Raw genomic sequence first — 57,671 nt, 5'->3', positions numbered from 1 at the left:
CAAAACTTAGCAGACTTTCCTAATGCAGCCGAAACGATGTTGAACATGATCGAATGGTGGACCTGCCTAAATATGCCTCCTGATGAAGTGGAAGCTATTGCGAGGTTTAAGAGCTTAAATACCCCACAGAAACAACTACTTCTGTCAGCCACTAAAGAACCCCGTAAATACACTGAAGGTGTAGTGCTTTCAAAAACCAAAGAATTAATGTTTAGAGCAGTACCCCCTAGTTTAATCCTTGCATTAGCTGAAACTGAACCTGAAGAGAAACGAGAACGTTTTGAAATCATGAAAGAGCATAACTGTACTGAGCTAGAAGCAGTCTTTATCAAAGCAGAAATGATGGATAAAAGCAGAGGAGTGGATACTTTACCTTGGCGGCATTTTTTTGAAAGTGAGAAGTGAAACAGAAATGGCTTAAATTTAAATGATTTTACAATTGATACACTAAATATTTTTTTATAAACGATTTACTTTAATAAATAATAGGAAGAAATATATTATGACTGATTTTACACAAAAGTTTTATGACAGGATTGCTCCAGTTATTGATTTAAGAAAAGCACGAGAAAGTTTAGCAACAATAGTAGAAAGTACCTGTTTGCAGTATTTGCCTGAATTAAGGATAACAATAATTAGTTAATATAATTCAATGTGATATAATTTTTTTGCAAAGATATATTTTTTTAGGAGTAAGTAATGAACAAAGCTGAACTTATCAAGGCAATAGGCGAAAAAGCAGATATTCCAAATACTGAAGCAACCAAAGTTCTTAATGCTTTTTTAGAAACAGTGACTGAAACCTTGCAAACTGGTCAATCAGTAGTTTTAGTAGGTTTTGGTACTTTCCTAGTAAAAGAAAGAGCAGCACGTATGGCTAGAAACTTACAAACTGGCAAACCCATTAAAATACCTGCTAAAAAAGCTCCATTATTTAAAGCAGGTAAAACACTAAAAGAAAGTGTAGCAGCAGCTAAAACAAAAGCGAAAACTAAGAAACAATAGTTAATATGTATTAGTGTGATTACCAGGCGATTTTGACGTGAATTAGTTAAGATCTAATCTGACAGACTGCTTTGTGCCACAAGCAGCCGTAGCAATGCCGAGTACAACGATGGTCTTCTGTTGCTGTTTCCGCATATGTTGGTTGAATTATGTTCTTAAACACAGCGTCAAACATTAGGGAGCTTTAATTGTCTAAAATAAAAAAATATGCACTATGGCTATTAGTGCTGTGCATTATTGTTGTGGTGAGTGCAATTCCTGCAATAGTCTTTTTTATTAACTTCAGTGGCGATTTATCCAGTGATTCTTCTAAATGGGCTGATTTTGGATCTTATATGTCAGGAACAACAGGGTCTCTTCTTTCAGCGTTAAGTATCCTAGCCTTAATCTATACATTGTTTAAGACATCACAAGATAATAAAGCTTCACATGAATTGACTATGAAGTCAATTGAAAAGGCAGAGTTTCAAACAAAAATCATGGAGAGAGAGTTTAGAATAAATCTCCTAAGAAGCTATATTTCAAACTTAAATCGATCGCTAGCAGATAAGATCTTTTATGATGTTAATGGGAATAAAATCACCCAATCATCATTTGTTTCTGAATGCTATCGTAGATTAGGAATATCTATTTGGGCGAGGATGTCCAACACTATTGTAGAAAACCGATGTGGTTTTGATTTTTACTTGCTAAGTAGCATATTGTCAGATTGTAAAACAACATTTCAGTCTGAAACAAAGAGTTTATTTTATGTATTGGATTTGATATATCGATGCAATGATGATGAGTTAAAAACATTACTTATTAAAACTTATCATTCAGACATCGATGAGGATATTGTATTCTGGCTTAATGGGTATGCGTATATTCATAATTCACATATACAGGAGATTTTTGAAAAAAATATGGGTTCTCTTCTCTTTATTACAGAAAGGGCTGCTAATGAAATCAATATTGGTACAGAGCATGCTGATAAAAATTTAGGCCCTCCTCATAATAAGCAAGGAACTTAACAAAAAATCTATGAATGTCTAATCTAAGGCGCATCTTGGTAGGCGTTATGTCAGCTCCTCGCTCGTTGCCGACTGTCGGGGTTAATCACATCAATACATTTAAATAGCTGACTATCTACAAAATGTCTAATAAATTAACCCCTAATAAATAGAAATTGACCAATTTCTATTTAAACGCTGTATTTTTTCTATAAGATATTAATCTGGATCTCATCATGATAAACAAGAGGTCCAGATTACATGTCTATTCTTACCAAACCCATAGCACTTTTCATGCTACTTGTGGTAGGTGTTCTATCTACTGCGACAGGCAATGCTGAAGTACTTATCTTTACTGATCAAAAACACCCTGTTTACAACGTAGGTAATTATAAAGTCATCTATTTGGATGAACCATCCAACATTGAACAAATACTTTCAGAGGGATTATCCAATAAGCCAGAAGAAGCAAAACTACAAGCAACAGAACGCATAAGCAATCCTACGCTTCAAAAATCATTAATAGAAAGCTACTTACAAGTTGCTAAAGCTTGGCAACTGGGTATTACCAAAGTACCTGCAGTAGTAAGTGAAAACTATGTGGTATATGGGCAAGCCGATGTTAGCCAAGCCCTAGTTTTAATCAATGATTATCAAGTGAGGAACTGAAAATGAAATGGATATTCAGCTTACTGTCTATGCTATTGCTTGTAATAGCGACACCTGTTAATGCTCAAAAATTAGGGGGAGGTGGAACTAATACAGCAGAGATAACCAGTTCAGCGATGTCACCTTCTTGTATGCAGTGGACACCAGTAGGTGTTTGTTTGTGGATGGAGTGCAATCCAAAATGTAAAGTAAAAACATCAGTGAAAGTCAGGCATTTTGTACCTGAAGCAGTAGTCTCAACCTATGCTGATACAGGTTCAAACCCTTGGCAAGAGGTAAGTCCTATGTCTTTACCTGTGCCTGGTGCTGAAGGAGGTGGAGGCATGGTTCAAAGTGATGGAGGACGGAATAATCATGCCAAATTCAAAAATGCTGATGTCATTGGTCACCCTGGTGGCTATGCCTATAGTGCAGTAGATGGTGGTTATACCTGCGAATCAGCTACCCAACCCTTTTATCCCTATTTTTTAAGTACCTTAGATACCATTGGATGGCGTTTTGGTATTCCTGAAATGATTTATCCAGAAGCTTTAGCACCTGGTATGCGAGAAGTAGGGAGCATATTCTCTGGCAATATGTGGGGTAATGTTTATCCAAGAGAAGGTACCATTGTTCAACCTGATGATTATAAATCAGCAGCAATGGCAGCTCAGAGAGCAGCCGATATTACAACACGATCAGGACAACCACATGTCTATACCCAAATAAAAGGACATGCCCGTGATGGCTATTGGCCACCAGAACAACCCGTTATCGAAAATGATGATAGTACCCATACATGGCAACAAATATCACCCTCTACTGAAAAAACTTGCGATGTATTTCCTAATACCGAAATGACAACACGTAGTGCCAATGATGCTTATGTTTTTGCTCTATGGCGACCTTACCGTTGTTGTAAAAAAGTAGGCGATATTTTCTTAGGCTCAATAGGTAATTAAACCTCCCAATATTAAAAGGAATAGTGATGAAAAAAACATTATTAGCTTTATTGATTGCTTCAATGGCTAGCACATCCATAGCCAAAGACTACAGTGTTACTACTTCAGGAGAGGTAGTAGAAGATTATGTTATGTACAGTATAGGTGGTGGTAATGCTTCAGGTGTACCACTTACTTATACCAAACCAAATACTATTGGTCTAGGTTTAGAGTGGAACTCCAATCTTATCTGCGGAAACATGGATATGATGGCCACTGTACAAAACCAACTTAATGGAATAACTAATGGCTTTCAACAACTAATGGGCGAAGTTGTTGACTCTGCAACAGGGGCAGTACAAAGCCTACCTGCGATGTTAATCCAACGTGCTAATCCTGGTCTTTATGAACTACTAAGCAATGGTGTACTGCAAGGCAGATTAGATTTTGATAAATCAAAACTAGCTTGCCAAGCCATGTCTGCCAAACTAGCAGATGTAGTCACTAGTGCTGCCTTTGGAGCTGTCTCAGATGGTCAAGCTATGCAAGATATGTTAGGTGCAGCAGATGGAGCAGTTACAGGAGCATTGGGTGATGGCTCTGGTGTTGACGCAGTATCAGCTATGAAAGGCCTAGAAGAAAATTTAGGACAAAATGGTATGGCATGGTTAGGAGGAATGGCAGCAGGTGGGGTCAACCAAGAACCTATTAAAATTACTGCGGATAGCGTCAAAGCAGGTTATAACGCTATTAATAACCGTGATGAAGGCGATACCTCCTCTATTAGCACAGGTGATTGCAAAGGAGGTGCTGCTTGTACGATGTGGAAATCTCCTGAAGAAGCTACAGAATTTGCTCAACGTGTAGTAGGAGAGTCTGAACGACAAACCTGTCGTACTGAAGGATGTAAAACTTCTGACTCAACAGGTGGGGTAGGATTGACACCACTGGTACAAGAAGAATATGAGAAACGTTTGGAACTTATGCAAGAATTGTTATCAGGTGCTAAACCCATTACCCCTGAAAACCTAAAAGAAGTATCCAGTGATATGTTACCAGTGACACGTGGCGTGATAGAGGCCTTAAAAGACGATCCTGATCAAGGTATCCTTGCACAACGTATAGCTTCAGAAACAGCGTTATCCTCTGTTTTAGAAAAAGCCTTTATGCTATTACGTTTAATGCAAGCAGGGTCAAAAAATCCACGTATAGAAGAAATGAAACCTGTTTCCATTGCGGTAGCCAACAATATCAAACACCTCAAAGATGAAATGGAAATCATCAAAATGGAGCTAGATTTAAGACAAACCCTAGCTAATAACACTGCTCGCATGGTACTAGAGCGTCAAGCTTACAATGCAGCCACCTCAAGATCTATTGAAGCAGCAGATCCAGATAAAGATCGTTTCAATAAACTCAATACGACACAACAATCAACAGGTGGTATCGATGAATAAATTCTGGCAATACTCCAAGAAAATACTAACCAGTGTGTCAGGCCTCTGCCTATTAATGCTAATAACAGCCCTATTAATCTCATCAATAGGTACCTTATTATCGGGTGGTATTCAACAATGGCAAACAGTACTCAATAATGCTGCTTGGTACTTTCTTATTTGGCGACTAGTCATCTATATAGTGGTGGGGTATTTCTGGTATGCCACCATAAAAATCTATCATAGAAAAAATAACCAAGAAGGTGTTGAGAAAATGCACAAGTTAGGTTGGTTAGCTGTAATCATGATCGTCCTAGTAGAAGGCTCAAAACTATGGGGAATGATCAATGACTACTAATAGTTTTTTAGAATACTACCTAACCTTATTAGCTTGGATTATCAACAACAGTATTTGGAATACATTAGTAGCAACAGGTTTATTTGCTATTCCACTTATTTCCATTATTATCAACGAATGGATTACAGCACGAGGTGAAGGGGCAGACGAAGGTAACAAAGGAGCATTAGCTTTAGCAAGGGTTGAAAATAAACTTTTTACTGCCTATGTGGTGATCTTATTTTGTTGTATTCCGATGCTTAATATCTCACTAGAACACATGAAATTTGACTCAAGTCGGAGTACTACCTGTGGAGTGAGTGTACCTGAACCTAGTAAAACAGGCTATGCCACTAGTTTTGAAACAATAGGTGATCAGTCGGCTAGTGTGCCTATATGGTGGTGGCTCATTCATGCAATTAGCAAAGGAATTACTTCAGCAGCTACAGCGTCTATTCCTTGTGCTCCTGATATTAGGCAAATATCAATGGAAGTTGATACAACACGTATTGAAGATCCAATCTTACTGCAAGAAGTTTATGACTTTACCAACGATTGTTATGGTCTTGCTAGAGCTAGGCTTTTCAATAACAAACCTTCTTTAACGGATGCACAAGCCTATGATGTGAAATGGATAGGATCTGACTACCTACTTAATACACCTGGCTATTATGACAATGCTTATTCTAAATTACCGCGTAAGAATTGGCCTTGGAATGAAGCCAGAGATACAGCACGTGCACGTACCGCTAATGGGGGAGGTTATCCAACATGCAAACAATGGTGGTCTGACTCATCAATTGGGCTTCGTGATCGTTTAGTAAATGCAGTAGACCCTACCTTATTAACTCGCTTAAAGGGTTGGATTACATGGTCCAGTAGTAAAGAGGTTGAAGATGCTACATTACGTCAACTGGTGAGTCCAGAACACCAGAAAAAAGCCTTATCTACAGGTGAAATATTTCAAGGATATGGTGCAAGTGGTAGACCTTCTATTGCTAATAATGTTGGTCATGGCATTAACAATACTGTCAGTAATGTGGGATTATTTGCAGAAAAAGCACAATTTTATCCTAAGATGAATGCTATTAGAACTGCATTACCGATGGTACAGGCTTTTTTAATTATGGCTCTTATTATTACCTTGCCTATTTTAATGGTAATCAGTACCTATAATTTGAAAACTGTCTTTACAATAACTTTTGGGATGTTTACTTTGCATTTTATGACCTTTTGGTGGGAATTAGCTCGATGGGCTGATTCATCTTTATTAAGTGCTTTATATAAAAATGAAAGTTGGGGATCAATGGCAAAAGGCTATTTTTTACCTGTCTCAATCGTTTCAGATGGTACTGTACAATCTCAAGTAATGGATTATGTAAATGGTGCAATGTTTTTAATATTACCCATGTTTTTTGTTTCTACAATGGCTTGGGCTGGTTATCATGTTGGAGGAGCAATAAGTGGTTTATTAGAGAAGGGAACAGCAGGATCAGGTGCAGCAGCAGCTACTGGTGCAAACACCACAAAACAAATAGTAGAAGGAGCAATAAAAGCAGCAGCTAAAGGAAAACCAGGTTAATAAAAAAGGCTGAATAATCAGCCTTTTAGTTTATTTGTAATTACCATCCTCATCATATCGCCAAGGATATTTATGGTGATGTTCTGATGAGCCAATAGTTTCTTCTAGTATTTGTTGTGAAGTCTTACTATCAGAAAACCAAAATGCCATGATAGCTAGAACTCCAAATAATATCCAACTACCTATAAATACTAAAAAAACAATCAGTGCTAGTTTAAATAGTAGACCTAAAATACGAGTTAAAATATAACCACAAGGTATTTTATTTTGTAAAGCTCTAGCAATTTTCAGTTCTTGAATCGTAATTAGTTCATAACCACGACCAAGCACTCTGCGAGTCCTTTGAAATATTGTTGGTCTGGTTTGAGTAGTCATTGTTTGTACCATGAATTAAATTACTGTTTGAATTATTTATACCACTATTAAGTAGAATAATAAAGTGTTTTCAGCAAAAACTTTTGGCTTGATTTTGTAACGAATCTATTAGTAATAGATTCGTTCATGGTGATAAATGAGAGTATAGAAACTCTGATGTGGAGAAAATATAAATAGCAGATTTTAGCAATAGAGATTAGAAAAACATTGACATAACAATATATTTGATTATATTAAATAGTTATGGATTACTAGTGTTACTAGTACCTACCCAGTGAGCTAAAGACCTTTAAAGCTCAGTACAATTTGACTAGATTGTATGGTCTATCCGCAAAGTCGATATAAGCGCACGGTAGCATCGACGGTTACTAAATATTAGTAATGTGTGCTTTCTAAATTGTCAATTTATAACCCTATGGGAGCGTTCCCACTAGGGCACCTCCCATGTATTACATAGGAGGCAAATTATGTCAGCATTATGATGCAGACACACTAACAATTTATTAGATATAAAGCTGTATATTATTATCTAAATTATTCAATCAATTATCCACCCACCTAGACGGGGAAATACTTTCCCTGTTAAGCGGTGAGTGTTTCTCCGTTTATATCGGAGAAACAAATGGATAACGCTTATACACTGCAATTTAATGATTGTAGGGCAACTGCTAATCAAGTTGAACCTATAAAGATAAGCATCATTATCTGTAATGTGGTTTGTCATTATATCAATGATAACCAAATAACCATTACTTTTACTGATGCGATTACTTGTCAAATGGCAAGGGACATTTTAGGTGACGAAGATTGGCAGTTTAAAAGTGAGAAAATAATTTATGGTACTCATGTCAATGAACTTGGTTACAAGATTCAACGACATTATTTTAATTCACTGTCAGTATTAACTGACTTTTCTGAAGTGAAATAATGACCATAAATTTTAACCCATAAGGGGAATACTTTTCCTTTATGGGAGTGGTATTTCCTTAAGTTTTTAAAGAGGAAATACCATGAAAGTAATTAATTCTATTTATCTTTTTATCAAACATTTATTGCTAAGTGTTTTTAGGACTAAAAAACGATTATTTAGTGATGAGGAGCGAGAAAGATTAGATGCTTCGTTTAGAAGGATTTGTGCTATCCAGTGTGAAATATTTGCAGATGAACCTAAATCTCAAATAAAAGGTAAAAAGTTTCTGGAGTGTTCAGAGGGTATTTTTATATTACCTGATAATTTTACAAAAGATGACTTTTTAGCAATGCAAGGACTAGTACAAGTTAAACCAGAGACAAAGCATAAAAAAGAAAATTGCTAATTTGCAATTACTTACCCATAAGGGAAATACTTTCCCTATGGGAGTGGTGTTTCCCTTTTATTTAATTAAATGGAGAAACACCATGAGAATTACCAGTAATGATGTACAAACATTAATGTTATTAGTAAAACGTTTCATGTTAGCACTAATGATGGGCGTTAAATATGTAGCAGTAGGAAATAGTGCTGCACTTAATGAAATAACTTTAGGTAGTGACCAGGTAGAGAAAAAGCCAACACCTTCTAAAAGGAGAGTAAGGCAATTTTCACCAGTGGTTATCAATCAAGATATTTATGATATACCTGCAATGGTAAGGCTTCATAAAGTTAAATTAGATAAGTGGCAAGAAGAAAATCTAAAACCTATTGCATTAGATAAAATCTTAAAAGAACATTATGAACAATTGACAGCCAAAGGTTTAAAACCAAGCAATCTATATTTGGATGTTTAAATTGTTATTAATTGTTATTCGATAGTAATCAAACCTATAGCCGATCATTTGATCGGCTTTTTTAATATTACTTGATGCAGCTTTAGCTCTTAAAGTTAACTTAAAGCTATTGACACAACTAGATATTTAGATAAGAATAAAGTTTCACAGCGTCATCGTTGATGACACTGCCCAGTGAGTCAAAGACCTTTGAGACTCAGTACAATTTGACTAGATTGTATGGTCTATCCGCAAAGTCGATAAAAGCGCACGGTAGCATCGACGGTTACTAATTTTAGTAATGTGTGCTTTATACATACAAATTCTATTACTGTTAACAGTGTTAACAGAAGATCAATTCACCCAATTGGGGAAATACATTTCCTCAATACTGGGACTCGTGTTTCTCCAATATCTATTTATTTTATTTATTGGAGTTAAATATGATTACTATCCCAGGTACACTTACCATTGTTACATTGGATGGACGTTTTGGTCCATTTAATACAGCAAAATTGACTACATCAATAGGCGAATTTGTTGTCAAAGACAAAGAACTTGACCAGTACAAAGCAGGCAAGTATCAAGGCCAATTTGTGATAGATAAGATTCAACCTTCACATTACTGTTATGGTAATCGTTTTGTCGTTGAGTGTCGTGCTTATTTAAATAGCTTCGAACTTAATGAAAATGATGACTTAACACCTGAAGAAGAAGCTGCTTTTTCTACGAATGCACAAGATCCGTTAGAAGAAGAAAAGCCATTTACTTCAGATTCCTCTAAAAAATATTCAAAAGCAGCACCTAAACCTGCTAAGAATAAAGCAAATTCTAAACAAACTAATGACTCTACAGCAGAAGCTGCAACAGATAAATCATCTGATGATGAAAAGCTGTTTGGTTTACTATGGCCACTTGGTAATAGTATAAAACTAGATTCAACTTGTGATCGTGAAACAATGCGTATGCAGAAGGCACGATTAGAAGAACTTGGTTATGAATTTGATTTTCGTACACAACTTTGGAATTTAATTACCGCATTCTAATTCTAAACCACTTCACACTATTAATCCCGTCAGGGTAACTCCCTGGCACGAGCACGGGATTACGCTGACCAAACGATGAGGAAACAAGCATGGGATGGTTATACTGCGAACATTCAAAACAGTCTTTAGTAGAAAGATTAACTAAACCTTGGGAAGATAACGATTGTTCAGTACATACAATTAAACATTGTATTCGTAAAGAACGAGGAGAAATCATCTTGTGGACAGTTAATGAGTATACCTTTAAAAAAGATAATGATTTTTATGGAAATCGACAAGTTGGTGATAAGGCCAAAGTGATTCATTGCATTATTATTTCTCAACATCCAGATTATTCATCTGGTTGGAACAGTTGGGGGTACAATGCGATGAGTGAATCAGCAGGTCCTTATTATTATCGTTGTCCCATGAGCTATTTAAGACTTGCTGATGCAGGTATTGATAGCAAATGGCGAGAAGAAGTAAAAAATTATCACCAAAGACTACGAAACAAACAAAAATTTATCATGCAGTTAATTCAAAAGTAGACTGCTATATAAATTAACTTCACCTTACTGAAGGGTAGCTATAAATCCTTCAGGAAATATATCTGCCCTTTATATTTCTAAAGGAAATTAATAATGGGCGTAATGTTATTATTTGAAAAAACACCTTATGCTTCAGTTGAAACAGTTGGAGATTTCTATAGTCGAGCAATGCTACATTGGTTAAACAAAAATGTTTGTTTAGTCGATGCTGCTGTAGATGTAGAGCTTCATAAAGGACATATACATCATTTAGTAAATGACCTTAATCGACTGACTACTGAAAATCGTGATCAGATTTTTCCTCTATCTTGGGGAGAAAATGAAGAAGATTATTGGAAGTATGTGGCAGAGGTAAAAACTTGGGCAGAAAAAATACTAAAAGAGTTTGATTTTAGCAGTAATAAACTCAGTTTTTCTGCCTCTTGGTAATCTACATTAAAACTTAACTAACCCTCTAGGGGCATTTGCCTCTAGGTAAATGCTTTTAGATTTATTCATAGGAGTATTTACAATGGGTTTAGATATAACAATGAGCTATAGGCCAAAGTCAGATTATGCAGAGCTGACAACATTTGGATATAACAACCCGTTATTTGCATGGGTTGAAAAGCACATTATAGAAGAAATAGATATTGATACAGAGGTCTTAATTACTCTAGAAAATCTCCAAAAGTTAAGAGATACATTGGAACAACTTAATGAGACTAATTGTCAGGAGCTATTTCCTGTCGATGATGACTTATATTATGGTGTTCAAGAGTATAACCAAGACTATTGGAATTGTGTAGCTGAATTAAAGCGATGGGTAACAGATACCTTAAGCACATTTGATTTTGAAAAAAATGATCTTTTATTAACTGCTTGGTGGTAAAACACAAAGCTAATACACCCCTAGGGGCATTTAATGCCCTAGGCGTTGATGCTCCTTTTATTTAATGAATAATTAATTGGAGCAGATTATGTATACAACAAATGCAGTCAGAAAAGAGGAGAATACTACTTCTCTTGAAAAACACATGCACAGGTTAGAAGAAATACCTGACTTAATGTGTGATGCTTGTGTGGTAGATAAATACAACAACTTAGTCTTCTTATCAGTATGGGGACGTGATACAGCACTACAAGAGCTCTATTCACGAATTACTCTTGCTAAAAAAGACAAAGAATTTGGATTGGAATACCTAACCTTTAAAATACAGGGTGTACGTACACGGGTTTATGTTGGCAATGTTAAAGAGCTAACAAAACGATCCACTAGAACGTATAAACAAACCAAGTTTGGCACCTTATTACATACATGGATATTTGATAAGAGTTGTATCAAGCCTGACAAAGCTAATCATACTGCAACAGTACTTCTTGAAGGAGAAATACCAATAGAAGAATTTGCTCAGTATCATTGGTCAGTCATCAAAGATATATGCCCGTTACCTTTGTTAGATCATTGGCGATCAGAAATCACACCATTATTGATTGATCATAAAATGTGTGAAGATCTGAAAACCTTTTTTGGACAAGTGGGAGGAGTACGTCTAATACTAGATATACCCAAGCTCGAAGAATCAATGGGAGATCTTATCCTACGTGATAGATTAACCACATATCCAACACACCATACTGGCTTACAGCATTAATAAGGAGGCTAGATATGGCATTAATATTTCCAAGAGTCGCAGCAAACTTTGCGAGAAATGGTTATTATCCAACAGATGAACCTACTATTGAGCGTATTCTAAATGCGATAGCTGCCAAAGACCCAAACCAACGTATCAGGATCATTGATCCGACAGCAGGTGAGGGGGTAGCAATAGCTGAAGTAGCGCATCATTTAGGACGTGAAAATGTTGAAGCTTATGCTGTGGAATATAACCGTGAACGTGCTGATCATGCCAGTACCTTAGTAGACCACTGCTTACGCAGTGATCTGATGGATACAGTTATCAGCAACACAAGTTTTGGATTCTTATTTTTAAATCCGCCTTATGGTGATATGGCCCCTGGTTACAACGGAGCTATTTATGACCAAAGTAAAGGGCGTAAACGATTAGAAAAACTGTTTTATCAAAAAAGCTTTCCGATGCTTCAGTATGGTGGAATATTGACCTTCATTATTCCCTATAACCAACTGGATGACGAACTAAGCACATGGCTTTGTAACCACTTCTCACAACTGAGAATTTATGAAGCAGTCGATAAGCAGTTTAAACAAGTAGTGATTCTAGGTGTTCGCACTAAAAAATCCGATCTTGATTTAGCTGATCGTAAAAAAATGCTAGGTGTATTCAAAGCAATATACCTAGGAGAAATGAAAGCAGAAGAACTACCTCAAGATTGGCCTTATGATCCTTATCTTGTACCTAGTAGTAAAGCTGAACTACAAAACTTTTATCAAATAACTATGGACCCTGCTGAACTAGCAAGAGAAATAGCTAATTTAAAAGGATTGTGGCCAGAATTTAATCTGCACATGAAATACAAACAAAGTGTTCCAAGAGCACCTGTGACCAAACCTAGAGACTGGCATATTGCAATGGCTCTATCCGCAGGTGAGATCTCAGGCCCGATTCATTCATCTGAAACAGGCCAAACACTGATAGTAAAAGGTGATACCCATAAAGAAAAGGTAGAACACACTGAGTGGAAAACCGAGCAAGATGGCAGCAAAACATTTATCAGAACATTGATAGATAAGTTTGTACCTGTTATCAAAGCATGGGATATGACCGATGGTTCACCCTATAAGGGCAAAATCATCACTATCACTACAGTAAAAGATCCAGAGCCAGAACAAAACGTTAATAACGATGGAGTAGATCTATCTAGTTTTTTATTTCCAATAGGTAGATTGCTAATGACCAGAGGTATTGATGATCTAGTTCAACAAGGCCTTGATTTATTGCCCTATGTTACAAGGCATGGTCAAGGTGATTGGGGTGATGGTTATGAATCTGATAACAAACAAAATGATCGAGCAGTTAAGGCGATGGTTGATGGACACCTTTATGAACGTGTCATGTCAGTTTATATCATTGATCCTGAAAATGACTTGAAAATTTGGATTATTACCGAATGGCATGGTGATGATGATGGGCATATAACCACAGTGTTATTGCCTTCAGAATACTAGCTATTTATAAAACCAACCTGTTAGAGGGTATGAAAATACCCTCAAGGTATTTCATACCTTTTTTTATGAATTTTTAATGAAATGAGAGGTATGAACATGACTATTCCAACAGAATGCTGTAACAGCATACATTTAACTAATGCTATCGAGATTGATGGAAAAGTATCACTTATTGATATATTTCTTAATGGTGTTGTACGTGTCCGTGTTACAAATGAAGCGGGCTACGGAAAGCAACTAAGGGTGACTTTTAACAGTGAGCAATCAATGAAATTTGCATTAAAGCATACTCATTGGGCACGCAAACCAGCAGAAGTAAATACCATAGCAGCAGACATCCATGAGAAAGGTATTCGAGTTAAGAGGACTTTCTATAGAGACTTTGATCTTCTATCCAGTTTATCGGAGGGATCGAAGGATGTCTGATAGTAGCCAAGCCACAGCACAGCAATTGCAGTTTACTGGTTGTGATAATGGCTTTTTAAAAAATGAAAAGATCACTATAGAAGGAGTGATCAATTTAACATTCAGTGAGTTTAGGGGATGCTGTGCAGTTTCAATAATGTTTGAGTCAGCAGAAGCCTGTTTTATGGCAAATGAAAAATTGTCATGGCGATATGCAGATCCAACGTATGCTCCTAATACTTTAAATGGCACATATGAAAGACAAAAAGGTTTTGTTATTCAAGGCTGTTATTTTAAAAGTATGAACTATGATGAGTGATATAAATTAAAACTAACCTATAGGGTATGTAATTACCCTTGGGTACATTCATACCCATTTTTTAGGAGTATGTAATGTGTACTAATGATAAAAGATTAATTATTGCCTTATCCAATGGACATGACCTAGATGGAGAGCTTGTTGTAGACGAATGTGTACTTAAGGGTGTTAAACATATTTCATTTAACTATATGTTTGATACAGACAGTACCATAACAGTGCAATTTGATTCTGAAGAATCCTTTCAAGAGGCCTTAAAGCTGACTGATTGGAGGTTGTCTTTGAATCATAATCACAGTCTAGGTATTAATTGTGCTGAAGGTGGGGTAAGAATAGCTAATATTGTTTATGAAAAAATAGATGTATTACTTGATACTCAAGGAGCTACATCATGATTGTTTTTAAGCAAAGCAATAAAAAACTAAAACCTTATCGTTTAAGGTTTTATGGTTGTCAGGATAAACATGATCAGGATAAAGAAATTATTATTGAAGGTGTTATAAGACACTTATCTTATGTGGATTATAAAAACCACTATATCAATGTTAGTTTCCTTAATCTAGATTGGTATCTATTAGGACTTGAAGTATTAAGTTTTAATCCTTTAAGTTCTGATGCGCTGCCTAATACATTAGTTGGCATATTTGATCGTAGAAAAGGTGGTTATTTTATTAAAGGCCAATATTTTAAGTATTTGGAGCAAAAATAACGACAGCTGATCATTAAGCTACAACTTAAACCTACAGGGTATGAAAGTACCCAAGGGTTAATTCATACCCTTTTAACAGGAGTATGAAATGCAAATAAGTCTTTTTAGTGGTTATTTTCCTCCAGAGGACGATGACGAAGAACAACTAAAAGAAGGGCCAGTAGTTAAAAATATCGTAAAAATGGATTACATGATTACGGTAGGTTTAGCAGTTTGGTTTAGTAATTTAACCGATCTTGAAATTGCATCTCAACAAACAGGGTGGCCTAGAGATAGCGAAGAACTTTGTTTAATCGTGCAAGAATTCTATGATCAAATTGTTATTAAAGACAGAGAAACAGACGAAGTAACTTATTACGAACGTCTTTTTATACACGAAAATTAATTTAAATCCCACAGGGTATGAACAATACCCTATGGGAGTACTGTGTTCATACCTTGTTTTTCTTATTTTTTGGAGAAACAACAATGAACACAGCAATACAAAACATACCAGGTAAGGGACTAGTACAAGATTTAAGCGTATTTATTAATACGTTTAAAGGGCAGTTACTAGACTCACTAGGACAATCTAATCCACCTGTGTACACACCTGAAAAAGCCAATCCTATTCGTCAAGCGATTATGGATAACCTTATTCGTCAGCCATTCCCTGCCCAAGCAGAGATAGTGCAAGCAGTTTGTGCACTGTTAATAGACAGCAACGAACCTGCGGCTATTATCAATGCAGAAATGGGGACTGGTAAGACAATGATGGCTATTGCGATTGCAGCGGTATTATTTGCTGAAGGCTATAAACGATCACTGGTTATATCACCACCCCATTTAGTTTATAAATGGCGACGTGAAATACTAGAAACAGTACCTCATGCCAAAGTATGGGTATTGAATGGTCCAGATACATTAGCAAAGCTTCTACAAGCGAGAGAGGCTTTAAAGGTAAAAAGTGAAGATGTACCAGAATTTTACATTCTAGGTCGTGTCAGAATGCGTATGGGCTACCATTGGAAACCTGTATGTAAAAATGGACGATTTGTAGAGCGTTATCTGGATGAAGATTCACAAAAGACCTTTACAAAAATAAGACCAGCAGCCTGTTGCCCAGACTGTTTTAGTCACATCATTAATCCAAAATCAGAACAACCTTACACACCTGAAGAGTTTTGTGAGATCAAAAATCAACAACAGTGTGAAAGTTGTGGTAGTAAGCTTTGGACATTAATGAATGGTAAAAAAGTTGAGCATAAGCAAGCTGACTCAGAAGCTGAAGAAATCGAGCAACAAGATTTTCGGAAGCAACTGGTTAAAGAAATGTGCAAAATCCCTACGATTGGTACTGCAACAGCTAACAAACTTATTAATACGTTTGGAACTGATTTTATTGCAGAAATGCTCGTAGACAATGTACATAACTTTATTAACTTAATGGATGAAAAAGGTGACTTAATCTTTAATGATAGCCAAGCAGTCCGTATGGAGCGAGCTTTAGGGAAAATAGAGTTTAGTTTTGGGCAAGGTGGATACCAAGCTTCAGAATTTATTAAACGCTATCTACCTCAAGACTACTTTCATCTACTGATCGTGGACGAAGGGCATGAGTACAAAAATGAAGGATCTGCACAAGGTCAAGCTATGGGAGTACTGGCTAGTAAAGTAAAAAAAATACTGTTACTGACAGGTACACTCATGGGAGGCTATGCATCAGATCTCTTTTACTTATTGTTCAGAGTTATTACGAGCAGAATGATTGAAGATGGGTACAAACCCAATGAGCGAGGTAGTTTAGCTACTGCCTCAACAGCATTCCAACGTGATCATGGCATATTAAAAGACATCTTTACTGAAAAACAAGGGGAAAGCCACAAGACAGCTAAGGGCAATAAAATGGTCCATAGAACGTCAAAGGCTCCTGGTTTTGGTCCTAAAGGTATTTTACGGTATGTACTACCTTTCACCGTTTTCTTGAAATTAAAGGAAATAGGGGGAGATATACTGCCAGAATATACCGAGGAGTTTGTTGAAGTAGATATGACAGACGAACAACAAGACGCTTATAGCTACCTTGTTGGTACCTTAACTACCTTACTAAAAAAAGCATTAGCACGTGGGGATACCTCACTGCTAGGCGTAGTACTTAATACCTTACTAGCATGGCCTGATTGTTGTTTTAGAGAAGAAACAGTAACGCATCCTAGGGATACAAACGATGATGGTACACCTAAAGTATTGGCAAAAGTAGAAAGCCTATTTACGCCAGTGAACATCATGCCCAAAGAAGCAGAACTGATTCGAATTTGCCGAGAGGAAAAAGCGAATAATCGAAGAGTCCTTGTGTACTCAACCTACACACAGACTAGAGATACAACGCATAGACTCAAGACTATTCTAGAACGAGAAGGTTTTAAGGTAGGTGTCTTAAAATGTAAGCCAGAGGAACGTGAAGACTGGATTTTGGCACGTGTAGAGGAGGGCATTGATGTACTTATCTGCAATCCAGAACAAGTTAAGACAGGCCTCGATTTACTGGACTTTCCTACTATTGTTTACATGCAAACAGGATTTAATGTTTACACCATGATGCAAGCAAGCAGAAGATCTTGGCGGATCGGGCAAACACAAGTTGTTAGAGTAATATTTTTAGGTTATAGGGATACGACACAGATAAACTGTTTAGAACTTATGGCCAAAAAAATAGCGGTTACCCAAAGTACATCGGGCGACATACCAGACAGCGGTTTAGATTGCTTAAATCCAGATAGTGAGTCAGTAGAAATGGCATTAGCTAAACAGCTACTGGCAAAAGCTGCTTAATAAAACAACTTACCCACTAGGGAGAAACTTCCCTGGTGGAAGTTTCTCCTTATTACTAGGAGAAAATACATGTTAGATCTACCAAACACTGTGTATAACAGTGATTATACTAAGTTAGCCTATTTAATTGCACAAAGCTTAGCTGATCTGCGTTATTCATTGCCCAATGATGATCAACTTCTCAGTGTAATTAAAAATTGTGATAGCTCAGTTGAAGTAGCACATGCTATTAACAAATACTACGTGTCACTACTAAATGAAGCATTGCTTAAAAGTGCAGGAACAGGTAAAGCTGCTGTTGCAACGCTATTAAATGTTCAATACTGGAAGCATGACGGAGATCCAAGTGGAGATCGTTGTAGTATCCATTTTTTACAGTACATGTTTGAAAATCCAACGAGAGAAGATATAAAAACATTCTGTAAATACATGGATTATTACATTTTAAACCTTCACTTAGGTGGTTTTAATGGTCATACAACCTTTTCAGTGACATTACCTCAAAAAGCTCTTAATCAGCTAACAGAGGAAAAACTGGATAGGTATATGTGTCCATTAATGTTTCGTAGTGGTGAAATAAATAGTCAGCCTACCATTACAGGCTATCTATTAGATGTTGGCCTTATGCGGCAACATGATACTGAAACTAAAAATCACTTTGGCTTTGTTCAAAGAACATTCGATGTGATTAAGGACTACAACCGATTTATTCTACATGCAGAAGATTTTTTACCTGATTATTTGATAATTAATCTAGCTGAAGAATAAAAAACTTTAACCAACACCCATTGGGGATATTCCCCAGTGGAGTATCTCCAAGTTTATTACTAATTAACTAATGGAGATTATAAAAATGGCAATTTTTAATAGTGGTCAAATACTTGTAAGGTATGGTGGTACGAGCCTAGCTAGTTACTTATATGAGTTTGTTTGTAAGATTGAGCGTAAATGTAAGGCCTATAGAGTTCCTACAATGACGGATCTTTTGAATGAAGTAGTTGAGCATTCAAGGGATGAAATATCTTTAGCCCATAACATCAATCAATACATGATGGAACAAGCGGTTAAAGTTATTTACAGAAGTATTAATCGTGATTGTAGAGATATTATAGAGCAACAGTTACAGGTTAATAAAAAATTTGATGCAACAAATCCTGAATTTGATAATTGTGAGTTTGTTTTTTTACATCATCGGGTTCTAGGAACAAATGTAGAGTTATTAATAGAGCTTCAGAAGTATATTGAAGAATATGCAAAGAATCTTGTTAGTAACGGTATTCAAGCAAATGTGACTTTTTCACTCACCGTTCCACAACTGGTATTAGATAAGTTAAATAAGGGAGCTGTAAGTAAATATTTAGATCAGGTAACTAATCCGAATATTGAAAACAAAACTATTCCTAATACCTATTTATTACGGTTGGGAGAGATGAGGCGAAAAAAAACACGAGAGCAGGGTGTTTATTGTTACCTTAAAGCAGCAGATATACTTTGGGCACATAATGATAGTTATTGTGATGTCCCAGATGAAAATCCTGATTTTATAGTGTTAACAGTAAAGTAATGTTGTTCAATTAATTTTATACACCCATTGGGGAGATATTCCCCAATGGGGAGTATCTCCATTTTTTATTATTTTGGAGATTAATATGTCAAAAACAATAGCAAGAATTGTTGCTTTAGGTTATTCAGAACTAGCTAATGATCTATATGATTTTGTAAAAAGTCGGGGGCAATTACCTGATGAAGAAACAGTCCTACAGATACTTAAGGGTAGTACTGATTTTAATGAAATAGGTAATCAGCTAAATCACGTATTCTTAGAATGTACCAGAGAAGCCTTATTAAATGCGGTGTCTCAGGAAAACAGAGAAAAAGTACGTGCCATGCTACTAATACGGGAAGATCTACACGAAGATTCTACTCAAGATCAGTTTGAAATTAGATTTTTAGATAGAACTTTAGGCTATGTAGATACTGCTGTATTAGATGATTTCTATTTTTCATTACAAAGGTATGAGCGAGATTATCTAGCTAATAACCTTACAAGAAAAGTAACGTTTTCATTGGAGGCTCCTAATCAGTTGATTGATTCATTGTTAGCAATAGAGGGATTAAATACCTTTCTATATCAAACAGCAGTTGAACCAACGGATAACAGAGAACATGAAACTTACATTTTGCACCAAGGACTTATCAGGCAGTTATGGAGGTCACAGGAAGTTAGCTTTGAAAAGCTGTCACAGCTTCATAGCTTAATACGTCCCTATATGGGGAGATTAAGAGAGAATTCTGTTACACATCCTTTTAATGCTGAATTTATTGTGATCAATGTAAAGGCTTAATAAACCTTAAATAACCCATTGGGGATACGTCCCCAATGGGGAGTATCTCTAAATTTATTTTGGAGATAAAAATGTTAAAAGCAATGGAAACTATAGTGGCAACTGGCTATTCGAAATTAGCTGAAGAACTATATTACTTTGTGAAAAGTCTAGGGAAACTCCCTGATGGAAATGTAGTACTACGTATTTTAAACAGTGGTACTAGCATGAGTGATATAGGTAATAAGCTTAATTATCTTTTTTTGGAGGCTACAAAAGAGGCACTACTCAGTGGTGTATCTGATGAAAATCGAGAGAAGATAACTAAATTGCTAACATTAACCATTAATTTACAGGAAAACTCTAGGAAAGATAGCTTTCAAATTGGTTTTATGGGAACAATCGTAAGCCATGCAGATAGTGAAAGACTAGTAGAACTATATTACGCAATTAATAGATATGAAAAAGAGTTTTTAATTGCTGATTTAGAACCACAAGTATCATTCTCATTAGAGGCTTCTCAACAATTGATAGAGAAGTTGTTGGCAATAGATGGACTAGATAGTTATCTATTACAAACAACAGCAAAGCCTTGCGATAAGCAGGAGTTTGCTACTTATATTTTACAAACAGGACTTATTTATAAACTTTATCGTCAACGCAAGAATACTTACCTAATACGCCAAGTTAAAGCTGTCTTTAACAAGTATTATCGTAAGAGCCATTGGAGATTAGCTCACTTTAGTAAAGCTAATTTCTATGTGATTAACGTAAAAGAGAACTAAGTTCTTAAACACAACCCACTGGGGAAGCATTATTCCCTAGTGGGAATAGTGTTTCTCCAAATTAACTATTATTTATTTGGAGATTTTACTATGAGTCGTGTCATCGTGGCATTAACAGAAACTGGCTATTCACCTATTGCAGATAGTCTTTATGAGTATATTCAACTTCATGTAGATATGTTACCTGAAGAAGATGAAGTTATAGCGTTATTTAAAGAAAATGCAGGTAATTTATCAGAATATGGTCACAAGCTAAATAGATTGTTTATAGAGCGTGTACAACATATTTTATTAAGTGGGGTATTTTCACCTAATAAAGAACAGGCTAAAAAATTACTAAGAGTTGAGGAAATTTTCTGTGAGGAAGATTCCAGTAAAGATAGTTTTAAAATTAGCTTTGCTGGAATAACTTATCAAGATCCGACTACTGAAGAATTAGAAGCTCTTGATAAAATCATTGTAAATTATAGCCATACTTACTTACAGGGCAATGTAGAAGTAGCTAATACTTATACCTTATCAGTTCCTGCGGAAGTAGTGACTAAAATAAAAGAAATTGATACCGATGGTATTTGTGAGCAGATAGTTGATTACAGCTGTGGCGTATCCAGTACTCATATTATTGAGACAGGGTATCTACGAGAAAGTGGTGAAACATTAGGTCATCAGGCCCTTGAGTACTATGACGCTATTTGGAAAATAATCAGTGATTATATTCCAAACTTTATGGAGATTAAGGGGCATAAGCCTGATTTTTTAGTTCTTTATGTATCCTATGCAGATTAGGGGGTATTTATGAAAAATAAACTCTACTTTACACTGTGTCAACTAGAGGGTGCTCATATTGCACAAAATATCTATCCATTTTTGGTAGATTCAGGTCTTATTCCTGATGTTGAAGATACATTAGAGTTAATGTTTGATGCTTATTCAAGTGTTGAAGGTAAAATGACTACTGATGAAATGGCAGCATTTATGAATGTAGACCTAAGAGAAAGACTAAAAACATACATTGAATGTCATTTAGTCCAAGTGGAGAACAGAGAAAAATTGAGGGAGGCATTAGTTTATGATGAATACACTAATGTTAAAAATCCTAGTCAAGATCTGTTTTGTATATTTTTTCAAGGTAAAGGTTATAGTCCAACGGTTGAAAACATTGAAGCATTATGTAGAGCAATCAATGAGTTTGAACAAGCAATATAACTATTAACCATCTTTAAACATTTAACTTCTCCTATATACATAGAGATTTTATGATGAATGTCAGGAATTTTGATTTACTTATATCATATTTAAGAGAATACCATACTTTATCCAGTATCATATTCTATAGAGTATGATGCTTTTAAATTACTCTATTAAGGTGAAAATAAACTAAACTATGAGGTTAATTACTTTAATACTTGTACCTTTAGCCGCTCAAGCACAGCCAAGTACTTTCTTTGAAGCAAAGCAACTAACTAATCAAATCTACTTTGATAACAATACCGAACTTTACTGTGGATGTACCTACAATAAACATAAACAAATCGATTTAAATAGTTGTGGCTACAAAATTCGTAAGAATACCCAACGTAATCGTGCTGAAAGAGTAGAGTGGGAGCATGTAGTACCTGCGGCAGTGATAGGAAAACAACGTCAATGTTGGCAGAAAGGCAAACGTAAATATTGCCAAAATAATGATCCTGAGTTTGCTAAAATCGAAGCAGATCTGCACAACCTTATTCCTGTGATCGGAGAAGTGAATGCTGATCGTCAAGACTTCATGTTTGGATGGCTACCTGGTCAACCTTCTAAATATGGTCAATGTCAAACCATCATAGACTTTAAAAAACGTAAAATAATGCCTAGACAAGAAGTAAGGGGTATTGTGGCCAGAATTAGTCTCTATATGTATGATCGTTATCATTTACGATTATCAACACAAGATAAACAACTTTTTCAAGCATGGAACAAAGCTTATCCTGTTACTCACTGGGAAAAAACTAGAAATCAACGTACTGCTTGTATTATGGGATGGGGCAATAACTATATTTCAACAGTTGATTTAACTAAATGCCAAACAAAATAAATTAAAAAAATAATATGAGTTTTATGACGTACTAGAATAATTAAAAGTCGTTATGTAATTTAAATAAATTCTATAAAATGTATGGTTAATTATCATTAATGGTGCTGTTAATGCAGTAGGGGGATGATAATTATATGAGGAATTACATACCTATGTACAAGTGATAACATAGGTTCGAAGGAGTAACGAATTGTTTTATAATGCTAGTGAAACTCATTTTCAATTATTTTGGGACGACTCTTCTGCACAAAATAATCAACTATCAATAGCTGAAGAACAACCTAAAACAGCAATAGATAAATTACAAATATTATCTTTTCAAGGAGTCGAAGGTATATCAACACCTTATGCTTTTGAAATAACCTTAATTAACAAACATATCCGTTTTGATATTACTCAACTCCTAAGTAAATCAGTCTTTATAAGTTTTACTCCTGAAGGCACATCTGGTAATGGTACGCATGGAATTGTACAGAGTGTTAAAAGAGGGCCTATAAGCCAACACTATACAACCTTCTCTATTATCATTACACCACGTTTTACTAACCTAATGCGTAGAGTTAATCAACGCAAATTTGTTCAAAAAACTACCCCTGATATTATAAAAACCATCTTAGAAGAACATGGTCTGATGGAAGGAGCTAACACTGGCTTTGAATACAAATTCAAAGAAAGCTATCCAGTCAGAGATTTTTGTGTTCAATACGATGAATCTGACTACCATTTTGTGTCGCGCCTTTGCCAAGAAGAAGGTATTGCATATTACTTTCAACATGAAAGTAATGGTCATAAAATGATTTTTACTGATGCCATGCCATTCTTTCCAAGCATAGCAGAAGCAGTTAAATACATGAGTGATACAGGCATGGTTGCAGACCAACAAGCCTTAAAATACTTTGATGTATCACTTGCTTCAAAAACTCAAACAGCAGCATGGCGTGACTACAACTTTACCAACATGAAAATCCCTGAAGGGGCTAGTCAAGGTAAACAAAGCCAAAAAGGTAACGAAGCCACAGAACCAAACTTAGAACACTACGACTATCCAAGTTCAGGTATGGACAAAGCCAGAAATGAACAACTGGCTAAAATACAAATTGAACGTCTCAGAGCTAACCACCTAACAGGTGATGGATATTCAGACATTCCAGATCTACACAGTGGTTATTACATCACTATCGAGGGACATCCTAGCCTAGATACAATGGATGCTGACAAACCTTGGCTAATTACCCAAATAAAACATAAAGGCTATCAACCACAAGTTTTAGAAGCCTTTGCAGGAACAGCTAGTGCAGCCAGTACCACTATACCTAGTCAACTGCATAAATATCTTGATATAGATACCCAGTTAGAATTTTCAGTAAATGACCAACAACAAGGTTATTTCAACGTATTCAACGCCATTCCACAAGATGTGCCCTACAGACCTGCTTTAAGACATCCAAAACCCAAAGTACTAGGTTCGCAAACAGCCATTGTAACAGGCGCAGCAGGTGAAGAAATCTACTGTGATGAGTATGGACGAATCAAAGTTCAATTTCACTGGGACAGAGAAGGTACATACGATGAAAATAGCTCCTACTGGATCAGAGTAGCAAGTAACTGGGCGCATGATGGCTATGGTACAGTTGTTATACCTAGAGTAGGTATGGAAGTGATGGTAGATTTTCTGGAAGGAGATCCTGATCACCCCATAATTTCTGGAGCAATCCATAATGGCGTTAACAAAGTCCCTTATGACCTACCTGCTAATAAAACTCGATCAGTATTTAAAACAAGCTCATCCAAAGGTGGTGTAGGCTCTAATGAACTAAGAATAGAAGACAAAGCAGGGCAAGAACAAATCTTTGTACAAGCACAGAAAGATTATGATCAACTCACTAAAAATAATCATACCGTACAAGTTAACAACAACAGCCACCTACAAGTACAAAACGAACACTCAGAAACCATAGTAAAAAACAGATACACCAAAAATAAAGCTGAAGAACATCATTTAACAGAGCTAGATCGAAAGACTCAAATAATGATGAACGACTACAAAGATGTAGCTATAGCAGAACATACCACAGTAGGTACAGTAAAAACTACAGAAGCAGGGATGGAAATTAATCTAAAAGCTGGAATGCAATGTATTATTGATGGTGGCTTATCCCTAACCTTAAAAGCAGGTGGTCAACATATCGTACTAAACCCCGCAGGGATATGGATGACAATGCCAGTATGGACTGGTGGTGTACCAATGGAAGGAACACCTGCTATACCAGTTCCACCATTAGCCAAAGAAAATGCAGTGGCACCGACAGTAGCTCCACCCATTATCTATAAAAATGGTTTTAAGCAAATAGCAGAAAAACAACAAGGAATCTATAGAGGAACGCTTACGCTTATCGACAACAAGCAAACCCCCATAACTGACAAATACTACAAAATAGTCACTGACCAAGGTACTGTTTTAGCTGAAGGTTTTACTGATCAGCAAGGTAAAAGTATAGAAGTAGCAACTAATGAAGGACCAGGGGCTAAAGTATATATAGGTCAAGGTGGTTGGACATTCTCAGAACAAGTGCTGCTAGCTGACAGAAATGAATGTTCAGGGTGTAGTAGTGAAGACACTCAATACAGAGGGCAACTAAACCTCGTAGACAAAAATCAAAATCCTATAGCAGATGCTTATTACAAGATAGTAGGTAGTAATGGCGAAGTATTAGCTGAAGGAATAACAAACGAACAAGGTCAAAGTGAAGAAGTTGTATCCTATACTGACTCTGAAGCAAAACTTTATTTAGGTCAAGGTGGTTGGGTACTAACAGAACAAGTAACTATTGAAGAAGAGTGCTGTTGCTAAGGAGTAAAAAATGACAGATCACAGCCAACATAACCACAGAGCGACTGCACGAATACAATTTATGGGACAGTTCGAACCGATAGTAGGAATAGGTTATCGCTTTAAATATTCTTCTGAAGAGCCTATAGAGGGTAAAACAGATGATGCAGGATATACCAAAACCTTAATAGCTGATAACAACATAATAAATGCGAATGACGAATCAATGAGCTATATCAAAATGGATTCAGACACTATGCCTATCACACTTGAAGTACAACGTGATGATGGATCTTGGAAAGAAATAGGTGATTTTCAACTAGAAGCTGATAAAGAAAAAACCATTACAGCACAAATAGAAACCATTGTTTTACCTTTTAAACTAGAACTTGTAAAAGGTCTATAAGGCTAATGGAAAAGGAATTGTAGAGCATGACAACTACCGTAGCAGAAGCACCTCAAAAAACAACAGTTGGAGCGAAAGTAATAAGCAATACCAAAGGCGATAATTTGGTACAGTTTGATGTGACTTATTATATTAAATTCAATGTATATCTGGGAGGAATGATCCTTTCAGCGGGGAACTCATTACCCTATATTTGGGTATGTTCAGATAGCCCTAATAGTGGAACATGGACTGTAGCTAAAACAGGAACGACCAATGGAGGGGTGACTTTACCAGTAAGTAATACAGGGCAATATCGTCTATATATAAGAGAACCCCAAACATCCGATAAAGTGGGGGGCAAATTTACAATTCCTTTTCATGCATCTAGGTACGTTAGTTTACCTGCTAGAGCAGTACAGCCTCTATATGCAATTGATGTAACTGATGCAGCTGACGGTCTGGAAATTAAACCATTATTTCCTATTGAATATCCTTCTAGGCCGACAACAGGGGCAACTCAGAAAGTCTATCCAAAATTAGGTGCAAAAAAAGCACTAAATAATAAACATACATTAAAAGCTCCATTGAATATGGGGGATTACAAAATAACTTATCAACTATGGGCTGATGCAAGTCAAGCTTATGGAATACTTAACTCTTATATTGCAAAAGCTAAATATAGTGATGCTTTAAAAATTTTATACAATGGTATTTTCTTGCCTGAAGTAGTGAATAAGCAAGAAACAAAAAATGGTTGTGTTTTATTATTTAAAGATGGAAATATAGAGCGAAAATTGATCTTTCAAGACAATTCTACACAAAATGCTAGAGGATATAAATCATTTGCTAGTGATAAAACAATGGCAGCAGAAGAGGCTATTAGAAGAACTCACCCATCCGTATTTGATTACTGGCTTAAAGTGATGAGTGATTTTAATATGGTATCAGCAACAGTTAGTAGTGCTTGGCGACCTGCTATTGGATCTATATATCATCGTTACTCATTGGGGTTAGATATTAATAAATTTACTGCTAAAGTACTAAACCCTACTACTAAAAAAACTGAAGAAGTTAATGTATCCTTAACACGAGAAACTGGAAATAATGGTGCCACATGGTCACCCGTAAAAGTTAGTGAATTAACATCAAAAACTAGCATGGCTAAAACACTAACTACAAAATTATATGTTTATCTAGCTCAAGATAGAATATCTTCTACTAGAGAAATAAAGATTGAAGCTTTAGAAATGAATTTTAGTTTTTTAGGTATGCCTAAATTAGGATGGCTAGGTGCTCCTTGGGCAATGACATATACAGACCTTGGAATCAACTACAAAAGTGCAAAACCTGCAATAGCAACTAATTATGACCATCGTCATCATCTTCATCTAACCATTAAAGATGATTTGGAATAACTATTATGAAATTTATAAAATGGCCTGTTTTTATATTAATATTACTATTGAATAATGTTATACATGCTAATGCCTATAACCCTGAGTGTGAAACCTCTAGGGTTAATTGTGATACACCATTGCCTTCTCCACCAAAATCTTCTTTAAAAATGACAAAAGAAGATATCAACAGGCCTCTTAAAATATCACGTGTAACGAAATGGGATATAAGAGCCATAGTTGCTATCGGAGCAGGGGTATTTGAATTTGATCAACAAGCAAATGTAATTAATAGCAACGGAGAGCCTATGACAGGTTATCTTGTTGAATTCTTAAATGAAGATAATAAACCTTTATGGAAAGGGAATGATAAAGTTTATTATTGGTATCGACCAGAAAGAGATACTGGTGACAATTTTAATGATCAAAGTTTATTAACAGCAGGAGATGGTATTTTTATTGATGCAGGTAATAGAATATGTCCTGCCAAATGGATAGCTGAAGAATATACAGCTTTTGAAATTGATTACGCAGAGTATTATTTAGATGGTAACTGTACAAAGGCTACAAGAAAGAAAATTGGAAAAAACACATTCTGGATATACCCAATAAATGAAGAGCAAGACTCTTTTTATTGGTCCATTCAACAGATTAAAGATCCTATAAAACCAATGTATGATGCAGATGGAGATTGTTTACTGTATTGTGATAAATTGTGAAGTATAAAATCTTACTAAGACCATTACAGAGTATTTTGCATATAAGAGCATAAGCAGTTTTTGTTAAGTCATAAAAGGAACAAAGAAGGTGCAATTATTAAGTTTCATACTGCTTACTCTAATGGATAAGTTTAAGCCAACTCCAAAACTAAATGTCAGCATGCGGCCTAAAATAAAGCCAAAACCTCGTAGAAGAACCAATAAATTAGGTATTTTTCTGGTTCTAACAATCTTCTTGTCAGTGCTTGGAGTGCTAGCATTAGGAGTTAAATTCGTTGTTAAAAAAATTAAAAACAGAAATAAAAAACGAATAGAGCAACAGACAACAGAGTAAGGAAAAGATAATACTACCTATTTTTTAAGAGTTAAACTTTAACAACGGGTAGTTCATTCCATCTGGTTGTAAAACGCTTACTGAGAAAGTTTCGTTTTATACTTGTGTTAGCACTAGCTTTAGTACAACCCACTTGTATAGTACCTCTTCCCATCTTACTATTAATCTTATCAATGGTACCCATCAGTTTATCACGACTTTGTTTCTCAACTGGTTGTGAAGAATTAAATAAGTCTAATTGCATACGATCTTTATCTATGAGATCCAGTAACATAATACCTGTTTTCATAAATAAATAGTTCTTACGATAAATAGCTTTTAATCCTTCTTTAGCGGTATTAGCAATTACACTGGTATCATCAGTAGGAAAGGGTAAAGGAATAACAATAGAAGGATTGTATTGTGGGTGACTTTCTTGAAAGCGATTTGTTTTCAGAAAAACCATTACAGCTTGTGCAACAGAGTTTTGTTTTCTTAACTTTTCAGCACCTCTATTAACATGTAATCTAATGGCTTGACTCAAATAATAAAGATTACTTGTAGTATGTGACAAACTTCTTGAAGTCATTATATTCTTTTTGGGAGTCTCAAAATCATCTAACTCAATACAAGAAACTCCACGTAACTCAAGAATAGTACGTTCCAAAAGTACTGAAAAATGCTTTCTAATATACTTTAAATCGGCCTCTCGCAACTGCCAAGCAGTTTCTATTCCCAATGATAATAATTTAGTAGCGATTCTACTGCCAACACCCCATATCTCTGAAGTAGGTAATTCCTTTAATAGATCATCTAATAATGTATCATCGGCATTTAAAAGACAGACTCCCTCATATTCAGGATTCTTTTTTGCTACATGATTGGCTAGCTTCGCGAGGGTTTTACTGGATGATAGACCAATACTAACGGGTATACCTGTATTACGTTTAATGATCTTTCTTAAATGCTTACAATAATCAACAGGATTGGCATAAGCTAATAAATGAATAAAAGCTTCATCTATTGAATAAATTTCCAAATCTGAAACTTCCTCATTAATCGTGTTAAATACCCTTCGGCTCATATCTCCATAAAGCTCATAATTAGAACTAAGTAAAGTGATATGTTTACGAATATCAGGAGATATTTTAAAAGCAGGCATTCCCATAGGCACAAGAGGCTTAATCTCATTAGAACGAGCTATGACACAGCCATCATTGTTGGAAAGAATACCTATGGGTTTACCTTCAAGTTTTGGGTTAAATACACGTTCACAAGAAGCATAAAAGTTATTGCAATCAATAAGACCAATCACTAACTTCTACCTCTTAAAGAATGAATAGTATGTATGACGACACCCCATACATGAACATCTTTATCCTCTAAAGGAATAGTAGGGTATTCAGGATTGCCAGAAACCAAACAAAGTGAATTAGGCATATAAGCTAAACGTTTACAGGTTAACTCACCATCAATAGCTACAATTAAAATATCACCAACTTTGGCTTCAAGAGAACGATCAACGACTAGTAAATCACCATCAAATATTCCATACTCAATCATAGAATCACCTGCTGCTCGAATGTAGTAGGTAGCACTAGGATGTGGAATTAAATGTTCTGTAAGATCAAGTTTAGTTTCTAAGTAGTCATCAGCAGGTGAGGGAAAACCAGCTCTAACGGGGTTATTAACAAGCGGTAGGTAACGTTCAACGACCTCACGGACACCGCCAAGTACAACAGCACGGGTTATTCTGTCCAAGAGAAAATCTCCAAAAAAATTAATACAATACAAAGTCCGTAGGCCAAAATCCCTAGGCATCATGCTCATTATTTTTGGAAATGAATGCGATAAATAGAGTTATCAAAGAGGATAAAACAAAAATCATAACTGAATGATATAGCTATAAATTTATGTTAGTCAATAAGAATTATACGACTTTGGTCTAATATCAGCATTTTATGCACTGAAAAATAAAATATAATGTAATTATTGCGAATATGTATTTAGGTAAGGTTTTTAGATAGATTACATTAAGGAAAAGAAATGACAATACAACAGACTGTTACTAAAGAGACATATGATTTTCTAAAAAAGTTTGAAAGCAATTTCTGTTCTCTTCCTAATGAAGAACTGCTATCTATTAATAGTTTTAGTCTTTTATGGATGCTCTTTGAAAATAGACTACTAAATAAATCTGCTTCAGCCCAAAAAATTATTGATAAAGTTAATGAATTGAAAAAAGATAATAAGTTATCTAGTATATTTTGGATGCCACATCTTAATTATTTTCAAAATAGATACATTTCAAATGATGGTACAAATTATTTATTTGATGATCTGTATTTTCGTAAACCTGATAAAAAAGAACTAGTTAAAGCTGTTTTGTTGGGGGAAACAAATGAACCTGAAGAAACGCTTGCTGCAATATTGATAATTGTTTTACGTTTACGAAATAACCTGTTTCATGGAGAGAAATGGTCATATGGAATTAGAGATCAACAAGATAATTTTAAACAAAGTATTGATCTATTAATATCCTGTTTAACAAGGTTTATTTATGAGAAAGATTTGTGAGATAAATCCTTTTCTTAATTCAACTAAAGACATGCGCTCCAAGTATTCTTAATACATTATCTGCGTCATTAATATGTTTTTTCCTATAATTATGCTTTAAAAAAATAACACATCTTTCAATAAGCATTTATTGGTAATAATAAATCTCAAGATTATAAAATTAGTATTACATTAGTTGAAAAAAAGAACACAGTTAAATGGAAATGAGTAATTTCTATTTAACTATATTCCTACGAGGGTAAAAGGCGTAAAAAGGTCAAAAGGCTTCTAAAAGGCTAAAGGGAAGGGTAATTAAGGGGTAAGGGGCTTACCCTAAAAAGGCTTAAGGACTAATTAAAAGGCCAAAGGGAATATCCTCCACCTCGCTGCGCTCGTCGGAGAAATACATGCTCATTAAACTACGAACACTACTTGGGTTGGTGGATAAAAAGACCATACCCAGTGAAGTTAAACATAACTTGCAACAGGGTTATTTACAGCCATTATCGGCAAAAGAACTACTGCAAACAGACCTAAGACAAGCGATATTAAGTCATATATGGCAGCATACCTCCTTATCTAAAGAAAACTTCTACACCATCTATCTACTGCCTATAGAACGCTATGCTCAACTGGTACAACAATTCCCTGCCTCTGAAAGCCACCACCATGCCTATTTAGGTGGAATGCTAGATCATGGTTTAGAACTGATCGCCAATGCCCTAAGATTGCGTCAAAGCTACTTATTACCACCTGGAGCACCACCAGAAGACCAAGCTGTCCAAGCCGATGCTTGGACAGCAGCTATCGCCTATGGAGGACTACTCCACGATATAGGTAAAATTGCTGTCGATATACATGTACAGCTACAAGATGGAACACACTGGCATCCTTGGATGGAACCAATCAAACAACCCTATCGCTTTAAATACATCAAAGGACGCGACTACCATCTACATGATGCAGCAGCAGGGCTACTCTACAACAAAATCATTGCACCAGAAATAATGAACTGGTTATCCAACTATCCAGAACTGTGGAGCAACCTACTTAACTTACTAGCAGGGCGTTATGAACAGGCAGGTGTGTTGGGTGAAATTGTTAACAAAGCGGACAAAATCTCTACTGCTAAAAATATTGGAGCTAATCCTGACAAAGCTATCCAAGCTCCTAACAACTCACTTCAGAAAAAACTGATTACAGCCTTACAACACTTGATTAAAAATGAATTGATCATCAACAAAACACCAGGTGATGCATGGTTAACCAACACAGGCTTGTGGTTAATGAGCAAAACAGTAGCTGACAAAGTAAGAGCCTACCTACTAAGCAATGGATTTGAAGGCATTCCTAGCAACAACACCAAACTATTTGACGAACTACAATCCTTTGGCATTATCCAAGCCACAGAAGAGGAAAAAGCTATATGGAAAGCCACTGTGAGCGATCAATCAAACAACTGGCAACAAGAATTCTCTCTGATCAGAATATTGCCTACCTTAATCTGGAACAATACAGAACAAACACCTTCAGTATTTGATGGAACTATTGCTTTTAGTGAAGATAAACCAACCAAAACAACCAATGAACCAGAAATAAACCTATTGGCTGAACCAACTGTTAAGCAAACAAATTTAGACACGGGTCAAGAACATAATCTAATCAATAATACTGATAACACAGTCAACCTATTAGAAGATACGCCAAGCAATATACTTACTCAGTCACCTGTCAAAGAAACCAAAAACTTTGAACTTAATACTGAAGATGATACAGATAACATACTTGCGCTATTTAATGATGATATAACCCCAGAAAGATCAGAAATAAATGATGAAATCAATAATACAGAATGTAAAGAAGTAGTAAATAAAAATAAACAATCGTTTGAAATAACAGAAAAAATAGACAACCCAGAAAAATCACAACCAGCCTTTATTATCAATGCACAGCAAGAACTTTCACCCAAAGAAATAGGTAAACACTTTGTAAATTGGCTTCAATTTAAAATTGAACATCATAAACTACCTATCAATGACAGCAACGCCAAACTACACATAATCGAACAACAGCTCCTCATAGTTTCACCAGGTATCTTTCAGCGATTTACTCACGAACACCCTGAAATAGAACAACTTAAAGCAAAATCGATCAAACTGGAAACATGGCGTTGGGTACAAAGAGGGTTTGAACAACAAAAACTCCATAAAAAACGACCCGATGAACTCAATATATGGCAATGCGAAGTCAAAGGGCCACGTAAAAAGGGCAAAATCATTCAAGGCTATTTATTAAATTCAGAATCGTTTTACAAAGAATTTATACCTCATGACAACCCCTTTTTAACCTTAAAAACTGAAACAGAGACACAGCAAGATAACTTAAGCAATTAATGTGCTATATGATTAAACATCAGGAAATTAGATAATGGTACCCGTTATATATACCTGCCAAGAACTACTTGAAGAATTTTTATTCTCCCGAATTATTCGAAAAGATACAGTCAGCAGCTATCGTAAAGCTATCAACAAACTACAAACACTCCTTAATGAACACCAAGGAATGGATATCCATAGCATTGAGCCTAAACTACTACTTACATGGCGAAGAAAAGAACTTAACCGAGGATTAGCCTATGTGAGTTGGAACACCTATATTAGGCACCTAAAAGCCATCTTCAACTACGGTATAGAACACAACCTACTCCATTATCCTAAAAACCCCTTCTTAGAACTCACTGTTCCAGTACCTAAAAAAAAGAAAAAAACCATTACTGAATTTTCAATCGTACTGGCTAGAGAATATTTAGAAGAGACTCAAGCAAAGGATCAACAAGGGCAACCTGTTGGCAAACTACATCCTGTATGGTTTTGGCGAACAGTCTTTGAAACTTTCTATTATACAGGTATTAGACGTAACCAACTCATTCATTTGAGACTCAGAGACGTAGACCTAAGAAACCAATTAATTAACATACGATTCGAAGGCTCAAAGACTCATCGAGAATACCAAGTACCTATCTGCGATAGCTTATTGCCTTGGCTAGAAAATATTATCCAAATAGCTGTTCGCAAAGGGTTTAACAAAGATGACCAACTCTTTAATGTTAACCGCTATACCTTAAAAGCTAGAAAAAACCTAACCAAAGAAATGACCTTAGACAGAGTATCTAATGTCTTTCAATCCCTTTCCATAGAACTCAGCAGCAGAATCACCCCACATCGTTTCAGACATACACTAGGAACAGACCTGATGAAAGACCCTGATCGTAATCTGCATTTAGTCAAAGATTTGATGGGGCATACTAACCTAAAAACCACCTTAGAATATATAGAAACGGATATTAGCTCCATCAAGCAAATATTAGATACTCGTAACACATTGAAAGGACGAAAATTTAGTCAGGTTTAATTGCTTGTAATACTAATAGCTAATATATTTTAGATAAATATTCTTATATTTTAAAAAGTTTTTTAAATTAATGCGGAAATAACTCATACTATCATGAGTCTAACTCATTATAGTACTCTATTCAAAATTTAATAAAACTCTATAAAACACAATATGTAGTAATATTTATTTATATTTCCTCAATATGGTGTGTTTAAAATAAATAATTAATAAATGGTTATTAGTCTCATACCTCATCTGAGATTATTTGACGCACATGAATATTTTTGGATACATTATTTACAGAAACAAAAAGTCACATTTTGTTACGTTTTGTTTCTAGTCATAAGGGAGGAATGGACTAAATAACTGTTATTAAAACCATTCCAATTGTGATGTTATAAAAAACGAAATCACTTTAGGTGATGAAAAAAATAAATATATTCTGTTATTACAGAATTTACAGATAAGAGTGTGAAATTATGTCGTTTTCATCCAAAATATCATCATTCACTTGTCAGTCGCTTGTTGAGTATTTTTTATTTAATAACATATTAAGACCAGAAACCAAAAGGACTTATCGTAAAATGATGAGTAAGCTACAAAGTTTACTTATAAAACATCAAACATTTAGTATTTATAACCTTGAAAAAACACTGCTTATCAATTGGAGAAGAGAAGAGCTAGACAGAGGACTAAAAGCTTCCAGTTGGAATAGCTATGTTAGACATTTAAAAGCCATCTTTAATTATGCCATCAAGGAGGGCATATTAGAGTATGAGAAAAATCCTTTTTTAGAACTCTCTGTTCCAGTACCTAAGAAAAAGAAAAAAACATTGACTGCATTCTCTATAGTCAATACAAGACAATATTTTGAAGAAATCCAAGCAAAGGATGAACAAGGACAACCTGTTGGTAAACTGCACCCTGTATGGTTTTGGCGAACAGTTTTTGAAACCTTTTACTACACAGGTATTAGAAGAAACCAACTGATCCATTTAAGACTAAGCGATGTTGACCTAAGAAGTCAACTGCTTCATATTCGCTTAGAAGGCTCCAAGACTCATCGAGAATACCAAGTACCTATCTGTGATAGCTTATTGCCTTGGCTAGAAAACATTATCCAAAGAGCTACTATAAAAGGTTTTAATCAAAGTGACCAACTCTTTAATGTTAATCGCTATACATTAAAAGCAAGAAAAAATCTAACAGAAGAAATGACCTTAGACAGAGTATCCAATGTGTTTGAATTTATCTCTAAAAAAGTTGGTAGTAGGATTACCCCTCATCGATTTAGACATACATTAGGCACAGACCTAATGAAAGATCCTGATCGTAATTTACATTTAGTCAAAGAACTGATGGGACATACTAATATAAAAACCACTTTAGAATATGTTGAACCCGATATAAAAATGATCAAACAGGCTTTAGATAACAGACGAGTAGTGGGGTATTGTAAATAATCATTTAGATATAAAAGAGGAGAAAAGAACAACGCCTACAAAAAAAATTACAAGAAATATCTTGCAAAATTTCTGTAGGCGGTATATTCTGAAAGAGTACGTGAATTGTGAGCGCACGTATATCTTTCATTTAACTTCACAGGACGGCAATCCCGTGAAAGTCAAGAGTAGCAGTTGGTGGGTCGTACAGGGTTCGAACCTGTGACCAATTGATTAAGAGTCAACTGCTCTACCAACTGAGCTAACGACCCAATTAAGGGAAAAATAATATACTGCTATTTTTTTTCAAAAGCAAATATTTTTGTTTATTTTTAAATTATCCTTTTTATCAATAGTTTTAATATTTACCATTATATTTCTATCCAATTAATAAAAGCGTAGAATGGCCATTTTTTAATAGTTATAGGTAAAATAGTGTCTTGTTCTTTGTCTACACGTAAGGAGTTCATAAGAGGACTCGTTGCAGCTATTCCTATTATGATTAGTTTTATTCCTTTTTCTTTGGTATTAGGTGCTCAGGCTATACAAAGAGGAATGGTTACAGGTGAAATAGGCGTAATGGTAGCTATGAATTTTGCAGGAGGATCTGAGTTTGTAGCAGTGAATTTATGGACTTCTCCGCCTCATTTGTTGTTAATAGCTTTTATGACGTTATTAGTAAATAGTCGCCATATTTTGATGGGAGCAGCATTAACGCCTTATTTAAAAGAATTACCTAAAAGAAAAGTGTTATTGGCGCTGTTTTTTATGTGTGATGAGAGTTGGGCAATGAGTTTTGCTGAAGCTAAGAAGTCTACTAGTCAACGATTTAACTATCACTATTATATTGGAGCAAGTTTAGGACTTTATCTTACATGGGTTATTTTTACAACAATAGGGGCATTGGTTGGCCCTTTAATAGGTGATGTAACTCATTATGGTTTTGATATGGCTTTTGTGGCTGTGTTTTTAGTGCTGCTAAAAGGCATGTGGAAAGGAATTATTGCTGCTATTCCTTGGTTAGTTAGCCTTATTGTGGCTGTAGTAAGTTATTTGATATTACCAGGTGCATGGTATGTTTTATGTGGGGCTATTGCTGGTCTTATCATTGCTTTTTTAATGGCGCATTATGATTGATTATTTTGTTTTTTTAACTATTTTAGCAATGGCTACTGTAACTTATTTGACAAGAATTACAGGGTATTTGTTGCTGCATAATAAGGTGCTTAATCCACGCTTAAGTAAGGTATTAGAGGCAATTCCAGGCTGTGTTCTAATTGCTGTAATTGCTCCTGTTTTTGCTACTACTAATATTGCCAATTTATTAGCATTAGCCATTACATTACTATTGGCTAGTCGTTTTTCATTATTACCAACAGTTATAATTAGTATTGCAGCTACGGCATTATTACGTCACTATATCCCGTACTAAAATTTTATCTTATACAGGTTAAACTTTGTGATTTTAAATAAGCTACATAAGTTTTTAAAAAATCTTCCTGTTAGTCGCAAATTAATGACAGCATTATTTGTGCTATTAATTACCGTTATTATTATTTCTAATTTAGCATTTATTACGGCAAGTTATTGGATTACTCAACAAAGTATAGCTCCTCAAGGATTAAGAACCTTAGGTAATTTATATGCAACGCCTGCCTTAAGTAGCCAATTATTAAACTCTCAAGAAACCGCAAATGAAGCATTAGGACAAATGGTAGATTATATGCCTTTAAGAGGTGCTGCCATTTATAGTGCAGATGGCATTTTGCTAACAAAGTTTCCTTATAAAAATTCGCCCGCCTTTCCTGCAAATGTGTCTGACTTAGATAATTGGATGATGTTACAGTTTGGTACAAGTTACTCAACAGATTTGGAGGGTGAAAATGGTGAACTAGGGCGTTTAGTATTATTGGCCAACAATAATTTGCCAGTGGCATTTTATACAGGAATTATTACTGCAAGCTTAGGTATTTTATTCCTTAGTATTTTGTTGTGGTTACTTTTGTCTAAACAGGTAAAACGTCATATTACAATACCTATTCAAGAGCTAGAAACATTGGCGCTACGTGTAACCCGTGAAGAAAATTATGCATTGCGTGTGATTCCACATAGTCGAGATGAAATAGGTCAGCTAGCTACTGCTTTTAATACAATGCTCAGTCGCATTGAGGCAAGGGAGCAGTTGTTGAAATCAGCACGAGATGAAGCTGAGGATTTAGCAACGGAAATGCGAGAAACCAATGAGCAATTGGTTAAAGAGGTAGATGTTCGTAGTAAAGTAGAGAAAAAATTAACAGGTTTTCAGCATTATTTAAATAATATTATTAATTCGATGCCTTCAGCATTAATTGCAGTTGATGGTGAGTTATATGTTACCCAGTGGAATCAAGAGGCTACTAATTTATCGGGTTCTATGCTTGAGGATGCAGTAGATCAGCCTATTTTTCTAGCTTTTCCCCATTTAAGGCCTTATGCAGAACAATTAAAGCGTTGTGTTGAGCTTAACCAAATAGAAAAGGTGGAGCGAGTTTCTTGGATGCAAGAGGGTAAAATTTGTCATTATGCTTTAACCTTTTATCCGCTAGCAGGTGATAATGTATATGGTGGCGTGATTCGAATTGATGATGTGACAGAGCGTCTAAATTTACAAGAGTTAATGGTGCAATCTGAAAAAATGCTATCTGTAGGTGGTTTGGCAGCAGGTATGGCACATGAAATTAACAATCCGCTAGGTGCTATTTTACATAATGTGCAGAATATTCGTCGACGCTTATCACCCACGTTAGAGAAGAACAAAGAAGTTGCTCAAGATGCTGATGTGTCTTTAGAGGGCATAAATTATTATTTAATGTTGAGGGAAATTCCCAATTTATTAGATGGTATTTATCAGGCAGGAAGTAGAGCCTCTAAAATTGTGACTCATATGTTATCTTTTAGTCGCCGCAGTAAAAGGCAATTAGTTAGGACTAGTTTAGTTGAGGTTATTCAACAAACTTTAGAAATTGCAGAGGCAGACTTTCATTTAGGTGAGTCCACAGATTATAAAGATATAGAAATTAAACTCGAATTGGATGAAAGTTTGAAACCAGTAGCAATCGTTATTAATGAACTTGAACAGGTGTTATTAAATTTATTAAAAAATGCTGCACAGGCTATCTTTATGCGAGTTAACCCTACTACTCAAGGATTAATTCAAATACGGCTTTATCGTCAACAACAGTGGGCTGTTATTGAAATAGAAGATAATGGAGTTGGCATGAATGAAATTACTGCAAAACGTATTTTTGAACCTTTTTTTACTACAAAAGAAATAGGAAAAGGAACAGGGTTAGGTCTATTTGTTTCTTATTTTATTATTACTAATAACCACAAGGGTGAGCTTTCTCTTAAATCGAAACTAGGCCAAGGTACTTGTTTTACTATATGTTTGCCTTTAAATAATCCTTTAATAAAAGAATAATATTATGAATAGATTAACTAAAATTTATACTAGACAAGGTGACCAAGGACTTACTAGTCTTGCCACAGGTGAAAGAGTACCAAAAGATCATCTTCGTATTCAAGCGATAGGTGAAGTAGATATGCTTAATAGTCAATTAGGTCTATTACTCTCTTATTTATCAGAAAGAAAAAACGATACATCTAGTTTGCAACAGATAATAGATCAATTAACGCCTTGTTTACATAGATTGTTTGATGTAGGCGGTGAGTTGGCTATGCCTGAGTATCAGGCTATTAGCGAAGATCATATTAAATATCTTGAAAGTCTAATTGATGGTTGGAATGAACAATTAAAACCATTGAAAGATTTTATTTTACCAACAGGTTCAGTAGCTGCTTCACAAACTCATGTTTGTCGAAGTCAAGCAAGAACAGCTGAAAGAAGTTTACAAAGCCTACATAAGGAAGAACCATTAAGAAAAGAGTTACTTGCTTATTTAAATAGAATTTCAGACTTGTTTTTTGTAGCAGCTAGAATAATTAATCATTATCAGCAAGTGCCAGAAACACTGTGGGAAGCTGCTAAAAAGCTATAAGTAGCTTGTAGAAAGGTAATAAGATTTTATATTACCTTTCTATCTAATATAATTTGTTATTTTTTTACAGCATATTGTTCTACAATACCTTGCCATGTTTGGTCGGCTGCTTTTACAAGGTCATTAAAAGCCAATTGTTCTGCTTCAACACGTTTTTTATCAACAGTAGCATCGGATGACCAAGCACTAGTAAGCCCTGTTGCTTTAGCCGTTGCATCGGCTGTGCCATAAGTAAAGCCTGTACGTACATCAGTAAAAATAGCTGTGGCGGTAGCTGTTACATTAGCGTTTCTATCAGGCATCATACCTAAGGAAAGCATGGAGAAGGAAGAATGAAAATGGTTATTGATATAAAATTTTGTATCGATTGTGTAAATCATTAGCACATCTGCTTGTAATTTTGCAGCAGCTAATCGTAAATCATCAATAGATTTTGCATCGGCAGGGATAAGTAATGAGCTTACAGGTACGACCGTAGTCACTTGTGGCCATTGTTGAATTTTTTGTAAGGTATTATCTATCGTTAGCTCATGGGCAGGGATAATAGAAAAGCCACCATATCTTTGTCCCTCTTCTGTATAGGAAACATAATTAGGTGCTTGAATACGTATTACTGCAATACGAGCAGGGAAGTTTGGTGATGGTTTACGAGAAACTATTTCTGCTATATCTTCACGATTAATATCGGCAAAGTTGGCAGGTTCACCCGGAGTAACATAAGAGGATGCACATCCTGTACAAATAACAATAACTGAACATAACAAATACTTTAGTAAAGTAGGCATATATTGATCCTTCATTAATCTTGTCTCAACAACATATGCTATTAATATATACTATATATTTAATTGTTGGGAAGAACCGTTAATATTCAATTAAGATTAGCAATATAAAAAGGAGGCTTGAGCCTCCTTTATTCATTTACTGTGCTGTTAATACCTCTTGATCTTCACTATCAAATCGTTTTTTATTGGTTTTTCTAAGTAGTTGGCTGGTAATAGTGCCAGCAGTCATTGAACCATTAACATTTAAGGCAGTACGTCCCATATCTATCAAAGGTTCGATAGAAATAAGTAAGGCTACTAAGGTGACAGGTAATCCCATTGTGGGTAATACAATGAGTGAGGCAAAGGTTGCTCCACCACCAACACCAGCTACACCGATGGAGCTTAAAGTTACCACACCTACTAGTGTTGCTATCCACATTGGATCAAAAGGATTAATACCAACAGTAGGAGCTACCATAACAGCTAACATTGCAGGGTATAAACCTGCACAACCATTTTGGCCGATAGTTGCTCCAAAAGAGGCTGAAAAACTAGCGATAGATTCTGGTACACCAATACGTTGTGTCTGTGCTTCAACATTTAATGGAATACTGGCTGCACTAGAACGGCTAATAAATGCAAAAGATAGTACAGGCCATACTTTTTTAAAGAAGCGTAACGGATTAATACCCGTTAAAGAAAGTAAAATAGCATGAATGGTGAACATAATTAATAGCCCTAGATAAGAGGCTATAACAAAACTACCTAATTTTATAATATCCTGATAGTTAGCATTAGCCACTACTTTGGCCATGAGGGCCATAACACCATAGGGTGTTAATAACATTATAATACGCACTAATTTCATTACCCATGCTTGTAATATAGCGATAGCACTAATAACTTTTGCACCTTTCTCTTGGTCATCTTTAAGTAATTTTATGGCGGCTAAACCAAGAAATATTGCAAAAATAACAACGCCAATAATAGAGGTAGGGCGTACTCCTGTCAGATCAGCAAAAGGATTAGTAGGTAGAAAGGATAAAATAAGGTTAGGGGTTGTTAAATTGGCTAACTGGCCTTGATAATGAGTTTGTAGTTGGTTTAGCCGAGTAGTTTCTTGTGCACCCTGTATAAGACCTTCTGCATTTAAGCCAAATAAGTAAGTTACAAAAACACCTACTAACGCTGCAATCAGCGTTGTAAATAATAATGTACCAATAGTAAGAAAACTAATTTTTCCTAGTGAAGAGGCATTATGTAAATTAGCGACAGCACTGAGAATACAAGCAAATACTAACGGCATGATTATCATTTGTAAGAGCTGAACATAGCCATTACCTACAATATTAATCCATGAGATTGTTTGATTAATAATGATATAGGAGGAGGCTTCTCCATACAGTAAATGTAGCCCAGTACCATATAGAATACCTAATAATAGGCCCGCCAATACTTTTTTAGCTAATGACCACTGGGTACGTCGAGTCTGGTCTAGTACAACCAATAAAATAATAAAGACAGCCAAATTAATAATTAATGGCAGATTCATAAGTACCTCTAATGATGTTGCTTTTTTGCTGCTATAAATAGCTAATAACTGTGTATAATGACGTTTTTTAGAATAAAAATAAATACGGCATAAGGCTAACATTACTTATCAAAGTGAATAAAACTAAAGATGATCTTTAATAATTTGAGTTTGTTTCATGTTTGCTGATTTATGACAATGGACTCCATCTATAAAGAGGAGTTTGATTTATATGGCATTGGCACATAACTTAGGTTTTCCACGAATTGGTCGTGATCGAGAATTAAAAAAAGCTTTGGAAGCCTATTGGAAAGGAGACATCAGTGAAGCAGCTTTACAGCAGGTAGGTAAAGAGTTACGAGCTGCACATTGGAAAATACAGCAACAAGCAGGTATCGAATTACTGCCTGTAGGAGATTTTGCATGGTATGATCAAGTACTTACCCATTCATTAATGTTTGGTGTCATTCCAGAGCGTCATCAAAATAAAGAAGGCAAGGTAACGTTAGATACCTTATTTGCTATGGCGCGTGGTGTTGCTAAAACTTCTTGTGGTTGTAGCTCTGGCACTCAAGCACAAGAAATGACTAAATGGTTTGATACTAATTATCATTATTTAGTGCCTGAATTTACTAAAAACCAACAGTTTAAACTATCTTGGAACCAATTATTTGATGAAGTAACAGAGGCTAAAGCTTTAGGCTATGCCATTAAGCCTGTTATTATTGGCCCATTAACTTATCTTTGGTTAGGTAAAGAGAAAGAAGCTACCTTTAATAAACTAGATTTACTTGAAAGATTATTACCATTGTATGGTGAAGTATTTAAGAAGCTAGCGGAGCAAGGGGTAGAGTGGGTACAAATTGATGAACCTATTTTAGGTTTAGATTTACCACAAGAGTGGAAAGCAGCTTTTGAGCGTGCCTATAATCTATTGCAACGTGAACCTACTAAAAAATTAATAGCTACTTATTTTTCTGGTTTGGAAGATAATGTTGGTTTAGCTGCTTCATTACCTGTGGATGGATTACATGTTGACTTAGTCCGTGCCCCTGAGCAATTTCCAAGTATTCTTGACCGTGTGCCTGCCTATAAAGTTTTATCATTAGGTGTGGTTAATGGTCGTAATGTTTGGCGTGCTGATTTAGAAAAGATTGTGGTGATATTAAAGCAAGCGGCTGACCGTTTAGGAGACCGTTTATGGGTAGCTCCTTCATGTTCTTTATTGCATAGCCCAGTTGATTTAAATCGTGAAGATAAGCTAGATGATGAATTAAAAAGTTGGTTAGCTTTTGCTGTTCAGAAGTGTCAAGAAGTTGCTATTTTAACTAAAGCAATCAATCAGCCAGAAGCTGATGAAGTAATAAAAGCCTTAACTGAAAGTAAACGTATACAAGAAAGCCGTGCCGAATCTTCACGTATCCATAAATCAGCTGTACAAAATAGATTATCAGCAATAACAGCGCATGATAGTCAACGTTTATCATCATTCTCAGCACGTATTCAGTTACAGCATAAGCGTTTACAGTTACCTATTTTTCCAACGACGACGATTGGTTCTTTTCCACAAACTAAAGAAATTCGTACTGCACGAAGTGACTTTAAACAAGGTCGTATTAATGAGCAAACTTATACAAAATTAATGCAGTCAGAAATTGACCAGGTGATAGCTTTCCAAGAAAAGATTGGTTTGGATGTGCTAGTTCATGGTGAGCCAGAACGTAATGATATGGTTGAGTATTTTGCTGAGCAATTAGATGGCTATTTATTTACACGCTTTGGTTGGGTACAAAGTTATGGTTCACGCTGTGTGAAACCAGCCATTATTTATGGCGACTTATCGCGTCCTAAAGCAATGACAGTGGATTGGATTAGTTATGCGCAAAGTAAAACTAATAAAGTTATGAAAGGAATGTTAACAGGACCTGTCACTATGCTTATGTGGTCTTTCCCTCGTGAGGACGTTTCTCGTGAAGTACAGGCCAATCAATTAGCATTAGCTATTCGTGATGAAGTGGTGGATTTAGAGTCAGCAGGTATTAAGGTTATTCAGATTGATGAGGCTGCTTTTCGTGAAGGACTACCACTTCGTCGAGCAGCATGGCAACATTATTTAGATTGGGCAGTAAATGCTTTTAAATTATGTTCTGCTGGTGTTAAAGATGAAACCCAGATACATACCCATATGTGCTACAGTGAGTTTAATGATGTGATTGAGTCTATTGCTGCCATGGATGCGGATGTGATTACAATTGAAACATCACGCTCCCAAATGGAGTTATTAGATGCCTTTAAAGCATTTAATTATCCAAATGAGATTGGTCCAGGTGTCTATGATATTCATTCACCACGAGTACCTAGTAGTGATGAAATGGTAGCATTACTAAAAAAAGCAGTAGAATTAATTCCAGCAGAGCAATTATGGGTTAATCCTGACTGTGGTTTAAAAACTCGAGGTTGGGTCGAAACAGAGGCGGCATTGGTTAATATGGTTGCAGCAGCTAAAATAATGAGAGGTTAGTTGCAAAAAATCCCTTATGTATTATTTATAAGGGATTTTTAATTAATATTAATTTATTCTTTTAATTTCTATAATTCGATTACGGCCACCCTCAGCTAAAAGGTATTCGTCTTCATTAATTTCTAGGAGCTGTTGTGGGGCTCTTAAATGGCTAAGAATAACTTTTAAGTTACCATCAGGTTGCAATAACATTAAACGAGCTCTGTGAGTAGAGTCTTCTGTAATCCAAAGTCCTTGGCTGTTACATTTTAAGATACTTGGCTCTTTAGTTTGTGTATAGTTTAAAACGATAGGATCTGAGCCATCATCGGTTAATAATCTTACTCTATTAGCTTCTTTTTCATTATAATATTTCTGACCATTAGGGCAGATTGCTAATGTTTCTGCTTCATTCAGGTTATCGCGAATAGTTTCTATGGTTTTAGTGATAGAGTTATACCGTAAAATTTTACTTTGTGGACCACGATCCTCTACAGCATAGAGATATTTTCCATCAGCAATTAAACCTTGTACATTAGTACCTTCAAAAAGGTTGTGTACTTTACCGTTTTTTAGCCAACTAACAGGGTATTCACCACCTTCTTGGCTAAAGACAATACCACCAGCAAATGCGGTTATTCCATCTGGTTTATTCAGGTTGCTAAATAGTGTAGTACGATCACCATTAGGGGCAATACGAATAATTCGTCCCTGACTTTTATTAAGCTCTTCTGCAACAATAAGGCTACCATCGGCTTCTTTATAAATGGCACTTGCTTTTGTTATATCAGAATGTAAAACTCGATATTGCCATTCTTTGGCTGCTACCACAGGAAAATAATGTTGCCATAATAGAAAACCACCACCAAAAACGATGGTAAGTATAATTAATAACAATAAAAGTTTTAGCGCTAGAAGCAAGAAGGATTTTGGCGAGTGTAGTGATAAAGTAGAAAACACAAAATAAGCTCAATTAAATATTTGAATATAACAGAATATTCGTATTCTATGTTAAAAGAGTAACTCAGTCATTTAAAAATTGTGTTTTTTTACATATTTATACAATTATTAAAGGGAATAATATTTCCCTTTAATAATATAGTATTTTAATAAATTATAATTGTTTAGCTAAAACGATAATAACAGGGTCTGTAGGGACATCACGTGCACCTTGTCTATATGTTGTTCGAACACCTGCAATTTTATCAACAACATCCATACCACTAATTACTTTAGCAAACACAGCATAACCAAAATCGCGTTTGCCATGGTTTAAAAAATTGTTATCTTTTACATTAATAAAAAACTGGCTTGTAGCTGAGTCAACAACTCCAGTACGTGCCATAGCAACAGTACCACGATTATTGGCTAGACCATTATCAGCTTCATTTTTAATAGCATCTAAGGTCGATTTTTGTGACATGTCTTCAGTAAAGCCACCACCTTGAATCATAAAGTTAGGTATCACACGATGAAAAATAGTACCATTATAAAAGCCACTATTAACATAGTTTAAAAAATTAGTTACAGTAATGGGGGCTTGCTGTGGATATAGTTCAATTTCTATATCGCCCATATTTGTAGATAATAGAACTCTTGGGTTTGTTTCTGCGAATGCTGGTGTGGTGAGCATAAATATACAACAGAAAGAGAGTAATAACTTTTTTAACATAATGATCATTTCCAAGGGTAGAGGGTTAAGTTTGTTATTCTAAATGAATAACAGTGTGCAATATTAATTAATTTCAGAGTTAATTGATACAAGATGAAAAATGAGGCTATATGATTACTTTATCAACTTTACAAAAAATGAAGAAAGAGCAACAAAAAATTGCTATGTTAACGTGTTATGAAGCAAGTTTTGCAACATTACTAGATGAAGCAGGTGTTGATATTTTGTTGATAGGTGATTCATTAGGCATGACTGTACAAGGCCATTCTTCCACTTTACCTGTTACATTAGAGCAGATGTGTTATCACACAGAGATTGTTGCTAGGGGTACTAAAAATGCATTAGTGTTAGCCGATTTATCTTTTGGTAGTTACCAACAAAGTAAAGAACAAGCATTCGACTCAGCTAGCCAATTAATGGCGGCGGGTGCTCATATGGTGAAGCTAGAAGGTGGTCGCTATATGGTAGAGACAACGCATTTCTTACAAGAGCGGGGGATTCCTGTGTGTACCCACTTAGGTTTAACGCCGCAGTCGGTGAATGCTTTTGGTGGTTATAAGGTGCAAGGTAAAGGAGATGCGGCCGCTAAACAGCTATTAGAAGATGCTGTTGCGCATGAACAAGCTGGCGCAGCAATGATCTTAATGGAATGTGTACCAGCCGCTTTAGCGAAAGAAGTAACTGCCGCATTACAGTGCCCAACAATAGGTATTGGCGCAGGAGTTGAGTGTGATGGGCAAGTGCTCGTGCTACACGATATGATTGGCATCTATGCGGGTAAATCCCCTAAATTCTCCAAAAACTTTATGGATGGTCAAACCAGTATTCAAGGTGCTATAACAGCTTATGTGAAAGCAGTAAAAGACAGCACATTCCCTTCAGTAGAACATTCTTTCTAAGAGGTAAGTTAACACAAGGAGGTGTTATCTAATCCAATTAGGTAATACGATTGATCGATCGAATATGGTATAAAACTTTGCTAGCTTTTTAGTTATAGTTTGTACTATTCTAGCCAGCTTGGGTTTTTGTTTGTTTGTTTTTTTGATGTAGAGACAATAAGAATGAGTAATACACTTCCGCATTATACTCCAGAAGAGCGCCGTAAAAGAATCTATGGCATTGTAGGGGCTGCTTCAGGTAATTTAGTTGAGTGGTTTGATTTTTATATTTATGCTGTTTTTGCTACCTATTTTACGGTTGCATTAACAGGGCCAGCCAATGGATCAAAGGGGACTTTTTTTGTTTGGGGTGCTTTTGCCCTTAGTTTTTTTATGCGTCCATTAGGTAGTTGGTTATTTGGTTGGATTGCCGATAAGTATGGTCGTAAAAGATCAATGCTCATTTCTATTGTAATGATGGGCGCGGGTTCATTTTGTTTTGCGTTATTGCCTACTTATGAACAAGTAGGTATTTGGGCTCCTATTTTATTATTGGTTGTCCGTTTATTCCAAGGGTTATCCGTAGGTGGTGAATATGGCGCGGTAGCCACTTATATGAGTGAAGTTGCATTAAGAGGACGTAGAGGATTTTATGCTTCTTTCCAATATGTAACGCTTTCTGGTGGACAATTACTGGCAAGTCTACTCGGGGTTATTCTTTTAACATTTCTAACTAAAGAACAATTAGATGCAGGTGCATGGCGTATACCATTCTTTATTGGTGGATTAGCTGCATTAGTTTCTTTATGGGTTCGTCGTACATTAGAGGAAACAACAACGGCAGAGCAACGTGAGTCTAAAGAGTCGGGCAGTTTAATTGCGTTATTTAGAGATCACTGGAAACAGTTTTTCTTGGTGGTAGGCTATACAGCAGGGGGATCTTTAGCTTTCTATACTATTACAATTTACTCAAGAAATTATATGATGGGTATGGGGGTTGACCATAAAGTTGTTGGTTATATTATGACTATTGGTTTATTTATTTTTATGATAAGTCAGCCTTTATTTGGTGCTGTAGGCGATAAAGTAGGGCGTAGAGTCTCAATGTTACTTTTTAGTTCTTTGGGCTTCATATGCATTTATCCTGTCATGGTTTTAGCTATGCCAGCTGTTAAAGATTCAGCGTTTATGTTGGGTGTATTACTTGTTGTTATGATGTTTATCTTAAGCTTTTATACTTCTATTGGTGGTTTAGTAAAAGCTGAAATGTTTCCAACAGAAGTTCGTGCTTTGGGAGTTGGGCTATCTTATGCCGTAGGTAATGCTTTATTTGGTGGCACTGCTGTATCAATTGCAACAGAGTTTAAAAATATAGGACATGCTGATTATTTCTTCATTTATGTTGCTGTAATGTTGGTTATTTGTTTCTTATGTAGTTTTGCATTACCTAAGAAGCCTAAATATTTAGAAAATGATCATTAGAATTATATAGTCAATAAAAACCCCAGTTTATACTGGGGTTTTTATTGACTATAAATAGTTCAGCTGTTTAAGCGAAAGGATGGCGTAAGATAATAGTTTCTACACGATCAGGGCCTGTTGAAATAATATCAATGGGTGCACCTACTAATTCACCTAAACGTTTAATATAAGCTACTGCATTAGCTGGTAAATCATCTAATGATTTAGCACCAAAAGTAGATTCAGACCAACCAGCAACTTCTTCATAAACAGGTGTTAAGCCTAAATAACTATCCGCATCAGTAGGCGCATCACATAATAAGTTACCATCAGCATCTTTATAGCCAGTACAGATTTTGATGCTTTCTAGGCCATCTAATACATCGAGTTTAGTTAGGCAAAGGCCAGAGATACTGTTGATTTCAATGGAGCGACGTAGAATAACCGCATCAAACCAGCCACAGCGACGAGCACGACCTGTTACTGAACCAAACTCATTACCTCTTTCTGCTAAGCGTTCACCTACATCATCAAATAGTTCTGTAGGGAAGGGGCCTGAGCCAACACGGGTTGTATAAGCTTTGGTGATACCTAAAATATAGTCAAGGTACATAGGGCCAAAGCCAGAACCAGTTGCTACGCCACCTGCGGTAGTATTGGAGCTAGTTACATAAGGATAAGTACCATGATCAATATCCAGTAAAGCACCTTGGGCGCCTTCAAACATAATGTTTTGACCTTGGCGACGTAACTCATGCAAACGCGCAGTAACATCCATTACCATAGGCTTAATTTGTTCGGCATAGGCCATACATTGCTCTAAAGTTTCTTGGAAATCAATAGTTTTAGCATGATAGAAGTTTTTAAGTGCAAAGTTATGGTAATCTAATAATTCACCTAATTTTGCAGCAAAGCGCTCACGGTGGAATAAATCGCCAACTCTTAGGCCACGACGGGCTACTTTATCTTCATAAGCTGGGCCAATACCACGACCTGTCGTACCAATTTTAGCCGCACCTCTAGCAATTTCACGCGCTTGGTCTAAAGCAACGTGGTAAGGTAAAATTAATGAACAGGCAGGGCTAACATGTAAACGATCACGTACGTTTACACCATTATCTTCTAATTCTTTTACTTCTTTAAGGAATGCATCTGGAGCAAGTACGACACCATTACCGATTAAACACTGTACGTTGTCACGTAAGATGCCAGAAGGGATAAGTCTTAAAATAGTTTTTTTACCATCAATGACTAAAGTGTGGCCAGCATTATGACCACCTTGATAGCGGACAACAGCAGCAGCATCTTCAGTAAGAAGGTCAACGATTTTACCTTTACCTTCATCACCCCATTGAGTACCAAGTACAACAACATTCTTACCCATGATTATTTCCCCGCAACGATTGGCTTTACTTGCCAACTATTTTCAATAAATACTAAATATTGGTCACAACCCATTTCAGTGGCTTCTGTTAATGTTTGATTTGGCAGTGCTTGAATAACTCTTTGTCCTTGTTTACGTAATTCAGCCATTTTCTGACAAAGTGCTGGCTGATTTTCATAAGGTGCCCAAATGGCTTGTTTGCTATTAGTAAAATCAGCTTGCCCTAAGTTAACTAATGTTTTGAGGTCTGTTGAAAAACCTGTAGCTGGTCTTGAGCGCCCAAAAGCAATACCTGCACTATCATAGCGACCACCTTGTGCGATAGATTGCCCTACATTAGGTACAAAAGCAGCAAATACAATGCCTGTATGATATTGATAGCCACGTAGCTCCCCTAAATCAAAATAAAGGGTGATATGGGGGTAGCGTAAGGTAATTTGTTTAGCAATTTCAGCTAACTTATCAATAGCTTTTAATACAGAGGCAGGTGCATTGGCTAATACTTGTTTGGCATTGGCAATAACTTCCTCACCACCACAGAGAGTGGTTAAGGCACAAAACATAGCTGCTTCAGTTTTAGGTAGGTCAGCTGTTAACTGGCAAACTTCATCAATGGCTTTGCGTTGTAAAGCGTCAAATAATAGGTTTTCTAGTTCATTAGATAAGTTAGATGCTTGAGCTAGTCCTCTAAAAATAGCCACATGGCCTAAGTCCATATGGATATTTTCAACTTTGGCTAACGCTAGTGTTTCTAACATTAGGCTTATAATTTCGATGTCGCTAGCAGTGCTTTTATCACCATACAGCTCAGCACCTAATTGGATAGGGCTACGAGAGGTAGTGTGTGCTCTAGGTTTAGTTAATAGAATACTACCAGCATAGCAAAGGCGAGCAGGGGTTTCTTCTTTTAACCAATGAGCATCAAGTCGAGTAACTTGTGGTGTGATATCACTACGAAAACCTAATAACCGTCCAGATAATGGATCAACAGTTTTAAAGGTTTGTAAGTCAAGGTCTTGAGCTGTTCCTGTTAGCAGTGCATCAATATATTCAACATGTGGCGTAATAACTAAATCATAACCCCAACATTCAAATAAATCTAATATACGGCGACGTGCCGTTTCTATACAAGCAGCCTCATTGGGTAAAACTTCTTCTATACCATCAGGTAACAGCCAGCGATCTAGCTTAGTCATCTGTGTCCTCTGCACTCACTCAAATGGACGTAAAAAAGCCGGGCGTTCCCGGCGAAACGTTAATAATAACATGTTTTTTATCAATTAAGGGAGTTATTGTCCTTTAATTTTATCAACAATAGCCGTTGTAGAACTATTTTCTACTAAGCCTAATACATTCACTTCACCACCGTAGGCTAGTACTATATCAGCACCCACCACCTCATCTACAGAGTAGTCGCCGCCTTTTACTAGAACATCAGGTCTGATTTCTTGCAGTAGGCGTTCTGGGGTTGAATCAGCAAAGCTAGTTACCCAATCAACAGCACCCAAACCAGCCAATACAGCCATACGGCGATCTACTGAGTTAATCGGGCGGCCAACACCTTTTAATGCCGTTACAGAAGCGTCATCATTTACGGCTACAATCAAACGGCCGCCTAAGGAGCGTGCTTGTTCTAAATAGGCAACATGGCCTGCATGGAGAATATCAAAACAACCATTGGTGAATACAATTTTTTCACCTTGCGCTCGTGCATCTTCTACCGCAATTAATAACTGATCTAAACTAAGCACACCTTTACCATTACCCGTATCACGTTGAATAGCACGGCGTAATTCAGGTGCGCTAATACAGGCTGTGCCTAATTTAGCGACTACAATACTAGCTGCAAGGTTGGCAAGGGCTACTGCTTCAGTGAGTTCCTCGCCAGCTGCTATAGCTGCTGCAAGGGTAGAAATAACGGTGTCACCTGCACCAGTCACATCAAACACTTCACGAGCACGGGCAGGTAAATGTAATTCTTGTTGGTTGTCACGTAACAAGGTCATTCCTTGTTCACCACGAGTAATTAATAAGCCACCTAATTCTAAATGCTCTATTAGTTGTTGTGCTTTTTCGATCAGTTGGTTTTCATCAAGACATTTGCCTACAATGGCCTCAAACTCTGCTAGATTAGGTGTTAATAAGGTAGCCCCTTTATAAATAGTAAAGTCATTACCTTTAGGATCAACTAACACAGGAATATTATGTTGTTTAGCTAGTTTTATTAACTGTTGATGGTTTTTTAATGTGCCCTTACCATAATCGGATAATAATAGTACTTTTACAGAAGGTAAAAGTTTTTCGACTTCACTGGCAAGTGCATCTTTATTAATATCAAAAGTTTCTTCAAAATCAACGCGAATAAGTTGTTGATGGCGACTCATTACCCGTAGTTTTATAGTAGTTGGTTGTCCTGCAATACGTTGAAAGTGTGTTTCTACACCAGCAGAACCCAAACTATCTGCTAACGAGTCAGCAGCCTCATCTTCACCAGTTGCACCAATTAGCCATGTTTTAGCGCCTAAAGCTGCCATATTTAGGGCAACGTTGGCTGCACCACCAGGTCGATCTTCTCGCTGATTAATTTTAACCACGGGTACAGGTGCTTCAGGAGAAATACGGGAGGTACCACCATGCCAATAACGATCAAGCATTACATCACCTACTACTAATACAGAGGCTTGCTCAAAGTGGGGCATGGTCAGTTTCATTACTTCTCCTAACTATTATTGAATGGATAGTTTATTGAGTCATATAAAAATAGGTGTTCATTATATAACAATTGAAAGTTAATAACGAAATTATCTAAGGTCCATTATTAAGGTATACTATTACACCGTAAATAATCTGATGAAATTAAATTAAAAAGTGTAAATAACCAAATGCAGTTAATTAACTTAATAGATGCTTTGTTGCCCCAAACTCAGTGTACAAAATGTGGTTATCAAGGATGTAAACCCTATGCAGAGGCAATAGCTAATGGTGATGCTATTAATAAGTGCCCTCCGGGGGGAGAAGAAACAATCAATGCCTTGGCAGCATTATTGGATAGGCCAGTTATTGCTTTGGCTGAAGAGCATTCGCCAGCTCAGTTGGCTTATATAAGAGAGGCTGAATGTATTGGTTGTACTAAATGTATTCAAGCTTGTCCTGTAGATGCCATTGTTGGAGCTGCTAAATTAATGCATACAGTAATTGCAGCTGAATGTACTGGTTGTGAACTTTGTGTTGCTCCTTGTCCAGTTGATTGTATAGATATTATTTCATTACCAACTAAGTTAGTGGCTTTAACAGGTGATTCTGCTATTGCAGAAGGGCAGCGAGTAACGAGGCAGTTAAGAAGAGATCATGCGCGAAATCGTTTTGAATTTCGAAGTACACGTTTAGAGAGAGAGGAAAAGCGTAGACAACAGGAACGTCAAGCAAGATTACAGCAAGCAGCAGTAACTCCAACAATACAAACATTTGACCCTAAACAATCAGTTATTGATAAAGTAAAATCACAACAACCAACTGCTACTGCCTTAACAGCTGAGCAGAAAAAGTTAAAAATAGAGGTTGCAATGGTACAAGTTGCATTGAATAAAGCAGAGAAACAGTTAAAGCAATACAACACCCCAGAATTGCAACAACAAGTAGCTAATTTAAAAGTTAAATTAGCAGAGGCACAACAAGCTTTTACAAGTGCTTTAACTGAGTAACTTAAGGTAGAGTTAATAGAAGAACATTATAGTAGCGTTAAATCTAATGTTGGAAAAACTTGATGCGTAAAATAGTTATACTACTCTTAGTAGTAGTTTTAGTAGGCTGTGGAACTGTTAATGAACGAATGAGGAGTAGCGATAGTACTGGTGAGCCATTTGCAGGCGTTAAGTATGATAAAGATGAACTATCCAATGCTTGGGCTGCATTATTTACATTTGGTATTTATCCACTTATTCATATTGTTTCTATGCCTATCGATTTAGGTGTGGATTTGACATTATACCCCATTGATAAATACCAAGAAGTTCAGTTTACTAAACAATATAATGCGGCTCGTGCACCGTTTCAGTTTATTAATGCAGTTGGGGTAAATTTATCCTCTTATAAGGATTTTGAGTTTAAAACCTCATTGCTGAATGAGCAAGTTCCCTACCATACAAATAAAACAGTTACTACTGCAAAAAACTCAGAGGGTTTTTCTTGGTATCAAACAACAAATATAGCTTTGCGTAAGGGAGTAATTAATAAGCTACAAGTAAATTGGACAACTAATACTGAGGACCCTTTTGGTTATAAAGATAACCCTTATAAACTTTACAGTGATGATTGGTATAAGTGGCTAGAGCAATATAAACAAGCACATACATTCAATCATCAACAGGAGCTAATAATTCCTGCAATTACTGGTGAGGTGAAACAGCAGCTATTGGTTTTGCTATTTTTACCCTGTAATCGTCTAGTGGCAGTGGTTGAACCAATCACTTCTTATGATATTCAAACGTATCAATTAGTGAAGAAATTACGTACTAGAGGAGACTATCAGTCATTAGTTAAATTGGAACAAAACAACCAATGTCCTGTTCAATAATTAATGACCAATTCTTTTAGGTTTAGCTAACCAAGCAACGAATACAAGCAACATAAAACCACAGCCGAGCATAAAAAAGTAATCAATCGTAGATAACATATAGGCTTGGTTATTAACAATATTTTCTAGCTGAGCATAGTTTTCTAGAGTTTTACCACCCATTTGATTTAAGGTATGTTGCGTAATAGGATCATAAAGGCTTATGCTTTCAGTCAGGTAGGCATGGTGTTCACTGGCTTTTCTAGTCCAAATCCATGTGGTTAACGAAGCAGCAAAACTACCCCCTAATGTTCTTAAAAATGCTGCTAATCCAGAACCTTCAGCAATTTGATTTTGTTTTAGGTCTGATAGTACGATACTCATCACTGGCATAAAGAATAATGCTACCCCAACCCCCATAAACATTTGCACTAATGCAATATGTTCATAGTTAACTTGAGTATTGAAACCTGCACGCATAAAACAACTACCAGCAATAGCAGCAAAGGCAAAACTTGCCAGTAAACGCATATCAAAATACTGTGCATAGCGACCAAGGAATGGAGTGAGTAATACAGGTAATATCCCAATAGGTGCAGCTGCTAAACCTGCCCATGTGGCAGTGTAGCCCATTTGAGTTTGTAGCCATTGTGGTAGTAGTAAATTAATACCAAAGAAGCCAGAATAACCTAAAACCAATAAAATACAGCCAACACTAAAATTATAGTTAGTAAACAGTCTTAAATTAACAATAGGGTGTTTATCGGTTAATTCCCAGATAATAAAAAAGATAATACCAATCACTGCAATAGCAGAACCAATAATAATAAAATTAGATTCAAACCAATCTAAATCATTGCCTTTATCCAACACTACTTGTAGTGCACCGATACCTATTACTAAAGCAATTAGGCCAATATAATCAATGGGTGAGCGTTGGGTCTGCTCAGGTTTGCTGCTTAGTTGTTGATAAGCAAAAAAAGCGGCAAATAAACCAAAAGGAACATTAATGAAGAATATCCAAGGCCAACTGTAGTTGTAAGAAATCCAACCACCCAAGATAGGGCCAGCAATAGGAGCTACCACCGTTACAATACTTAAGATGGCTAAGGCAACGCCGCGTTTTATGGGAGGGTAAATAGCTAGTAGTAAAGACTGTGCTATAGGATAGAGAGGACCTGCTACAGCACCTTGTAAGCAGCGGAAAATAATCAATTCAGTCATGTTGCGGGCGATACCACATAAGAATGAGGTAATTACAAACAGCAACACCACCCAAATAAATAACTTTACTTCGCCTAAACGCCTTGATAACCAGCCAGTAAGGGGTAGGGTAATGGCATTACAAACAGCAAACGAAGTAATAACCCATGTGCCTTGCTCCGCACTTACCCCTAAATTACCTGCAATCGTAGGTAAAGCAACATTGGCAATGGTGGTATCCAATACCTGCATAAAACTAGCTAGTGATATAGCAATGGTTGCTAAAGCTAGATTGGCGGGCTTAAAAACAGCTTGTTGAAGGCTCATGATTTATTTGTTGTCACCAGCATTTTGTTCAATTATTTTATCAATTAGTTGTTTAGCTTCTGCCAATTGTTGTTGATAAATATCAGTTGATAATATCGGTTTAGTAGGAGGTTGTTGTGGGAGCATTGGCCCTGATTGATCATGCAAATCTACCTTAACTGTCATTGATAAACCAATACGTAAGGGGTGTTTGTCTAATTCTTTAGGGTCCAATTGAATACGTACGGGTACTCGTTGGACGATTTTAATCCAGTTACCTGTCGCATTTTGGGCAGGTAATAATGCAAAAGCACTGCCTGTGCCTACTCCTAAACTTTCCACATGGCCGTGATAGACCACATCACTATAAATATCAGCTTCTAAAGTAACAGGTTGACCAATGCGCATATGTTCTAATTGAGTTTCTTTAAAGTTAGCATCTACCCATACTTGGTGTAGAGGAATAATAGCCATAAGCTGGCTACCTTTTTCAATATGCTGTCCTACTTGCACACTACGTTTTGCAATAAATCCTGAAACGGGCGCTGTGAGATTGCTGCGTCGTTGATCTAAGTAAGCTTGCTCAAATTGAGTAGCAGCAGCTAGTACATCAGGGTGGGTACGTAACTCAGTATTATCAACCAGTACTTTATTGCTCTGTAATTGTTGTTTGATATTGATTACATTAGCTTGTGCTTCTTGTAAGGTGGTGAGTGCATGAGAAAGTTCTTCACGAGAAATAGCCCCTTGTGCTATCAGTTTTTGACGACGATTAAAATCTTCTTGGGCTTTTTGTAAACCGGCTTGGCTACTTTTTAATTGTGCTTCAAAACTATCTACAGTGCTATAGAGGCTACGTACTTTACGTACGGTGTTGGCTAAATTAGCAGCAGCTTGCTGTAGTGCAATTTCTGTATCACTAGGGTCTAGTGATACTAAGGTTTGTCCTTGCTGTACCAGATTACCATCATCTGCACCAATACTTACAACAGTACCACTGACGAGTGGAGTTACTTGTACAATATTTCCATTTACATAAGCATCATCAGTGGTTTCATACCATCGCCCAAATAGTACATACCAGAAAATAACAAGCAGTATTGATACAATAACAACTGTGGTTAGTATCAATAGCCATTTTCTGCGTTGTCTAGCA

60 protein-coding genes and 1 tRNA gene (2 of these 61 running past the window's edge) are annotated in these 57,671 nt (G+C 36.1%); 48 read left to right on the top strand and 13 right to left on the bottom strand.

Translation table 11 applies throughout. From position 1 onward, the window contains the following. The 9 genes from ACQVD9_RS10515 to ACQVD9_RS10475 form a co-directional block, all read left to right on the top strand. A protein-coding gene (locus tag ACQVD9_RS10515; protein ID WP_264745954.1) for a conjugative transfer ATPase crosses the window boundary here: on the top strand, positions 1-405 show its 3' end. Its footprint begins 2,472 nt before the window's first position; the window shows 405 of its 2,877 coding nt (coding positions 2,473-2,877); its start codon lies beyond the left edge, outside the window; it ends in the stop codon at positions 403-405. A gap of 97 nt (positions 406-502) precedes the next feature. Next, a complete protein-coding gene (locus ACQVD9_RS10510) occupies positions 503-643 on the top strand; it encodes a hypothetical protein (RefSeq protein WP_201095308.1) in 141 nt (46 codons plus the stop codon). 56 nt (positions 644-699) lie between these two features. Next, entirely contained in the window at positions 700-1,005 is a 306-nt protein-coding gene (locus ACQVD9_RS10505) for an HU family DNA-binding protein (RefSeq protein ID WP_201095310.1), read from the top strand. 188 nt (positions 1,006-1,193) lie between these two features. Continuing rightward, the gene (locus tag ACQVD9_RS10500) at positions 1,194-2,018 is read left to right on the top strand and encodes a hypothetical protein (protein WP_201095312.1); all 825 of its coding nucleotides are present in this window, start codon (positions 1,194-1,196) and stop codon (positions 2,016-2,018) included. Between the two features lie 240 nt (positions 2,019-2,258). Then, positions 2,259-2,666, top strand: coding sequence for a TIGR03757 family integrating conjugative element protein (locus ACQVD9_RS10495; RefSeq protein WP_201095314.1), 408 nt, complete (start codon positions 2,259-2,261; stop codon positions 2,664-2,666). A gap of 2 nt (positions 2,667-2,668) precedes the next feature. Next, complete coding sequence (locus tag ACQVD9_RS10490; RefSeq protein ID WP_201095316.1) at positions 2,669-3,607, top strand: TIGR03756 family integrating conjugative element protein; 939 nt, start codon at positions 2,669-2,671, stop codon at positions 3,605-3,607. A gap of 26 nt (positions 3,608-3,633) precedes the next feature. Next, the gene (locus tag ACQVD9_RS10485; RefSeq protein WP_201095318.1) at positions 3,634-5,043 is read left to right on the top strand and encodes an integrating conjugative element protein; all 1,410 of its coding nucleotides are present in this window, start codon (positions 3,634-3,636) and stop codon (positions 5,041-5,043) included. Continuing rightward, a complete protein-coding gene (locus tag ACQVD9_RS10480; protein WP_201095320.1) occupies positions 5,036-5,380 on the top strand; it encodes a hypothetical protein in 345 nt (114 codons plus the stop codon). The genes ACQVD9_RS10485 and ACQVD9_RS10480 overlap by 8 nt, the downstream gene beginning before the upstream one ends. Next, a complete protein-coding gene (locus ACQVD9_RS10475; protein ID WP_201095323.1) occupies positions 5,370-6,941 on the top strand; it encodes a conjugal transfer protein TraG N-terminal domain-containing protein in 1,572 nt (523 codons plus the stop codon). The genes ACQVD9_RS10480 and ACQVD9_RS10475 overlap by 11 nt, the downstream gene beginning before the upstream one ends. Positions 6,942-6,971: 30 nt before the next feature. Here ACQVD9_RS10475 and ACQVD9_RS10470 read toward each other — a convergent pair whose 3' ends face one another. Beyond that, the gene (locus ACQVD9_RS10470; RefSeq protein WP_201095325.1) at positions 6,972-7,316 is read right to left on the bottom strand and encodes a hypothetical protein; all 345 of its coding nucleotides are present in this window, start codon (positions 7,314-7,316) and stop codon (positions 6,972-6,974) included. Between the two features lie 622 nt (positions 7,317-7,938). Here ACQVD9_RS10470 and ACQVD9_RS10465 point away from each other — a divergent pair. From ACQVD9_RS10465 to ACQVD9_RS10340, 26 genes are all read left to right on the top strand, one after another. Next, positions 7,939-8,244: a hypothetical protein gene (locus ACQVD9_RS10465; RefSeq protein WP_201095326.1), complete on the top strand. Its 306-nt coding sequence runs from the start codon at positions 7,939-7,941 to the stop codon at positions 8,242-8,244. 82 nt (positions 8,245-8,326) lie between these two features. After that, positions 8,327-8,632, top strand: a complete 306-nt coding sequence (locus tag ACQVD9_RS10460) for a hypothetical protein (RefSeq protein ID WP_201095327.1) — start codon at positions 8,327-8,329, stop codon at positions 8,630-8,632. An 82-nt stretch (positions 8,633-8,714) separates the two neighbouring features. After that, positions 8,715-9,083 (top strand): hypothetical protein, encoded by a 369-nt coding sequence (locus tag ACQVD9_RS10455; RefSeq protein WP_201095328.1) that lies wholly within the window; start codon positions 8,715-8,717, stop codon positions 9,081-9,083. A 422-nt stretch (positions 9,084-9,505) separates the two neighbouring features. Then, positions 9,506-10,108, top strand: coding sequence for a DUF3275 family protein (locus tag ACQVD9_RS10450; RefSeq protein WP_201095329.1), 603 nt, complete (start codon positions 9,506-9,508; stop codon positions 10,106-10,108). 89 nt (positions 10,109-10,197) lie between these two features. Then, positions 10,198-10,635 (top strand): hypothetical protein, encoded by a 438-nt coding sequence (locus ACQVD9_RS10445; RefSeq protein WP_201095330.1) that lies wholly within the window; start codon positions 10,198-10,200, stop codon positions 10,633-10,635. Positions 10,636-10,728: 93 nt separating this feature from the next. Then, entirely contained in the window at positions 10,729-11,064 is a 336-nt protein-coding gene (locus ACQVD9_RS10440) for a hypothetical protein (protein ID WP_201095331.1), read from the top strand. Positions 11,065-11,146: 82 nt separating this feature from the next. Next, complete coding sequence (locus ACQVD9_RS10435; protein ID WP_201095332.1) at positions 11,147-11,506, top strand: hypothetical protein; 360 nt, start codon at positions 11,147-11,149, stop codon at positions 11,504-11,506. Positions 11,507-11,594: 88 nt separating this feature from the next. Next, positions 11,595-12,269, top strand: a complete 675-nt coding sequence (locus ACQVD9_RS10430; protein ID WP_201095333.1) for a hypothetical protein — start codon at positions 11,595-11,597, stop codon at positions 12,267-12,269. A gap of 14 nt (positions 12,270-12,283) precedes the next feature. Beyond that, positions 12,284-13,762, top strand: coding sequence for a DUF6094 domain-containing protein (locus ACQVD9_RS10425; protein WP_264745953.1), 1,479 nt, complete (start codon positions 12,284-12,286; stop codon positions 13,760-13,762). A 96-nt stretch (positions 13,763-13,858) separates the two neighbouring features. Beyond that, the gene (locus tag ACQVD9_RS10420; protein WP_264745952.1) at positions 13,859-14,188 is read left to right on the top strand and encodes a hypothetical protein; all 330 of its coding nucleotides are present in this window, start codon (positions 13,859-13,861) and stop codon (positions 14,186-14,188) included. Beyond that, positions 14,181-14,486 (top strand): hypothetical protein, encoded by a 306-nt coding sequence (locus tag ACQVD9_RS10415; RefSeq protein WP_201095339.1) that lies wholly within the window; start codon positions 14,181-14,183, stop codon positions 14,484-14,486. The genes ACQVD9_RS10420 and ACQVD9_RS10415 overlap by 8 nt, the downstream gene beginning before the upstream one ends. 74 nt (positions 14,487-14,560) lie before the next feature. Then, positions 14,561-14,881 (top strand): hypothetical protein, encoded by a 321-nt coding sequence (locus ACQVD9_RS10410; RefSeq protein WP_201095340.1) that lies wholly within the window; start codon positions 14,561-14,563, stop codon positions 14,879-14,881. Next, positions 14,878-15,195, top strand: coding sequence for a hypothetical protein (locus tag ACQVD9_RS10405; RefSeq protein WP_201095341.1), 318 nt, complete (start codon positions 14,878-14,880; stop codon positions 15,193-15,195). Before ACQVD9_RS10410 ends, ACQVD9_RS10405 begins: the two co-directional genes overlap by 4 nt. 88 nt (positions 15,196-15,283) lie before the next feature. After that, on the top strand, positions 15,284-15,580 hold the full coding sequence (locus ACQVD9_RS10400; RefSeq protein ID WP_201095342.1) for a hypothetical protein: 297 nt from the start codon (positions 15,284-15,286) through the stop codon (positions 15,578-15,580). Between the two features lie 83 nt (positions 15,581-15,663). Beyond that, entirely contained in the window at positions 15,664-18,006 is a 2,343-nt protein-coding gene (locus tag ACQVD9_RS10395; RefSeq protein ID WP_201095343.1) for a DEAD/DEAH box helicase, read from the top strand. Positions 18,007-18,075: 69 nt separating this feature from the next. Then, entirely contained in the window at positions 18,076-18,774 is a 699-nt protein-coding gene (locus ACQVD9_RS10390) for a hypothetical protein (protein ID WP_201095344.1), read from the top strand. 85 nt (positions 18,775-18,859) lie between these two features. After that, entirely contained in the window at positions 18,860-19,570 is a 711-nt protein-coding gene (locus ACQVD9_RS10385; protein WP_201095346.1) for a hypothetical protein, read from the top strand. Between the two features lie 85 nt (positions 19,571-19,655). Then, positions 19,656-20,351: a hypothetical protein gene (locus ACQVD9_RS10380; protein ID WP_201095347.1), complete on the top strand. Its 696-nt coding sequence runs from the start codon at positions 19,656-19,658 to the stop codon at positions 20,349-20,351. A gap of 71 nt (positions 20,352-20,422) precedes the next feature. Beyond that, positions 20,423-21,115 (top strand): hypothetical protein, encoded by a 693-nt coding sequence (locus ACQVD9_RS10375; protein ID WP_201095348.1) that lies wholly within the window; start codon positions 20,423-20,425, stop codon positions 21,113-21,115. Positions 21,116-21,205: 90 nt separating this feature from the next. Continuing rightward, entirely contained in the window at positions 21,206-21,901 is a 696-nt protein-coding gene (locus tag ACQVD9_RS10370; protein ID WP_201095349.1) for a hypothetical protein, read from the top strand. 9 nt (positions 21,902-21,910) lie between these two features. After that, positions 21,911-22,321 (top strand): hypothetical protein, encoded by a 411-nt coding sequence (locus ACQVD9_RS10365; protein WP_201095350.1) that lies wholly within the window; start codon positions 21,911-21,913, stop codon positions 22,319-22,321. A 178-nt stretch (positions 22,322-22,499) separates the two neighbouring features. Beyond that, entirely contained in the window at positions 22,500-23,189 is a 690-nt protein-coding gene (locus tag ACQVD9_RS10360; protein ID WP_201095351.1) for an endonuclease, read from the top strand. 190 nt (positions 23,190-23,379) lie between these two features. Continuing rightward, positions 23,380-26,040, top strand: a complete 2,661-nt coding sequence (gene tssI, locus ACQVD9_RS10355) for a type VI secretion system tip protein TssI/VgrG (RefSeq protein WP_201095353.1) — start codon at positions 23,380-23,382, stop codon at positions 26,038-26,040. A gap of 10 nt (positions 26,041-26,050) precedes the next feature. Further along, complete coding sequence (locus tag ACQVD9_RS10350) at positions 26,051-26,425, top strand: hypothetical protein (RefSeq protein WP_201095355.1); 375 nt, start codon at positions 26,051-26,053, stop codon at positions 26,423-26,425. Positions 26,426-26,451: 26 nt separating this feature from the next. Further along, positions 26,452-27,822 carry a hypothetical protein gene (locus tag ACQVD9_RS10345; RefSeq protein ID WP_201095357.1) on the top strand — a complete coding sequence of 457 codons (1,371 nt, stop codon included), beginning with the start codon at positions 26,452-26,454 and terminating at the stop codon, positions 27,820-27,822. A gap of 5 nt (positions 27,823-27,827) precedes the next feature. Continuing rightward, a complete protein-coding gene (locus ACQVD9_RS10340) occupies positions 27,828-28,520 on the top strand; it encodes a hypothetical protein (RefSeq protein WP_201095359.1) in 693 nt (230 codons plus the stop codon). Between the two features lie 365 nt (positions 28,521-28,885). Here the strand turns inward: ACQVD9_RS10340 and ACQVD9_RS10335 are convergent, their stop codons facing one another. After that, positions 28,886-30,148, bottom strand: coding sequence for a Y-family DNA polymerase (locus ACQVD9_RS10335; protein ID WP_201095361.1), 1,263 nt, complete (start codon positions 30,146-30,148; stop codon positions 28,886-28,888). Beyond that, positions 30,148-30,594, bottom strand: a complete 447-nt coding sequence (locus ACQVD9_RS10330) for a LexA family protein (RefSeq protein WP_236254059.1) — start codon at positions 30,592-30,594, stop codon at positions 30,148-30,150. Before ACQVD9_RS10330 ends, ACQVD9_RS10335 begins: the two co-directional genes overlap by 1 nt. Before the next feature lie 285 nt (positions 30,595-30,879). Between ACQVD9_RS10330 and ACQVD9_RS10325 the strand changes: the two genes are divergently transcribed. The 4 genes from ACQVD9_RS10325 to ACQVD9_RS10310 all read left to right on the top strand — a co-directional run bounded on the left by ACQVD9_RS10325 (position 30,880) and on the right by ACQVD9_RS10310 (position 36,245). Further along, entirely contained in the window at positions 30,880-31,410 is a 531-nt protein-coding gene (locus ACQVD9_RS10325) for a hypothetical protein (protein ID WP_201095363.1), read from the top strand. A 386-nt stretch (positions 31,411-31,796) separates the two neighbouring features. Next, positions 31,797-33,782: a MobH family relaxase gene (gene mobH, locus ACQVD9_RS10320; RefSeq protein WP_201095365.1), complete on the top strand. Its 1,986-nt coding sequence runs from the start codon at positions 31,797-31,799 to the stop codon at positions 33,780-33,782. A 34-nt stretch (positions 33,783-33,816) separates the two neighbouring features. Beyond that, positions 33,817-34,800, top strand: coding sequence for a tyrosine-type recombinase/integrase (locus ACQVD9_RS10315; RefSeq protein ID WP_201095367.1), 984 nt, complete (start codon positions 33,817-33,819; stop codon positions 34,798-34,800). Positions 34,801-35,261: 461 nt separating this feature from the next. Then, entirely contained in the window at positions 35,262-36,245 is a 984-nt protein-coding gene (locus ACQVD9_RS10310; RefSeq protein ID WP_264745948.1) for a tyrosine-type recombinase/integrase, read from the top strand. Positions 36,246-36,420: 175 nt separating this feature from the next. Here ACQVD9_RS10310 and ACQVD9_RS10305 read toward each other — a convergent pair. Next, a tRNA-Lys gene (locus ACQVD9_RS10305) sits at positions 36,421-36,496 on the bottom strand. Positions 36,497-36,659: 163 nt separating this feature from the next. Here ACQVD9_RS10305 and ACQVD9_RS10300 point away from each other — a divergent pair. From ACQVD9_RS10300 to ACQVD9_RS10285, 4 genes are all read left to right on the top strand, one after another. Further along, complete coding sequence (locus tag ACQVD9_RS10300; protein ID WP_264745947.1) at positions 36,660-37,361, top strand: AzlC family ABC transporter permease; 702 nt, start codon at positions 36,660-36,662, stop codon at positions 37,359-37,361. Further along, complete coding sequence (locus ACQVD9_RS10295; protein WP_264745946.1) at positions 37,354-37,656, top strand: AzlD family protein; 303 nt, start codon at positions 37,354-37,356, stop codon at positions 37,654-37,656. Before ACQVD9_RS10300 ends, ACQVD9_RS10295 begins: the two co-directional genes overlap by 8 nt. An 84-nt stretch (positions 37,657-37,740) precedes the next feature. Further along, the gene (locus ACQVD9_RS10290; protein ID WP_264747889.1) at positions 37,741-39,684 is read left to right on the top strand and encodes a HAMP domain-containing sensor histidine kinase; all 1,944 of its coding nucleotides are present in this window, start codon (positions 37,741-37,743) and stop codon (positions 39,682-39,684) included. A gap of 4 nt (positions 39,685-39,688) precedes the next feature. After that, complete coding sequence (locus ACQVD9_RS10285) at positions 39,689-40,261, top strand: cob(I)yrinic acid a,c-diamide adenosyltransferase (protein WP_413774152.1); 573 nt, start codon at positions 39,689-39,691, stop codon at positions 40,259-40,261. Between the two features lie 56 nt (positions 40,262-40,317). On the opposite strand, the gene ACQVD9_RS10280 is transcribed toward ACQVD9_RS10285, so the two are convergent. Both ACQVD9_RS10280 and ACQVD9_RS10275 read right to left on the bottom strand, forming a co-directional pair. After that, positions 40,318-41,046 (bottom strand): hypothetical protein, encoded by a 729-nt coding sequence (locus ACQVD9_RS10280; RefSeq protein WP_264745945.1) that lies wholly within the window; start codon positions 41,044-41,046, stop codon positions 40,318-40,320. A 136-nt stretch (positions 41,047-41,182) separates the two neighbouring features. Further along, positions 41,183-42,580 (bottom strand): L-cystine transporter, encoded by a 1,398-nt coding sequence (locus tag ACQVD9_RS10275; RefSeq protein WP_264745944.1) that lies wholly within the window; start codon positions 42,578-42,580, stop codon positions 41,183-41,185. 211 nt (positions 42,581-42,791) lie between these two features. On the opposite strand from ACQVD9_RS10275, the gene metE reads away from it, so the two are divergent. Further along, positions 42,792-45,080: a 5-methyltetrahydropteroyltriglutamate--homocysteine S-methyltransferase gene (gene metE, locus ACQVD9_RS10270; RefSeq protein WP_264745943.1), complete on the top strand. Its 2,289-nt coding sequence runs from the start codon at positions 42,792-42,794 to the stop codon at positions 45,078-45,080. A gap of 48 nt (positions 45,081-45,128) precedes the next feature. On the opposite strand, the gene ACQVD9_RS10265 is transcribed toward metE, so the two are convergent. Next, the gene (locus ACQVD9_RS10265; RefSeq protein WP_264745942.1) at positions 45,129-45,956 is read right to left on the bottom strand and encodes a hypothetical protein; all 828 of its coding nucleotides are present in this window, start codon (positions 45,954-45,956) and stop codon (positions 45,129-45,131) included. Between the two features lie 217 nt (positions 45,957-46,173). Next, positions 46,174-46,731, bottom strand: coding sequence for a peptidylprolyl isomerase (locus ACQVD9_RS10260; protein ID WP_264745941.1), 558 nt, complete (start codon positions 46,729-46,731; stop codon positions 46,174-46,176). A 110-nt stretch (positions 46,732-46,841) separates the two neighbouring features. Here ACQVD9_RS10260 and panB point away from each other — a divergent pair, with 110 nt between their 5' ends. Further along, positions 46,842-47,630, top strand: coding sequence for a 3-methyl-2-oxobutanoate hydroxymethyltransferase (gene panB, locus ACQVD9_RS10255; RefSeq protein WP_264745940.1), 789 nt, complete (start codon positions 46,842-46,844; stop codon positions 47,628-47,630). A 156-nt stretch (positions 47,631-47,786) separates the two neighbouring features. Continuing rightward, the gene (locus ACQVD9_RS10250) at positions 47,787-49,091 is read left to right on the top strand and encodes an MFS transporter (protein ID WP_492089231.1); all 1,305 of its coding nucleotides are present in this window, start codon (positions 47,787-47,789) and stop codon (positions 49,089-49,091) included. A 67-nt stretch (positions 49,092-49,158) separates the two neighbouring features. Here the strand turns inward: ACQVD9_RS10250 and ACQVD9_RS10245 are convergent, their stop codons facing one another. The 3 genes from ACQVD9_RS10245 to hldE all read right to left on the bottom strand — a co-directional run bounded on the left by ACQVD9_RS10245 (position 49,159) and on the right by hldE (position 53,165). Further along, the gene (locus ACQVD9_RS10245; RefSeq protein WP_264745939.1) at positions 49,159-50,454 is read right to left on the bottom strand and encodes an adenylosuccinate synthase; all 1,296 of its coding nucleotides are present in this window, start codon (positions 50,452-50,454) and stop codon (positions 49,159-49,161) included. A 2-nt stretch (positions 50,455-50,456) separates the two neighbouring features. Then, entirely contained in the window at positions 50,457-51,650 is a 1,194-nt protein-coding gene (locus ACQVD9_RS10240; protein WP_264745938.1) for an ATP phosphoribosyltransferase regulatory subunit, read from the bottom strand. 93 nt (positions 51,651-51,743) lie between these two features. Further along, the gene (gene hldE, locus ACQVD9_RS10235; RefSeq protein WP_264745937.1) at positions 51,744-53,165 is read right to left on the bottom strand and encodes a bifunctional D-glycero-beta-D-manno-heptose-7-phosphate kinase/D-glycero-beta-D-manno-heptose 1-phosphate adenylyltransferase HldE; all 1,422 of its coding nucleotides are present in this window, start codon (positions 53,163-53,165) and stop codon (positions 51,744-51,746) included. A 144-nt stretch (positions 53,166-53,309) separates the two neighbouring features. Between hldE and rsxB the strand changes: the two genes are divergently transcribed. After that, positions 53,310-54,155 carry an electron transport complex subunit RsxB gene (rsxB, locus tag ACQVD9_RS10230; protein WP_264747887.1) on the top strand — a complete coding sequence of 282 codons (846 nt, stop codon included), beginning with the start codon at positions 53,310-53,312 and terminating at the stop codon, positions 54,153-54,155. 62 nt (positions 54,156-54,217) lie between these two features. Beyond that, positions 54,218-55,027 carry a hypothetical protein gene (locus ACQVD9_RS10225; RefSeq protein ID WP_264745936.1) on the top strand — a complete coding sequence of 270 codons (810 nt, stop codon included), beginning with the start codon at positions 54,218-54,220 and terminating at the stop codon, positions 55,025-55,027. Here ACQVD9_RS10225 and ACQVD9_RS10220 read toward each other — a convergent pair whose 3' ends face one another. Together ACQVD9_RS10220 and ACQVD9_RS10215 are read right to left on the bottom strand one after the other, a co-directional pair. Continuing rightward, positions 55,028-56,536 carry a DHA2 family efflux MFS transporter permease subunit gene (locus tag ACQVD9_RS10220; protein ID WP_264745935.1) on the bottom strand — a complete coding sequence of 503 codons (1,509 nt, stop codon included), beginning with the start codon at positions 56,534-56,536 and terminating at the stop codon, positions 55,028-55,030. A gap of 3 nt (positions 56,537-56,539) precedes the next feature. After that, on the bottom strand, positions 56,540-57,671 hold the 3' portion of the coding sequence (locus ACQVD9_RS10215; RefSeq protein ID WP_264745934.1) for an HlyD family secretion protein. Its footprint extends 68 nt past the window's final position; only the last 1,132 of its 1,200 coding nucleotides appear in the window; its start codon lies off the right edge, out of view; the stop codon is at positions 56,540-56,542.

Source organism: Entomomonas sp. E7T21, from assembly GCF_058693955.1.
Note: the sequence above shows the minus strand (reverse complement) of the source record. Positions and strands in the feature narration are given on the sequence as shown.

Excerpts from the sequence above, each read along its gene's own strand:
- ACQVD9_RS10510 (WP_201095308.1), top strand. The coding sequence starts at position 503 with ATGACTGATTTTACACAAAAGTTTTATGACAGGATTGCTCCAGTTATT.
- ACQVD9_RS10505 (WP_201095310.1), top strand. The coding sequence starts at position 700 with ATGAACAAAGCTGAACTTATCAAGGCAATAGGCGAAAAAGCAGATATT.
- ACQVD9_RS10495 (WP_201095314.1), top strand. The coding sequence starts at position 2,259 with ATGTCTATTCTTACCAAACCCATAGCACTTTTCATGCTACTTGTGGTA.
- ACQVD9_RS10490 (WP_201095316.1), top strand. The coding sequence starts at position 2,669 with ATGAAATGGATATTCAGCTTACTGTCTATGCTATTGCTTGTAATAGCG.
- ACQVD9_RS10485 (WP_201095318.1), top strand. The coding sequence starts at position 3,634 with ATGAAAAAAACATTATTAGCTTTATTGATTGCTTCAATGGCTAGCACA.
- ACQVD9_RS10480 (WP_201095320.1), top strand. The coding sequence starts at position 5,036 with ATGAATAAATTCTGGCAATACTCCAAGAAAATACTAACCAGTGTGTCA.
- ACQVD9_RS10475 (WP_201095323.1), top strand. The coding sequence starts at position 5,370 with ATGACTACTAATAGTTTTTTAGAATACTACCTAACCTTATTAGCTTGG.
- ACQVD9_RS10470 (WP_201095325.1), bottom strand. The coding sequence starts at position 7,316 with ATGACTACTCAAACCAGACCAACAATATTTCAAAGGACTCGCAGAGTG.
- ACQVD9_RS10465 (WP_201095326.1), top strand. The coding sequence starts at position 7,939 with ATGGATAACGCTTATACACTGCAATTTAATGATTGTAGGGCAACTGCT.
- ACQVD9_RS10460 (WP_201095327.1), top strand. The coding sequence starts at position 8,327 with ATGAAAGTAATTAATTCTATTTATCTTTTTATCAAACATTTATTGCTA.
- ACQVD9_RS10455 (WP_201095328.1), top strand. The coding sequence starts at position 8,715 with ATGAGAATTACCAGTAATGATGTACAAACATTAATGTTATTAGTAAAA.
- ACQVD9_RS10450 (WP_201095329.1), top strand. The coding sequence starts at position 9,506 with ATGATTACTATCCCAGGTACACTTACCATTGTTACATTGGATGGACGT.
- ACQVD9_RS10445 (WP_201095330.1), top strand. The coding sequence starts at position 10,198 with ATGGGATGGTTATACTGCGAACATTCAAAACAGTCTTTAGTAGAAAGA.
- ACQVD9_RS10440 (WP_201095331.1), top strand. The coding sequence starts at position 10,729 with ATGGGCGTAATGTTATTATTTGAAAAAACACCTTATGCTTCAGTTGAA.
- ACQVD9_RS10435 (WP_201095332.1), top strand. The coding sequence starts at position 11,147 with ATGGGTTTAGATATAACAATGAGCTATAGGCCAAAGTCAGATTATGCA.
- ACQVD9_RS10430 (WP_201095333.1), top strand. The coding sequence starts at position 11,595 with ATGTATACAACAAATGCAGTCAGAAAAGAGGAGAATACTACTTCTCTT.
- ACQVD9_RS10425 (WP_264745953.1), top strand. The coding sequence starts at position 12,284 with ATGGCATTAATATTTCCAAGAGTCGCAGCAAACTTTGCGAGAAATGGT.
- ACQVD9_RS10420 (WP_264745952.1), top strand. The coding sequence starts at position 13,859 with ATGACTATTCCAACAGAATGCTGTAACAGCATACATTTAACTAATGCT.
- ACQVD9_RS10415 (WP_201095339.1), top strand. The coding sequence starts at position 14,181 with ATGTCTGATAGTAGCCAAGCCACAGCACAGCAATTGCAGTTTACTGGT.
- ACQVD9_RS10410 (WP_201095340.1), top strand. The coding sequence starts at position 14,561 with ATGTGTACTAATGATAAAAGATTAATTATTGCCTTATCCAATGGACAT.
- ACQVD9_RS10405 (WP_201095341.1), top strand. The coding sequence starts at position 14,878 with ATGATTGTTTTTAAGCAAAGCAATAAAAAACTAAAACCTTATCGTTTA.
- ACQVD9_RS10400 (WP_201095342.1), top strand. The coding sequence starts at position 15,284 with ATGCAAATAAGTCTTTTTAGTGGTTATTTTCCTCCAGAGGACGATGAC.
- ACQVD9_RS10395 (WP_201095343.1), top strand. The coding sequence starts at position 15,664 with ATGAACACAGCAATACAAAACATACCAGGTAAGGGACTAGTACAAGAT.
- ACQVD9_RS10390 (WP_201095344.1), top strand. The coding sequence starts at position 18,076 with ATGTTAGATCTACCAAACACTGTGTATAACAGTGATTATACTAAGTTA.
- ACQVD9_RS10385 (WP_201095346.1), top strand. The coding sequence starts at position 18,860 with ATGGCAATTTTTAATAGTGGTCAAATACTTGTAAGGTATGGTGGTACG.
- ACQVD9_RS10380 (WP_201095347.1), top strand. The coding sequence starts at position 19,656 with ATGTCAAAAACAATAGCAAGAATTGTTGCTTTAGGTTATTCAGAACTA.
- ACQVD9_RS10375 (WP_201095348.1), top strand. The coding sequence starts at position 20,423 with ATGTTAAAAGCAATGGAAACTATAGTGGCAACTGGCTATTCGAAATTA.
- ACQVD9_RS10370 (WP_201095349.1), top strand. The coding sequence starts at position 21,206 with ATGAGTCGTGTCATCGTGGCATTAACAGAAACTGGCTATTCACCTATT.
- ACQVD9_RS10365 (WP_201095350.1), top strand. The coding sequence starts at position 21,911 with ATGAAAAATAAACTCTACTTTACACTGTGTCAACTAGAGGGTGCTCAT.
- ACQVD9_RS10360 (WP_201095351.1), top strand. The coding sequence starts at position 22,500 with ATGAGGTTAATTACTTTAATACTTGTACCTTTAGCCGCTCAAGCACAG.
- ACQVD9_RS10350 (WP_201095355.1), top strand. The coding sequence starts at position 26,051 with ATGACAGATCACAGCCAACATAACCACAGAGCGACTGCACGAATACAA.
- ACQVD9_RS10345 (WP_201095357.1), top strand. The coding sequence starts at position 26,452 with ATGACAACTACCGTAGCAGAAGCACCTCAAAAAACAACAGTTGGAGCG.
- ACQVD9_RS10340 (WP_201095359.1), top strand. The coding sequence starts at position 27,828 with ATGAAATTTATAAAATGGCCTGTTTTTATATTAATATTACTATTGAAT.
- ACQVD9_RS10325 (WP_201095363.1), top strand. The coding sequence starts at position 30,880 with ATGACAATACAACAGACTGTTACTAAAGAGACATATGATTTTCTAAAA.
- mobH (WP_201095365.1), top strand. The coding sequence starts at position 31,797 with ATGCTCATTAAACTACGAACACTACTTGGGTTGGTGGATAAAAAGACC.
- ACQVD9_RS10315 (WP_201095367.1), top strand. The coding sequence starts at position 33,817 with ATGGTACCCGTTATATATACCTGCCAAGAACTACTTGAAGAATTTTTA.
- ACQVD9_RS10310 (WP_264745948.1), top strand. The coding sequence starts at position 35,262 with ATGTCGTTTTCATCCAAAATATCATCATTCACTTGTCAGTCGCTTGTT.
- ACQVD9_RS10295 (WP_264745946.1), top strand. The coding sequence starts at position 37,354 with ATGATTGATTATTTTGTTTTTTTAACTATTTTAGCAATGGCTACTGTA.
- ACQVD9_RS10290 (WP_264747889.1), top strand. The coding sequence starts at position 37,741 with ATGACAGCATTATTTGTGCTATTAATTACCGTTATTATTATTTCTAAT.
- ACQVD9_RS10285 (WP_413774152.1), top strand. The coding sequence starts at position 39,689 with ATGAATAGATTAACTAAAATTTATACTAGACAAGGTGACCAAGGACTT.
- ACQVD9_RS10280 (WP_264745945.1), bottom strand. The coding sequence starts at position 41,046 with ATGCCTACTTTACTAAAGTATTTGTTATGTTCAGTTATTGTTATTTGT.
- ACQVD9_RS10275 (WP_264745944.1), bottom strand. The coding sequence starts at position 42,580 with ATGAATCTGCCATTAATTATTAATTTGGCTGTCTTTATTATTTTATTG.
- metE (WP_264745943.1), top strand. The coding sequence starts at position 42,792 with ATGGCATTGGCACATAACTTAGGTTTTCCACGAATTGGTCGTGATCGA.
- ACQVD9_RS10260 (WP_264745941.1), bottom strand. The coding sequence starts at position 46,731 with ATGTTAAAAAAGTTATTACTCTCTTTCTGTTGTATATTTATGCTCACC.
- panB (WP_264745940.1), top strand. The coding sequence starts at position 46,842 with ATGATTACTTTATCAACTTTACAAAAAATGAAGAAAGAGCAACAAAAA.
- ACQVD9_RS10245 (WP_264745939.1), bottom strand. The coding sequence starts at position 50,454 with ATGGGTAAGAATGTTGTTGTACTTGGTACTCAATGGGGTGATGAAGGT.
- ACQVD9_RS10240 (WP_264745938.1), bottom strand. The coding sequence starts at position 51,650 with ATGACTAAGCTAGATCGCTGGCTGTTACCTGATGGTATAGAAGAAGTT.
- hldE (WP_264745937.1), bottom strand. The coding sequence starts at position 53,165 with ATGAAACTGACCATGCCCCACTTTGAGCAAGCCTCTGTATTAGTAGTA.
- ACQVD9_RS10225 (WP_264745936.1), top strand. The coding sequence starts at position 54,218 with ATGCGTAAAATAGTTATACTACTCTTAGTAGTAGTTTTAGTAGGCTGT.
- ACQVD9_RS10220 (WP_264745935.1), bottom strand. The coding sequence starts at position 56,536 with ATGAGCCTTCAACAAGCTGTTTTTAAGCCCGCCAATCTAGCTTTAGCA.